At 71.6% G+C, this 57,671-nt stretch carries 45 protein-coding genes (2 of these 45 cut by a window edge); 21 read left to right on the top strand and 24 right to left on the bottom strand.

The window, feature by feature from the left end; genetic code table 11:
• A protein-coding gene (locus ACQP2F_RS09130; protein ID WP_433307404.1) for an ABC transporter permease crosses the window boundary here: on the bottom strand, window positions 1–137 show its 5' end (the start). 715 nt of this gene lie to the left of the window's left edge; the window shows 137 of its 852 coding nt (coding positions 1–137); its start codon is at window positions 135–137; its stop codon lies beyond the left edge, outside the window.
• Between the two features lie 2,267 nt (window positions 138–2,404).
• Between ACQP2F_RS09130 and ACQP2F_RS09125 the strand changes: the two genes are divergently transcribed.
• Together ACQP2F_RS09125 and ACQP2F_RS09120 are read left to right on the top strand one after the other, a co-directional pair.
• Entirely contained in the window at window positions 2,405–5,146 is a 2,742-nt protein-coding gene (locus ACQP2F_RS09125) for a WG repeat-containing protein (protein ID WP_433302457.1), read from the top strand.
• 18 nt (window positions 5,147–5,164) lie between these two features.
• Window positions 5,165–6,163 carry an aldo/keto reductase family protein gene (locus ACQP2F_RS09120; RefSeq protein WP_433302455.1) on the top strand — a complete coding sequence of 333 codons (999 nt, stop codon included), beginning with the start codon at window positions 5,165–5,167 and terminating at the stop codon, window positions 6,161–6,163.
• A gap of 25 nt (window positions 6,164–6,188) precedes the next feature.
• On the opposite strand, the gene ACQP2F_RS09115 is transcribed toward ACQP2F_RS09120, so the two are convergent.
• Window positions 6,189–7,016 carry a site-2 protease family protein gene (locus ACQP2F_RS09115; protein WP_433302453.1) on the bottom strand — a complete coding sequence of 276 codons (828 nt, stop codon included), beginning with the start codon at window positions 7,014–7,016 and terminating at the stop codon, window positions 6,189–6,191.
• 43 nt (window positions 7,017–7,059) lie between these two features.
• Window positions 7,060–7,257, bottom strand: a complete 198-nt coding sequence (locus ACQP2F_RS09110; RefSeq protein ID WP_433302451.1) for a hypothetical protein — start codon at window positions 7,255–7,257, stop codon at window positions 7,060–7,062.
• 81 nt (window positions 7,258–7,338) lie between these two features.
• Between ACQP2F_RS09110 and ACQP2F_RS09105 the strand changes: the two genes are divergently transcribed.
• Both ACQP2F_RS09105 and ACQP2F_RS09100 read left to right on the top strand, forming a co-directional pair.
• Window positions 7,339–9,231, top strand: a complete 1,893-nt coding sequence (locus tag ACQP2F_RS09105; RefSeq protein WP_433302449.1) for a bifunctional adenosylcobinamide kinase/adenosylcobinamide-phosphate guanylyltransferase — start codon at window positions 7,339–7,341, stop codon at window positions 9,229–9,231.
• A complete protein-coding gene (locus tag ACQP2F_RS09100) occupies window positions 9,228–9,968 on the top strand; it encodes an adenosylcobinamide-GDP ribazoletransferase (RefSeq protein ID WP_433302447.1) in 741 nt (246 codons plus the stop codon). Before ACQP2F_RS09105 ends, ACQP2F_RS09100 begins: the two co-directional genes overlap by 4 nt.
• A 23-nt stretch (window positions 9,969–9,991) precedes the next feature.
• Here ACQP2F_RS09100 and ACQP2F_RS09095 read toward each other — a convergent pair whose 3' ends face one another.
• A complete protein-coding gene (locus ACQP2F_RS09095) occupies window positions 9,992–10,345 on the bottom strand; it encodes an MmcQ/YjbR family DNA-binding protein (protein WP_433302445.1) in 354 nt (117 codons plus the stop codon).
• Window position 10,346: 1 nt separating this feature from the next.
• On the bottom strand, window positions 10,347–11,450 hold the full coding sequence (gene gcvT, locus ACQP2F_RS09090) for a glycine cleavage system aminomethyltransferase GcvT (protein ID WP_433302443.1): 1,104 nt from the start codon (window positions 11,448–11,450) through the stop codon (window positions 10,347–10,349).
• Window positions 11,451–11,589: 139 nt separating this feature from the next.
• Here gcvT and ACQP2F_RS09085 point away from each other — a divergent pair, with 139 nt between their 5' ends.
• Entirely contained in the window at window positions 11,590–13,128 is a 1,539-nt protein-coding gene (locus tag ACQP2F_RS09085) for a leucyl aminopeptidase (RefSeq protein ID WP_433302441.1), read from the top strand.
• Here ACQP2F_RS09085 and ACQP2F_RS09080 read toward each other — a convergent pair.
• On the bottom strand, window positions 13,125–13,442 hold the full coding sequence (locus tag ACQP2F_RS09080) for a hypothetical protein (protein ID WP_433302439.1): 318 nt from the start codon (window positions 13,440–13,442) through the stop codon (window positions 13,125–13,127). The two genes, ACQP2F_RS09085 and ACQP2F_RS09080, sit on opposite strands and share 4 nt — an antisense overlap.
• A gap of 164 nt (window positions 13,443–13,606) precedes the next feature.
• Between ACQP2F_RS09080 and lpdA the strand changes: the two genes are divergently transcribed.
• From lpdA to ACQP2F_RS09050, 6 genes are all read left to right on the top strand, one after another.
• On the top strand, window positions 13,607–14,998 hold the full coding sequence (gene lpdA, locus ACQP2F_RS09075; RefSeq protein ID WP_433302437.1) for a dihydrolipoyl dehydrogenase: 1,392 nt from the start codon (window positions 13,607–13,609) through the stop codon (window positions 14,996–14,998).
• A 54-nt stretch (window positions 14,999–15,052) separates the two neighbouring features.
• Window positions 15,053–16,921: a 2-oxoglutarate dehydrogenase, E2 component, dihydrolipoamide succinyltransferase gene (gene sucB, locus ACQP2F_RS09070; protein WP_433302435.1), complete on the top strand. Its 1,869-nt coding sequence runs from the start codon at window positions 15,053–15,055 to the stop codon at window positions 16,919–16,921.
• A gap of 83 nt (window positions 16,922–17,004) precedes the next feature.
• On the top strand, window positions 17,005–17,901 hold the full coding sequence (locus ACQP2F_RS09065; RefSeq protein ID WP_433302433.1) for a TIGR01777 family oxidoreductase: 897 nt from the start codon (window positions 17,005–17,007) through the stop codon (window positions 17,899–17,901).
• Window positions 17,902–17,939: 38 nt separating this feature from the next.
• Window positions 17,940–19,802, top strand: coding sequence for a DUF2079 domain-containing protein (locus ACQP2F_RS09060; RefSeq protein WP_433302431.1), 1,863 nt, complete (start codon window positions 17,940–17,942; stop codon window positions 19,800–19,802).
• Window positions 19,803–19,822: 20 nt separating this feature from the next.
• Window positions 19,823–20,452, top strand: coding sequence for a lipoyl(octanoyl) transferase LipB (gene lipB / locus ACQP2F_RS09055; protein WP_433302429.1), 630 nt, complete (start codon window positions 19,823–19,825; stop codon window positions 20,450–20,452).
• A 4-nt stretch (window positions 20,453–20,456) separates the two neighbouring features.
• Complete coding sequence (locus ACQP2F_RS09050) at window positions 20,457–20,621, top strand: peptide ABC transporter substrate-binding protein (protein WP_433302428.1); 165 nt, start codon at window positions 20,457–20,459, stop codon at window positions 20,619–20,621.
• Here the strand turns inward: ACQP2F_RS09050 and ACQP2F_RS09045 are convergent.
• From ACQP2F_RS09045 to aspS, 3 genes are read right to left on the bottom strand one after another with little or no spacing between them, the layout of a single operon-like run.
• Entirely contained in the window at window positions 20,614–21,885 is a 1,272-nt protein-coding gene (locus ACQP2F_RS09045; protein WP_433302426.1) for a PQQ-binding-like beta-propeller repeat protein, read from the bottom strand. The genes ACQP2F_RS09050 and ACQP2F_RS09045 overlap by 8 nt on opposite strands.
• Complete coding sequence (locus ACQP2F_RS09040; protein WP_433302424.1) at window positions 21,870–23,066, bottom strand: hypothetical protein; 1,197 nt, start codon at window positions 23,064–23,066, stop codon at window positions 21,870–21,872. Before ACQP2F_RS09040 ends, ACQP2F_RS09045 begins: the two co-directional genes overlap by 16 nt.
• 33 nt (window positions 23,067–23,099) lie before the next feature.
• The gene (gene aspS, locus ACQP2F_RS09035; RefSeq protein ID WP_433302422.1) at window positions 23,100–24,365 is read right to left on the bottom strand and encodes an aspartate--tRNA(Asn) ligase; all 1,266 of its coding nucleotides are present in this window, start codon (window positions 24,363–24,365) and stop codon (window positions 23,100–23,102) included.
• A gap of 386 nt (window positions 24,366–24,751) precedes the next feature.
• Here aspS and lipA point away from each other — a divergent pair, with 386 nt between their 5' ends.
• The gene (gene lipA / locus ACQP2F_RS09030) at window positions 24,752–25,648 is read left to right on the top strand and encodes a lipoyl synthase (protein WP_433307402.1); all 897 of its coding nucleotides are present in this window, start codon (window positions 24,752–24,754) and stop codon (window positions 25,646–25,648) included.
• A gap of 324 nt (window positions 25,649–25,972) precedes the next feature.
• Entirely contained in the window at window positions 25,973–27,043 is a 1,071-nt protein-coding gene (locus ACQP2F_RS09025; RefSeq protein ID WP_433302420.1) for a hypothetical protein, read from the top strand.
• A gap of 210 nt (window positions 27,044–27,253) precedes the next feature.
• Here ACQP2F_RS09025 and ACQP2F_RS09020 read toward each other — a convergent pair whose 3' ends face one another.
• Together ACQP2F_RS09020 and ACQP2F_RS09015 are read right to left on the bottom strand one after the other, a co-directional pair.
• Window positions 27,254–30,109, bottom strand: a complete 2,856-nt coding sequence (locus ACQP2F_RS09020) for a helix-turn-helix transcriptional regulator (protein WP_433302418.1) — start codon at window positions 30,107–30,109, stop codon at window positions 27,254–27,256.
• A gap of 53 nt (window positions 30,110–30,162) precedes the next feature.
• Window positions 30,163–30,324 carry a hypothetical protein gene (locus tag ACQP2F_RS09015; RefSeq protein WP_433302416.1) on the bottom strand — a complete coding sequence of 54 codons (162 nt, stop codon included), beginning with the start codon at window positions 30,322–30,324 and terminating at the stop codon, window positions 30,163–30,165.
• A gap of 195 nt (window positions 30,325–30,519) precedes the next feature.
• On the opposite strand from ACQP2F_RS09015, the gene ACQP2F_RS09010 reads away from it, so the two are divergent.
• On the top strand, window positions 30,520–31,212 hold the full coding sequence (locus ACQP2F_RS09010) for a DUF4191 domain-containing protein (RefSeq protein WP_433302414.1): 693 nt from the start codon (window positions 30,520–30,522) through the stop codon (window positions 31,210–31,212).
• 119 nt (window positions 31,213–31,331) lie between these two features.
• Here the strand turns inward: ACQP2F_RS09010 and ACQP2F_RS09005 are convergent, their stop codons facing one another.
• Window positions 31,332–31,715 carry an RDD family protein gene (locus ACQP2F_RS09005; RefSeq protein ID WP_433302413.1) on the bottom strand — a complete coding sequence of 128 codons (384 nt, stop codon included), beginning with the start codon at window positions 31,713–31,715 and terminating at the stop codon, window positions 31,332–31,334.
• Between the two features lie 217 nt (window positions 31,716–31,932).
• On the opposite strand from ACQP2F_RS09005, the gene glnA reads away from it, so the two are divergent.
• Window positions 31,933–33,357: a type I glutamate--ammonia ligase gene (gene glnA / locus ACQP2F_RS09000; RefSeq protein WP_433307400.1), complete on the top strand. Its 1,425-nt coding sequence runs from the start codon at window positions 31,933–31,935 to the stop codon at window positions 33,355–33,357.
• A gap of 81 nt (window positions 33,358–33,438) precedes the next feature.
• Here the strand turns inward: glnA and ACQP2F_RS08995 are convergent, their stop codons facing one another.
• The 5 genes from ACQP2F_RS08995 to ACQP2F_RS08975 all read right to left on the bottom strand — a co-directional run bounded on the left by ACQP2F_RS08995 (window position 33,439) and on the right by ACQP2F_RS08975 (window position 37,686).
• Entirely contained in the window at window positions 33,439–34,107 is a 669-nt protein-coding gene (locus tag ACQP2F_RS08995) for a site-specific integrase (protein ID WP_433302411.1), read from the bottom strand.
• A 1,264-nt stretch (window positions 34,108–35,371) separates the two neighbouring features.
• Window positions 35,372–35,551 (bottom strand): hypothetical protein, encoded by a 180-nt coding sequence (locus ACQP2F_RS08990; protein WP_433302410.1) that lies wholly within the window; start codon window positions 35,549–35,551, stop codon window positions 35,372–35,374.
• A gap of 448 nt (window positions 35,552–35,999) precedes the next feature.
• Complete coding sequence (locus tag ACQP2F_RS08985; RefSeq protein WP_433302408.1) at window positions 36,000–36,158, bottom strand: helix-turn-helix domain-containing protein; 159 nt, start codon at window positions 36,156–36,158, stop codon at window positions 36,000–36,002.
• Window positions 36,159–36,301: 143 nt separating this feature from the next.
• Entirely contained in the window at window positions 36,302–36,625 is a 324-nt protein-coding gene (locus tag ACQP2F_RS08980) for a hypothetical protein (RefSeq protein WP_433300419.1), read from the bottom strand.
• Window positions 36,626–36,639: 14 nt separating this feature from the next.
• On the bottom strand, window positions 36,640–37,686 hold the full coding sequence (locus tag ACQP2F_RS08975) for an IS110 family transposase (protein WP_433300417.1): 1,047 nt from the start codon (window positions 37,684–37,686) through the stop codon (window positions 36,640–36,642).
• Window positions 37,687–38,552: 866 nt separating this feature from the next.
• Here ACQP2F_RS08975 and ACQP2F_RS08970 point away from each other — a divergent pair.
• From ACQP2F_RS08970 to ACQP2F_RS08960, 3 genes are all read left to right on the top strand, one after another.
• Window positions 38,553–40,562: an NACHT domain-containing protein gene (locus ACQP2F_RS08970; RefSeq protein WP_433302406.1), complete on the top strand. Its 2,010-nt coding sequence runs from the start codon at window positions 38,553–38,555 to the stop codon at window positions 40,560–40,562.
• 1,637 nt (window positions 40,563–42,199) lie between these two features.
• A complete protein-coding gene (locus ACQP2F_RS08965) occupies window positions 42,200–43,021 on the top strand; it encodes a Scr1 family TA system antitoxin-like transcriptional regulator (protein ID WP_433302404.1) in 822 nt (273 codons plus the stop codon).
• An 84-nt stretch (window positions 43,022–43,105) separates the two neighbouring features.
• Entirely contained in the window at window positions 43,106–43,618 is a 513-nt protein-coding gene (locus ACQP2F_RS08960; RefSeq protein WP_433302402.1) for a hypothetical protein, read from the top strand.
• A 48-nt stretch (window positions 43,619–43,666) separates the two neighbouring features.
• Here the strand turns inward: ACQP2F_RS08960 and ACQP2F_RS08955 are convergent, their stop codons facing one another.
• Window positions 43,667–44,176 carry a RipA family octameric membrane protein gene (locus ACQP2F_RS08955; RefSeq protein WP_433302400.1) on the bottom strand — a complete coding sequence of 170 codons (510 nt, stop codon included), beginning with the start codon at window positions 44,174–44,176 and terminating at the stop codon, window positions 43,667–43,669.
• Between the two features lie 154 nt (window positions 44,177–44,330).
• Between ACQP2F_RS08955 and ACQP2F_RS08950 the strand changes: the two genes are divergently transcribed.
• Window positions 44,331–47,510, top strand: coding sequence for a BTAD domain-containing putative transcriptional regulator (locus ACQP2F_RS08950; protein ID WP_433302398.1), 3,180 nt, complete (start codon window positions 44,331–44,333; stop codon window positions 47,508–47,510).
• Here the strand turns inward: ACQP2F_RS08950 and ACQP2F_RS08945 are convergent.
• The 4 genes from ACQP2F_RS08945 to mptB all read right to left on the bottom strand — a co-directional run bounded on the left by ACQP2F_RS08945 (window position 47,436) and on the right by mptB (window position 51,856).
• The gene (locus ACQP2F_RS08945; RefSeq protein ID WP_433302396.1) at window positions 47,436–48,227 is read right to left on the bottom strand and encodes an ABC transporter permease; all 792 of its coding nucleotides are present in this window, start codon (window positions 48,225–48,227) and stop codon (window positions 47,436–47,438) included. The genes ACQP2F_RS08950 and ACQP2F_RS08945 overlap by 75 nt on opposite strands.
• A complete protein-coding gene (locus tag ACQP2F_RS08940; protein ID WP_433302395.1) occupies window positions 48,224–49,186 on the bottom strand; it encodes an ATP-binding cassette domain-containing protein in 963 nt (320 codons plus the stop codon). The genes ACQP2F_RS08945 and ACQP2F_RS08940 overlap by 4 nt, the downstream gene beginning before the upstream one ends.
• A 98-nt stretch (window positions 49,187–49,284) precedes the next feature.
• Window positions 49,285–50,484, bottom strand: a complete 1,200-nt coding sequence (locus tag ACQP2F_RS08935) for a glycosyltransferase 87 family protein (RefSeq protein WP_433302393.1) — start codon at window positions 50,482–50,484, stop codon at window positions 49,285–49,287.
• Window positions 50,408–51,856 (bottom strand): polyprenol phosphomannose-dependent alpha 1,6 mannosyltransferase MptB, encoded by a 1,449-nt coding sequence (mptB, locus tag ACQP2F_RS08930; RefSeq protein WP_433302391.1) that lies wholly within the window; start codon window positions 51,854–51,856, stop codon window positions 50,408–50,410. The genes ACQP2F_RS08935 and mptB overlap by 77 nt, the downstream gene beginning before the upstream one ends.
• A 139-nt stretch (window positions 51,857–51,995) precedes the next feature.
• Here mptB and ACQP2F_RS08925 point away from each other — a divergent pair, with 139 nt between their 5' ends.
• Window positions 51,996–53,558 (top strand): hypothetical protein, encoded by a 1,563-nt coding sequence (locus ACQP2F_RS08925; protein ID WP_433307398.1) that lies wholly within the window; start codon window positions 51,996–51,998, stop codon window positions 53,556–53,558.
• A gap of 16 nt (window positions 53,559–53,574) precedes the next feature.
• On the opposite strand, the gene ACQP2F_RS08920 is transcribed toward ACQP2F_RS08925, so the two are convergent.
• On the bottom strand, window positions 53,575–54,027 hold the full coding sequence (locus ACQP2F_RS08920; RefSeq protein ID WP_433302390.1) for an Lrp/AsnC family transcriptional regulator: 453 nt from the start codon (window positions 54,025–54,027) through the stop codon (window positions 53,575–53,577).
• Window positions 54,028–54,135: 108 nt separating this feature from the next.
• On the opposite strand from ACQP2F_RS08920, the gene ACQP2F_RS08915 reads away from it, so the two are divergent.
• Window positions 54,136–55,200, top strand: a complete 1,065-nt coding sequence (locus ACQP2F_RS08915; RefSeq protein WP_433302388.1) for a Glu/Leu/Phe/Val dehydrogenase dimerization domain-containing protein — start codon at window positions 54,136–54,138, stop codon at window positions 55,198–55,200.
• Here ACQP2F_RS08915 and ACQP2F_RS08910 read toward each other — a convergent pair.
• Window positions 55,140–57,671, bottom strand: the 3' portion of a protein-coding gene (locus ACQP2F_RS08910) for a bifunctional [glutamine synthetase] adenylyltransferase/[glutamine synthetase]-adenylyl-L-tyrosine phosphorylase (RefSeq protein ID WP_433302386.1). 480 nt of this gene lie beyond the right edge of the window; only the last 2,532 of its 3,012 coding nucleotides appear in the window; its start codon lies beyond the right edge, outside the window — the gene reads right to left on this strand; its stop codon occupies window positions 55,140–55,142. The genes ACQP2F_RS08915 and ACQP2F_RS08910 overlap by 61 nt on opposite strands.

Here is a 57,671-nt window from a genome sequence, read left to right as displayed (position 1 = left end):
TTGGTGAACGATCCGGCTATGGTGGCTTGCCGATAGGTCGCGTAGCGCCGGAAACCCGACCACACCAGCGCACCGAAAGTAGCGACGGAGGCTCGGAACGGACGACCGGGAGAGATCGTGAGCACGCTGGCGTCAATCCCGTCCACGCCGTTAATCTCCTTCCGAACCCCCGCAGTGGAGCCGGGCGACTCTACCCGGGTCTCCGGACGGCCACCGCACATTTTCCTGTCGAAGAAGTGGACAACGCCGTGACGGAGCGCCGCCAATCACCGGGCCTGATCCTGGGTGCCCGATGAACGGCTGGAGCTCCCAGATAGGCGAGGACCGCTGGGGCGACGAGCCGGCGTGGGTCTACGAGATCACCTGGGAGTGGGAGCCGCTGCCCGGCCAGCGCTATCCCGGTGACCCCGGCCGGCGCAAGGCGGTGCACACGCCGGTCTACGAGGCGTCCCCGTCCGACCACCCGGCCCAGCGCGACCAGGACGCCCGCGGTGGGTACGCCGCGCGCAGCGCTCCCCCGCCCCCACCGCAGCGCGACGAGCCGTCGTGGAACCGTCCCGCCGCTCACGCTCCGGCGCCCGATCAGCGCCGCGGCGCCGCCCCGGTCTACGGCCGGGAGGGCCAGTATCCGCAGCGGCGGGAGGGCTTCCCCGCCGACGCCGGCCGGCGTGAGGGGTTCGCGGCCGACGCTGGCCGGCGTGAGGGATTCGCCGGCGACGGTGGCCGGCGTGAGGGATTCGCCGGCGACGCTGGCCGGCGTGAGGGATTCGCCGGCGACGCCGGCCGGCACGAACAGCCTGGTCGGCCGCCGTCCGGGCAGCCGTCGTTCCGGCCCGGGGCGCAGGCGCCGGGTCGTCCCGGGACGCCGGTCTCCCCCGGCGGCCGCGCGTCGGTGGCGCCGGTCTCGGGCTCGGCGCCGCGCCCGCAGTCCGGTCCGCCCGGTCCTGGCAGCTCCCAGCAGCGCCCGCAATCCGCACCGCCGGGCCCACCCGTCACCCCCGGCCCCGGCGGATCGCACCAGCGCCCGCAATCCGCGCCGCCCAGCCCACCCGTCACCCCCGGCCCCGGCGGATCGCACCAGCGCCCGCAGTCCGCGCCGCCCAGCCCACCCGTCACCCCGGGTCCCGGCGGATCGCAGCAGCGCCCGCAATCCGCGCCGCCCAGCCCACCTGTCACCCCGGGTCCCGGCGGATCGCAGCAGCGCCCGCAATCCGCGCCGCCCGGTTCGCAGCAGCGCCCGCAGCAGGGGTCGCCGCGGCCGCAAGCGGGAGCACCGATGTCGCCCCGGGTCCAGGGGCACGCTCAGCCACCGCCGGGTCCGCGACCGCCGCAGCCCGGTCATCCGCAGCAGCACGGCGCCGCGCCCGTCTCACCGGCCAACCCCGGCGTCTACGGCGCGGCCCGCCCGGCCGCGCCCTATTACGGCCGTCGCCCCGACGAACCGCAGCGCCCAGCGGGCGGCAGTCGCCCCGACGAACCGCAGCGCCCAGCGGGCGGCAGTCGCCCGCCGTTCGAGAGTCAGCCGTCTACCGGCCGCTCGCCGCACGAGAATCGACCGGCCGCGGAGGGCCGCACGCCGATCGACGGCCGCGCTTCCGCGGAGGGGCGTCCGCCGGCCGCCGGCCCCCGTCCGGTCTCGCCCGGCTCCGGGGTCTACGGCAGTGCGCGACCGGCGCCGGCCGACGCGTTCCCGGCCCGGCCCGAAACTCAGCAGCCCGGCCGCCGGCCCGACACGCCCTTCGACCTGCGTCCCGCGCCAGAAGTGGGAGCACCGGCCCCGGCCCGGCCCGCACCGCAGCCCACCCGGGTCACGCCATCGCACCCGGCCATGCCGCCGGCACCGGTCTATCCGTCGGTGCCCGGCCAGGCCCGCCCGGTCTCGGCGCAGCCCGGCCCGCACCCGGTTTCCGACCCCGGCCCGCAACCAGCTTCCGGATTCGGTGCCCAGCCGGTGTCCGGACCCGGCCCGCAACCGGCCTCCGCAATCGGTGCCCAGCCGGTATCCGGACCCGGCCCACAACCAGGTCCTGGATTCGGTGCCCAGCCGGTGTCCGGACCCGGCCCGCAGCCTGTCTCGGGGCCTGGGCCGCAGCCCGTCTCGGGGCCGCCGCCGCAGGCTGGTGCCGGGGGCGGGTATCGGCCGGTCTCCGCTCAGCCTGGGCCTTCGCCGGTTTCGGGGTCGCCTCGGCCGGTCTCGTCGCCTGGCTATGGTGAGTCGCCGATGGGTGGGCTGCCTCGGGTCGGTAGCGGGCACGCCCAGATGGGGGCGGTCGACCCTGCGGACCATCCCTATGCGCCGCGGCCCCGGCACGCTCCGGGTAGCGAGACGCCGGCTGGTCGGTCAGCGGGGTTCGGCGAAGGTTCGGCGCCGGTTGCCGGGACGGGAGCGCCGGCCGGGGAGTTCGTGCTGCCCGACGGGCCGCAGGCGGGGTCCCGGGTCGATCCGGTCACGGCGCCGCCGGTGGTGGCCGCGGCCGAGCCGGACTGGGCTGCCTCGGCCTGGGAGCGCACGGCGGCGCCGGAGGCGGATTCGACCGCGGATCAGGAGGAGGAACCGCGCGGGCTGGGATGGCTGCTGTCGCAGAGCGGGCTGGGCGCGACCACTCCGGTGGTCGAGCCGGGGCCGGCCAACGCGAGCGCCTCCCTCGTCAGCACTCCGCCCGCGGTTCAGCCCGCGCCGGAGCCGGAGCCCCCGGTCGTGGTCGAGCCAGAGGTCACGCCCGACCCCGAGCCGGAAAGCCCGGTCGCGGTCGAACCGGAAAGCCCGGTCGCGGTCGAATCAGAACTCGCGCCCGACCCCGAGCCGGAACCTCCGCTCGCGGTCGAATCAGAACTCACGCCCGACCCCGAGCCGGAATCCCCGGTCGCGGTCGAACCAGACGCCACGCCCGAGCCCGCGCCGGTGCTCGCGGTGGAGCCTGACCACGAGCCCGAGCCGGAGTCCGCGCCCATGGTGGAGCCGGACCTCGAGCCGGAGCCGGAGACTGCGCCCACGGTGGGGCCGGAGGTCGCGCTCGCGGCAGAGCCAGATCACGAGCCCGAGCCGGAGGTCGCGCTCGCGGCGGAGCAGAACGACGAGCCCGAGCCGGAAGCGGCGCTCGCGGCGGAACGCGACCACGAGCCCGAGCCGGAAGCTGCCCTCGCGGCGGAGCCGGACGTCGCGGTCGAGTCGGAGCCGCAGCCGGAACCGGAACCTGTTGCTGCCGGTCCGGAGGACGCGGCCGAGCCGGACAGCGGTTCGGCCGAGCAGAGCTGGTTCGTGCCGGTCACCGGCGCGCAGGCGATCATCACGCCGAGCGGCGGCACGGTCGACGAGGTTGCCGAAGAAGAAAGCGACACCGCCCCGGGGACCGACATCGTCGAGGAGGCGGTCGAGGCCGAGCTCGTCGACATCGAACCGGTTGATGCCATGTGGGTCGAGGCCGAGGTTCCGGTTCGGGTGGAGGAAAGCTACGAGCCCGAGCCGCTGGCCATCGCGGCGCCGGGTGCGGAGGAAGCCGGGACCGAGGAAGCGGCGCCGGGTGGGGAGGAAGCCGGGACCGAGGAAGCGGCGCCGGGTGGGGAGGAAGCCGGGACCGAGGAAGCGGCTCCGGCGAGCGACGCGATCCAGGCGGAGAACGAGCCCGAGGCGCCACCCGAGGTGGCGGCCGAGAGCGAGATCGAGGCACAACCTGAGGGCGCGGCCGAGCTCGAGCGCGAAACTCGAGCTGAGCGCGAACCTGAGACCGGGAGCGAGGACGAACGCCCGGCGGAAGTTGCGGTCGAGGAAGCGCCTGCTCCGGGCGTACGGGAAACGGAAACCCCGCAAGCGGAAGCCGCCCCACCCCGCCGGACCACCGCTCGTGCGCGGCGTGCCGACCCGGAGGAGATGCTGGCCACCTATCCGTGGTCGTTCGATGCGACGACGCTGCGGGAAGAGGTCGACGATCCGGACCAGATGTGGACCGTGGTCGATCGGCTCACCGACAAGCTCGAGTACGCCGAGCGCGACGCCGTGCGGGCGCGGCTGCTCAGCCTGCGGGCCGTCGCCGAGCGGCTGCTCGGTGAGCTGGACGCGGCGCTGGAGGATGCGCGGGAAGCGCTCGGGCACGCGGAAGCCACCGGTGAGCTGGGGCGGATCGCGATCGTGCGGGCGCGGCTGGCGCACGTCCACCAGTGGCGCGGTGAGTACGCCGAGGCCGACAAGCTCTATGCTGAGGCCAGCTCGCCGGAGCTTCCGTCCCGGCTGCGGGCCGAGATCGAGGAGCTGGCGGGGCGGTCGGCGTTCGACCAGGGGCGCTACCTGGAGTCGATGAACCACTTCGAGACGGCCCTCGACCTGCGCAAGGGCGCCGACCCGGAGCTGGTGGAGCGGATCGAGGCAGCGCTCGACACGATCACCAAGCGGACCTCGAGCGGAGGCTGGGGGCCCTATCCGCGCACGCGGGACGAGATCTCCGGCATCGCGGAACCGCCGCGGCCGATCCGGGACGAGCGGACGGGTCTCTGGGGCTACGTGGGTGCGGTGCCTCCCCGGTACGCGCAGGCGCAGCCCTTCGCCGACGAGCTGGCCTGGGTGCGGCGGCCGGATGCGGCGGCCTGGGAGCTCATCGACCTCGCCGGTGAGGTGGTCATCGACGCGTCCGCCGGCTATCTCGCGGCCGAGCGCTTCTCCGAGGGGCTGGCCTGGGTCTCGCGGGACGAGGACGGCGGCTGGTACGCGATCGACCGGCTCAACCGCCTCATCGTGCCGGGCGGGTTCGACGACGCCAAGGCGTTCCACCACGGGCTGGCGCTGATCAAGCGGGGCGGCTGGGGCGTGATCGACCGGCACGGGCGGGTGCTCGTGCAGCCGCGGTACCGGGCGTTCCTCACCCCGCTGGTCTCCGGCGGGCCGATCGAGGGCTTCACCGACGAGGGCCTCGCGGTGGTCGAAGGGGATGGCGAGAGGTTCGGCGTGGTCGACCGTACGGGACGCCTGATCGTCCCGCCCGAGCACGCCGCCGTGGTGATCCACCCCACCGCGTTCCTGGTGTCCGACCGGTTCGGGCTGTGGGGCGCGCTGGATCGCGACGGCCGGCCGTTGATCGAGCTGAGGTACCGCGAGCAGGCCGACGTGCTGGACGAGATCGATCGGCGGCTGACCGACGGGCGCCCGGTCCTCTGAGTAAGTAGGGTCAGCCTCATGGAGTTCCGTCATCTCGGCCGTTCCGGCCTGCTCATCAGCGAGATCGCCTACGGCAACTGGATCACCCACGGTTCCCAGGTCGAGGAGGACGCGGCGGTCGCCTGTGTGCGCGCCGCCCTCGACGAGGGGATCACCACCTTCGACACCGCCGATGCCTACGCGGGCGGGCGCGCCGAGGAGGTGCTGGGCCGCGCGCTCAAGGGCGAGCGCCGCCAGGGCCTGGAGATCTTCACCAAGGTCTTCTGGCCGACCGGCCCGGGCCCGAACGACCGCAGCCTCTCCCGCAAGCACATCATGGAGTCGATCGACGCCTCGCTGAGCCGGCTCCAGACCGACTACGTCGACCTCTACCAGGCCCACCGCTACGACTACTCGACGCCGCTCGAGGAGACCATGCAGGCGTTCGCCGACGTGGTGCGCTCGGGCAAGGCCCTCTACATCGGCGTGTCCGAGTGGAACGCCACCCAGCTGCGGGCCGGCTGGGAGATGGCCCAGGACCTGAAGATCCCGTTCGTCTCCAACCAACCTCAGTATTCCGCGCTCTGGCGGGTCATCGAGGCCGAGGTGGTGCCCACCTCGATCGAGCTCGGCATCGGCCAGGTGGTCTTCTCGCCCATCGCGCAGGGCGTGCTGACCGGCAAGTACGAGGTCGGGAAGCAGCCGCCGGCGGGCTCGCGGGCCACGGACGAGAAGTCGGGCGCCCAGTTCATCTCCCGGCTCATGGGCGACGACGTGCTGACCGCGGTGGCCGGCCTCAAGCCGCTGGCCGAGCAGGCGGGTCTGTCGATGGCCCAGCTCGCGGTGGCGTGGGTGCTCCAGAACTCCAACGTCTCGGCCGCCATCATCGGGGCCTCGCGTCCGGAGCAGGTCCGCGACAACGTCAAGGCCTCGGGCGTACGCCTGGAGCCGGACCTGATGAAGGCGATCGACGCCGCCCTCGACCCCGTCGCCGAGCGCGACCCGGCCCAGACGGTCTCCCCGCCCCGCCGTCCGTAGTCGTCGCTGCTTCTGGGGTGGTTCGCTACGAGCCACTCCAAAAGCGCATCAACTCCAGGCCGATCTGGATCAGGGTGCGGTCGATGCTCAGCAGGTCGCCGATCCAGTAGACCGCCTGGAAGAACCAGTCCCCGAGCCTCGTCTGCCACAGCGCGAGAAAGAGCAGGATGAAGCCGTACGGGGCGAAGAGCGACCACGCTCGCTGATAGGCCGGGCTCATCCAGGGCGCGATGATGCTGCCGCCGTCGAGGCCGGGCACCGGGATGAAGTTCAGCACGCTCGCCGTGATCTGCAGGAACGCCAGCGCGGCCAGCGCGCACCAGAACTGCGGGTGGGCGCCGGAGAGGCCGACCTCGCCGGTCGGCAGCAGGGCCAGGTGCACGTCGCCGAAGCCGATCAGGAACGGCACCGACAGCAGCAGGGCCAGCACCACGTTGGTCAGCGGGCCGACGGCGCTGATCAGTGAGTCCTTGACCTTGCTGTTGATGTAGCGATGGTCGATCCAGACCGCGCCGCCGGGCAGGCCGATGCCGCCGAGGACCACCACGACCACCGGCAGCACGATGGACAGCAGCGGGTTCGTGTATTTCAGCGGGTTGAGCCGCAGGTAGCCGCGCTCGGCCACGGTCTTGTCGCCGGAGACGAAGCCGGCCAGGGCGTGCGCGTACTCGTGCAGGCAGAGCGACACGAGCCAGCCGGTCACGATGAACAGGAAGACGTCGACCCGGACGTTGCCGAACCGGGCCCAGGTCATCCAGCCGCTGACGACGAAGACGGCAAGGATGCCGACGAAGACCGGGCTCGGCACGAAGGCGTTGCGCGGGGTCCGCGTGTAGACGGGCTCGTAGGTCACTGCTCTGTCATTCCGCTGGTCATTCCGCTCATCGTTCGGCTCGTCATTCGGCCGGAAGGAGGCTCATCCGGTAGTCGACCCGGTCGTCCTCGAGCAGGACCACCTGGGCGATCCCGGCGCCGGCGAGCTCGCGCCACTCCTGCCCGATCCAGGACTCGGCGTCAGCCTGGCTGCTGAACGTCTCGCCCGGACCTGCGACCTGCTCTCCGTCGACGTTCTCGTACCGCCAACTCCACGGCATCCGCCGTTCCCCCTCACGTCTGCAATCGTGGCCTCCACCCTACGGCGTCGGCCTGTGCGGCCCGGCCTTAAGGTACGGGGCATGTCCGATGATCGGTGGAACACCGTCCTGGTGCTCGGCGGGATCCGCTCCGGCAAGTCCGCGTTCGCCGAGGCCCTGGTCGCGGATGCGCCCTCGGTGCGGTACGTGGCCACGGCCGTGGGCGGCGAGGGCGACCCCGAGTGGCTGGCCCGGATCGAGGCCCATCAGCGGCGGCGGCCGCAGTCCTGGTCGACCGAGGAGACCGGCGCCGACCCGGCCCGCCTCGCGGCGCTGCTGACCGAGGCCAAGCCGGACGACACGCTGCTGGTCGACGACCTCGGCGGCTGGGTGACGGCGCTTCTCGACCCGGCGCGCCAGCCCAACGACGACGAGGCCGACGTGGCGGCGCTGGCTTCGGCGGTACGGGGGTGCACGGCCCGGGTCGTGCTGGTGAGCCCGGAGGTCGGTCTCACGCTCGTGCCCACCACGCCGATCGGGCGGGCCTTCGCCGATGCGCTCGGGACGACGAACCAGGCGCTCGCCGAGGCCTGCGACCGGGTCGCGCTGGTCGTGGCCGGCCGCCCGGTGTGGCTGAAGGATTCGGCCGGCGATCCGGTCCCGGGCGTCGGCGGCGCCGCGCTCGCCGCTCCCTCGACCGGCGTCACCGCCCTGGGCGACATTTCCGAAAAATCGGATTTGTCGGCGACAGGGGCGGCCGCCGAGCTTGCCGCGCCGGAGACGACGCTCGCGGAGCCTCGGCTGGTCGCGCCGGCCGCGGGCGGCGAGACGCTCACCGCCGGGGCGCCGGCGGTGTTGAACGAGCCTACGCAGCAGCTCCCGGTCGTCGGGGTGGGGACGCCGATCGAGCCGGGCATGGATCTTCCGCTGCCCGACGCCGATGCCGGGCCGGACGCGCGCGACCGGCTCGTGAACGTCGACTTCGCGGGGACGGGCTTGGGTTCGCTGGTCGAGGCGGTCGAGTTCGCGGCGGCCACCCAGGGCACGACGATTCCGCGGCCGTGGTCGTCGGTGCGGGTGCTGCTGGTCTCGGGGCGGCACGACGGCGGCGCGGCGGCCGGGGACGACCCGGCGGACGCCGAGCGGCGGGTCGCCGAGGTCGAGCACGGCGAAGGGGTGCTGAGCCGGCTCGCCGGGCAGGCCGGGGCCGACGTCGCGGTGCTGCGGGTGGCCCGGTCGGGCGCGATCGAGGACGGACCGGTCACCGATGAGGCCGCCGTCGACGTGGCGCTCGGGCAGGGCTGGCGGCTCGCCGAAGCGGCCGCCGACGCCGGGCGCGATCTGCTGGTGCTCGCCTCGATCGGGGTCGGCACCGACGCGGTCGCCGCCGCGCTGTCGGCCGCGATCACCGGCGCCGAGCCGGTCGAGCTGCTGCCGCGGGTGCTGCGGGCGGGCGGGCGCTTCGACGACGAGGCGTGGATGCGGCGGTGCGCGGCCGTGCGGGACGCGCTGCACCGGATCCGGCAGGCGCCCCGCGGCGCCAAGGATCTGCTGCGCGAGCTGGGTGGCACGGACTTCGCGGTGGCGGTGGGCGCGCTGCTGGGCGCGTCGTCGCGGCGGCTGCCGGTGCTGCTGGACGGGCCGGTCGGCATCGCCGCCGGCCTGGTGGCCCGGGATCTGGGCAGCCAGGCCCGGCACTGGTGCCTGCTGCCGGACGCGGGCCACCTCGCGATCGTGGCCAAGGGCGCCGACGTGCTCGGCCTCAACCCGGTGCTCGACCTCGGCCTGGGACTGGGCGAAGGCGCGAACGCGCTGGCCTCGCTGCCGCTGCTGCGCACGGCGATCGGGCTGGCCGCGGCCACGCCGGTGCACCCGGCCCTGCTCGCCGAGCCGGGCGACGGCGGGGCCACCGACCTGATCGTGCCCAACGACGAGGACGTGGACTTCGCCGAGCCCGAGCCGGACGGCCCCGGCCCGGCGACCACCGAGGAGTGAGCGCGGGCGCCGGCCTGCGTCTGGCGGTCACCACGCTGACCGTGCTGCCGCTGCGGGCCGGCCGGGTGGACCGGGCGGCGGCGCGCTGGGCAATGATGCTCGCGCCGCTGGTGGGGCTGGCCCTGGCCGCGGTGCTCGCGGGTCTGCTCTGGGGCATGCGCGAGGTGGGTTTTCCGCCGTTGGTGGCCGCGGCGGTGACGGTGACGGCGGGCGTGCTGCTGACTCGCGGGCTGCATCTGGACGGGCTGGCCGACACGATGGACGGCTTCGGGTCGTACAAGACCGGAAATACCGCCCTTGAAATCATGAAAAAGTCGGATATCGGGCCGTTCGGCGTGGCGGCGATCGCGCTCGTGCTGCTGATCCAGACCGCGGTGCTCGCCGCGGCGCCGGGCGCCGCGGTGGTGGTGGCCTGGACGGCGGGACGGGTCGCGATCACGCTGGCCTGCCGCGACGGAATCCCGGCCGCGCGCCCGGACGGCCTGGGCGCGCTGGTGGCCGGGACCGTGGGCCGGACGACGGCGTGGGCGATCGCGATCGTCGTGGTCCTCGCGTCGGCGCCGGCGATCCCGGGCCGGCCGGCACAGGCGCCGGTCGCCGTCGCCGTCGCGCTCGCCGCCGTGGCGCTGCTGCTGCGGCGGGCGGTACGCCGGTTCGGCGGCATCACCGGCGACGTCCTCGGCGCGTGCGCGGAGATCGGCACCACCGTGGCGCTGGCCGGTCTGTCGCTGCGCTGAGAGAGGAGGGCTGAGAGAGGAGGCTAGCCCTGCTCGGCGTCGTACTGCTTGACCACGCGCTTGGGGGCCGTCCGGCGCCACGCGTCGGTCACCACCCGCCGGAGCTCGACCGGGTCGGCCTTCGACAGATCGACGCGGACCCACCCGTACCGGCCGGTGTAGGCGGCGATCTCGTAGACCTCGGGCGCGCTCGCGATCAGCTCGGCCTGATCCTCGACCGAGGCCTTCACCGAGGCGTACGCCGACTCCTCGCTCCCGGACGCGAACATCTTGTCCCCGTAGCGCAGCGTCGGGTGGCCCCAGCCCTCGACGAACACCTCGCGGGTGCCGGGCAGTGCCAGCACCCACTCCTTGAGCTGCTCGTAGGTGACCGCCATGTCAGCGCACCGACGGCTGCACGAACGGCGGCCTGACCACCCTGGCCTCGGTGCGGCGGCCGCGGATGTCGATCTGCACGAGGTCGCCGTCCTGGACGCCGGCCGCGGTGTCGATCAATGCCAGCGCGATGCCGACCTTCTTGGTCGGGGAAAAGGTGCCACTGGTCGTCTCGCCGATCGGCTGCTCCCCCGCGTACACGTGCATGTGTCCCCGGGGGATGCCGCGGCCCGTCAGTTCCAGTCCGCGCAGGAGGCGCCGCGGACCCCGCTCCTTCTCCGCGACCAGCGCATCGCGGCCCCAGAAGGCCGGCTTGGACCAGCCGACCGCCCAGCCCGAGCGGGCCTGCACCGGGCTGATGTCGAGGGAGAGCTCCTGGCCGTGCAGCGGGTAGCCCATCTCGGTGCGCAGGGTGTCGCGGGCGCCGAGCCCGCACGGCTGCACGCCGGCCGCCACGATCGCGTCCCAGACCAGCGTCGCCGCGTCCCACGGCACCACCAGCTCGTAGCCGTGCTCGCCGGTGTAGCCGGTGCGGCAGACGATCAGATCCACGCCGAAGAGCGGCGCGGTGGCGAAGGACATGTAGTCGTGGGCGGTGGGCAGGCCGAGCTTGCCGAGCAACTCGGCCGACTGCGGGCCCTGCACCGCCAGCACCGCGAAGCCCCGGTGCTCGTCGGTGACCGTGACCCCCTCGGGGGCGGCCGCGGCCAGCCGGCGCACCACCTCGGCCGTGTTCGCCGCGTTCGGGATCAGGAAGACGTGGTCGTCGGCGAAGAGGTATGCGATCAGGTCGTCCACGACGCCGCCGCTCTCGTCGCAGCACAGCGTGTACTGGGCCTTGCCCGGCTCGATGCGGCCGAGGTCGTTGGTGAGGCAGGAGTTCACGAACGCGGCCGCCCCGGCGCCCCGCACCCGCGCCTTGCCCAGGTGGGAGACGTCGAAGACGCCGGCCGCCTCGCGGACCGAGGCGTGCTCGCGCAGCACCCCGCCGCCCGCGTACTCCAGCGGCATCTCCCAGCCGCCGAACGCGGCGAACTTGGCGCCGAGCGCGACGTGACGCTCGTGCAGCGGCGAACGGAAAAGGGCATCGGTGACCTCGGCAGACATGAGAGTCAACTTACCCGTGACCTTGGGACTCGTTATTGTCGCGGGGACACCCTTCACCCGGCGCCGTCGTGCCGGGGTTCCGCAAGCGCAGCCGGCGCGCCCAAGAAGCCGCCGGCCCGACCGTCCCCGGAGAGCCCGAGTGACCCAGCCCAGCCTCAGCCTGGTCGATAACGACCCGGCCGAATTGGCCGTCGACGCCATCGTCATCGGCCTGCACAGTCAGCCCGACGAGGGCGGCGCCCTGCTTCCGGCGGCCGGCGCCGAGAGCATCGCCGCCGCCTTCGACGGCAAGCTCACCTCGACGCTGGCGCTGCTCGGCGCCGGCGGCGCACCGGGCGAGGTGACCAAGCTGGCCACGCTCGGCACGATCGCCGCGCCGCTGGTGATCGCCGTGGGCCTCGGCGACGAGCCGTCCGGTTCCGCGCCCGAGCTGGAGAAGCTGCGGCGTGGCACCGGGGCGGCGGTCCGCGCGCTGGCCGGCAGTGCGACGGTGGCGCTGGCCCTGCCGATCCCGGACGACGAGGACGCGCCGGCCGTGCTGCGCGCGATCCTGGAGGGCGCGCTGCTCGGCGGCTACCGCTTCGCCGGCTACAAGACCAAGCCGCAGCCGGGCCGCCGCGATCCGGTCACGGCGCTCCAGGTGTACGTGCCGGACGCGTCCGACGCCGCCGCCCGCGCCGAGCTGGCCCGGGCCGAGGCGGTCGCCAAGGCGGTGCGCACCACCCGCGACTGGGTCAACACGCCGCCCAACAACCTGCGGCCGCCGCAGTTCGCCGACGCGGTGGTGGCGGCGGCCGAGGGCACCGGCCTCGAGGTCGAGGTGCTCGACTTCGAGCAGCTCAAGTCCGGCGGCTACGGCGGCATCGTGGCCGTCGGCCAGGGCTCCGAGGCGCCGCCCCGGCTGGTCAAGCTCAGCTACGTGCCCGCGGGCGTCGAGTCGCCGAAGAAGGTGGCGCTGGTCGGCAAGGGCATCACCTTCGACACCGGCGGCATCAGCATCAAGCCGACGGCCGGCATGTGGGAGATGAAGTCGGACATGGCCGGCGCGGCCGCGGTCGGCGCCGCGATGCTCGCCATCGCCGAGCTCAAGCCCAAGGTGGCGGTCAGCGCCTATCTGGCCATGGCCGAGAACATGCCGTCCGGTTCGGCGTACCGGCCGGGCGACGTGATCACGATGTTCAACGGCAAGCGGGTCGAGGTCTTCAACACCGACGCCGAGGGCCGCATGGTGCTGGGCGACGCGATCGCCCGGGCCTGCGCCGACGGCGCCGAGTACGTGCTGGAGGCGTCCACGCTGACCGGCGGCCAGGTGGTCGCGCTGGGCAAGCGGATCGCCGGGCTGATGGGCTCGGACGCGGCGGTCGAGCTGATCCGCGCGGCCGGCGACAAGGTCGGCGAGCCGGCCTGGCCGATGCCGCTGCCGGAGGAGGTCCGCAAGGGCATGGAGTCGGACATCGCCGACATCTGCCAGACCAACGCGAACCTCGACCGGGCCGGGCACATGCTGCAGGGCGGCGTCTTCCTGCGCGAGTTCGTGGCCGACGGGGTCGAGTGGGCGCACATCGACATCGCCGGGCCGGGCTACCACGCGGGCGAGGCGACCGGTTACTGGACGAAGGGCGGCACCGGCGTGCCCGTCCGCACGTTCCTCCAGGCCATCGACGATCTGGAGAGCTAGCCCATTCTCTTCTGGCGGGCGTTGTAGTCGCGCATGCGCTGCGGGTAGCCCATCAGCCGCACGTCGTAGATCGGCAGTGCGAGCTGGTGGGCCCAGCGGCGGGCGATCTCGGGGGACTCGATCCGGCGCCGGGTCCACTCGCCGTCGTGTGCCACGAGCAACACCGTGGTCTCGGTCACCGTGGTGCGGGGCTCGATGAAGGCCTCGACTCCCCGGCGGGAGCGGACGAACTCCGCAAGATAGTCGAGATCGGCACGATCAACCGGCCGCCCGGCCGGCCGCCGGGTCTCCGTACGCCGCCGAAACCAGGCCACTCCCCGCTCCTCACGCTCAATTCCCGCAAGGGTACGTCCCGGGGGCTCGCCGACGGGCACCTGGCTGCATCGATCGGTTCCACAAGTGACAAGATGGCCAAGACGTACTGTGACCGTTTCCATTGTGTGACCCACATGGCGGCGATGCGACCACTGGAGTCAACGTGAGCCAGCCGAACGGCGGAACCTTCGACATCGTCATTCTCGGTGCCGGCAGCGGCGGGTACGCGGCCGCCCTGCGCGCCGCCGAGCTCGACCTCTCCGTAGCGCTGATCGACAAGGCCGAGCTGGGCGGCACCTGCCTGCACCGCGGCTGCATCCCGACCAAGGCGCTGCTGCACGCGGCCGAGGTCGCCGAGCAGACGCGCGAGGCCGAGCAGTTCGGCATCAAGGCCGAGCTGCACTCGATCGACATGGCCGGGGTGAACTCGTACAAGGACGGTGTCGTCTCCCGGCTGTACAAGGGCCTCACCGGGCTGCTCACGCACAACAAGAACATCACCGTGGTCAACGGCGAGGGCAAGCTCGTCGGCAAGGACACGGTCGAGGTCGGCGGCCAGCGCTACACCGGCCGCAACATCATCCTCGCCAGCGGTTCCTACTCGCGCTCGCTGCCCGGCCTCGAGGTCGACGGCAAGCGGGTCATCACCAGCGAGCACGCTCTCAAGCTCGACCGCGTGCCGGCGTCGGCGATCGTGCTCGGCGGCGGCGTCATCGGCGTCGAGTTCGCCAGCGTCTGGAAGGCCTTCGGCGCCGAGGTCACCATCCTCGAGGCGCTGCCCCGGCTGGTCGCGGCCGAGGACGAGGACATCTCCAAGCAGCTCGAGCGCGCGTTCCGCAAGCGGAAGATCAACTTCAAGGTCGGCAAGCCGTTCGAGAAGGTCGAGCACACCGACAGCGGCGTGCGCGCCACCATCCAGGGCGGCGAGACGGTCGAGGCCGAGGTGCTGCTGGTCGCCGTCGGCCGCGGCCCGACGACCCAGGGCCTCGGCTACGAGCAGCAGGGCATCGCGCTCGACCGCGGCTTCGTGATCACCAACGAGCGCCTGCACACCGGCGTCGGCAACATCTACGCGGTCGGCGACATCGTTCCCGGACTGCAGCTCGCGCACCGCGGTTTCGCCCAGGGCATCTTCGTGGCCGAGGAGATCGCGGGCCTGCGCCCGGCGGTCATCGACGAGGCCGGCATCCCGCGGGTGACCTACTGCGACCCCGAGATCGCCTCGATGGGCCTGACCGAGGCCAAGGCGAAGGAGAAGTACGGCGCGGACAAGATCTCGACGTACAACTACAACCTCGGCGGCAACGGCAAGAGCCAGATCCTCAAGACCGCGGGCTTCGTGAAGCTGGTCCGCCTGAACGACGGCCCGGTCCTCGGCGTGCACATGATCGGCGCGCGGATGAGCGAGCAGGTCGGCGAGGCTCAGCTGATCTACAACTGGGAGGCCTTCCCGGAGGAGGTCGCCCAGCTGGTGCACGCCCACCCGACGCAGAACGAGGCTCTCGGCGAGGCATTCCTCGCGCTGGCCGGCAAGCCCCTGCATGCACACAGCTGATCGAGCTGATCTACTCGTTCCCGAAGACGTAGAAGCGGTTAAGGAGTTCTGAGAATGCCGGTATCGGTCACCATGCCGCGGCTGGGTGAGAGCGTCACCGAGGGCACCGTCACGCGCTGGCTCAAGCAGGAGGGCGAGCGGGTGGAGGCGGACGAGCCGCTGCTCGAGGTCTCCACCGACAAGGTCGACACGGAGATCCCGTCGCCGGCCGCGGGCGTCCTGACCCGCATCGTCGTCGGCGAGGACGAGACGGCCGATGTCGGCAGCGAGCTCGCCGTCATCTCCGGCGACGGTGAGGACGCGGGCTCCTCCGAGCCGGCCCCCGCCGCCCCGCAGCAGACGCAGCAGGAGACGCAGCGGGAAGAGGAGCCGGAGCCGCCGGCCCCGACCACCCCCTCGACCGAGAAGCCGGTCGAGGAGGAGGCCCCGGCGCCGCAGCAGGCCACCGCGCCGTCAGCCGGCGGATCCGGCACCGACGTGAAGATGCCGGCCCTGGGCGAGAGCGTCACCGAGGGCACCGTCACCCGCTGGCTCAAGCAGGTCGGCGACACCATCGAGGCCGACGAGCCGCTGCTCGAGGTCTCCACCGACAAGGTCGACACCGAGATCCCGTCGCCGGTCGCCGGCACGCTGCTCGAGATCAAGGTGCAGGAGGACGAGACCGCCGACGTCGGCGCCGTGCTCGCCGTGGTCGGCGAGCAGGGTGCGGCCCCGGCCGCCGCCCCGGCGCCGCAGCAGGCTCCCGCCCCGAAGCAGGAGCAGGAGCAGCCCAAGCCGGAGCCCCAGCCGGAGCAGCCCAGGATCGAGTCGGCCCCGGCCCCCTCGTTCGCGCCGGGCGACTCGTACGCGGAGCCCACGGCCGAGGCCGAGGCGGCCAAGGACCCGTCGGCGGCCGAGAGCAAGGGCGAGCCGCCGGCCCCCGCCGCGGCCCCGAGCCGCGAGGCCACCCAGGGCAACGGCGCCGGCGACGCCGGCTACCTCACGCCGCTGGTTCGCAAGCTGGCCGCCGAGAAGGGCGTGGACCTGTCCAAGCTCACCGGCACCGGCGTCGGCGGCCGCATCCGCAAGCAGGACGTCATCGACGCGGCCGAGGCCGCGGAGAAGGCCAAGGCCGCCCCGGCCCCGGCCGCGCAGCCCGCCGCCGCCCGGTCCGCCGGCGCGCCGGCCGCGGCACCCGCGCCCAAGGCGGCGCCGAGCCCGCTGCGGGGCCGCACCGAGAAGCTGACCCGCACCCGCCAGACGATCGCCCGGCGGATGGTCGAGTCGCTGCAGATCTCGGCGCAGCTCACCACGGTGGTCGAGGTCGACGTCACGAAGATCGCCCAGCTGCGCAACCGGGCCAAGGCCGACTTCCAGGCCAAGCACGGGGTCAAGCTGACCTTCATGCCGTTCTTCGCGCTGGCCACGGTCGAGGCGCTGCAGCAGCACCCGGTGGTCAACTCGTCGATCGACCTCGAGAACAACACGGTCACCTACCACGACGGGGAGCACCTGGGCATCGCGGTCGACGCGCCGCGCGGCCTGATCGTCCCGGTGATCCGCGACGCCGGCGACCTCAACCTGGCCGGCCTGGCCAAGCGCATCGCCGACGTGGCCGACCGCACCCGCAACAACAAGATCGGCCCGGACGAGCTGTCCGGCGGCACGTTCACGCTGACCAACACCGGCAGCCGGGGCGCGCTGTTCGACACGCCGATCATCAACCAGCCGCAGGTCGGCATCCTCGGCACCGGCGCGGTGGTCAAGCGCGCCGTCGTCATCACCGACCCCGAGCTGGGCGAGATCATCGCACCGCGCTCGATGGTCTACCTGGCGCTCAGCTACGACCACCGGATCGTGGACGGCGCCGACGCGGCCCGCTTCCTCGGCACGATGAAGGAGCGCCTCGAGGGCGGCCAGTTCGAGGCCGAGCTCGGCCTCTGACCGAAGCAACAGGCAAGGGCGTGCCGGAGTGATCCGGCACGCCCTTCGTTTTGAACCTGTTCGAGTCCGGGCATCATGGATCCATGCGGATCCTGATCGCCGGCGCCTCCGGCTTCCTCGGCACGCGACTGGCCGGCCGCCTCAGCGCCGCCGGGCACGAGATCACCCGGCTGGTCCGGCGCCCCGCGACCGGCCCGGACGAGAGCACCTGGCAGCCGTCCCAGGGTCAGATCGACCCGGCCGCGGTGGCCGCCGCCGACGTCGTGGTCAACCTGGCCGGCGCCACCATCGGGCGCCGCTGGACCGCCGGCTACCGCAGCACCCTGCGGTCGAGCCGGGTGGACACCACCGGCACGCTGGCCCGCGCGATCAAGCAGCTACCCGCCGCCGACCGGCCGCGCACGATGCTGCAGGTCTCCGGCGTCGGGCGCTACGGCGACACCGGCGACCGGCCGGCCACCGAGGAGGCGCCGGCCGGCACGACGTTCCTGGCCGACCTGTGCCAGGTCTGGGAGGCCGCCGCCCGGCCGGCCGAGGACGCCGGCACCCGGGTCGTCCTGCTCCGCACCGCGCCGCTGCTGGCCCGCGACGGCGGCATGCTCAAGCCGCTGCTCATCCCGTTCCGCCTGGGCGCCGGGGCCAAGCTCGGCGCCGGCCGGCAGTGGATGGCCTGGATGGCGCTGGCCGACTGGCTCGGCGCCGCCGAGTTCCTGATCGACCGGGAGGACATCGCCGGCCCGGTCAACATGGTCGGCCAGGTGCAGTGCACCAACGCCGAGTTCACCCGCGCGCTCGGCCGCGTCCTGCACCGGCCCACGCTGCTGAGCGTGCCCGGCTTCGCGCTCGACCTCGCCCTCGGCGGCCTCGCCGAGGAACTCCAGATCAGTCAGCGGGCGGTCCCCGCCGTACTGGAGAAGTCCGGTTTTCGGTGGTCTTATCCGGATGTCGAATCCGCCCTGCGCGCCGCAGTCGATGTTTGACGCGAGACAAGGGGCGCTGACTTGCTAACCTGCGGCTGATGTCCGTCGCCGCGCCCGCCACCGAAGCCGGAGAGGATCGTCCGGTTCCGCCTGTCGTCGGGACGACGAGCCGACTCCGCCGTTCCCATTTCCTCATGGCCCTGGCCTCGCTCGGCCTCGCCGTCTACCTGACCCACGGGCTCTGGCGGCAGCCGTACACGCACGTCATCGCCGACAACGTGGGCGACCAGGCGTTCTTCGAGTGGGTCCTGGCCTACGGCACGCACCTGCTGCGGCACGGCGGCGACCCGTTCTTCACCACGATGATGAACACGCCGCTCGGGGTGAACCTCGCGGCCAACACCTCGATCACCGTGTACGCGATCCTGTTCGCCCCGCTGACGGTGCTGGCCGGGCCGCAGGTCACCTTCGTGACGGTGCTGACGCTGAACATGGCGGCGGCCGCCTTCGCGTGGTATCTGTTCCTCGGCAAGTTCGTGGCCCGCAACCGGGCGTCGGCGGCGCTGGGCGGCCTGTTCTGCGGCTTCGCCCCCGGCTTCGTCGCGCACGCCAACGGCCACCTGAACTGGTCGTCGGGCTGGATCGCGCCGGTCGTGCTGTGGGCGCTGCTGCGGCTGCGGCAGGAGGGCCGGTGGCTGCGCAACGGCGTCGTGCTGGGCGCGCTGCTCGCGGTCGGCTTCTCGATCGCCGCCGAGGGCCTGTTCTTCGTGGCGCTGGCCGGCGGCGTCTTCCTGATCGCCTGGTCGGTGCCGCGGGCGACCCGGGCCGAGGCGCGGGCGGCGCTGCCCACCGTGCTGGCCGGGCTCGGGGTGACCGCGGTGGTGGCCGGGGTGCTGCTGGCCTACCCGCTCTACATGCACTTCACGGGGCCGCAGACCTTCGGCGGGACGGGCTTCAACCAGCGGCACTACGCGGAAGACATCGCGTCCTACTTCGCCTACTCCGACCGTACGATCGCCGCCTGGGCCGGCCTCACGAACGACCTCGCGCCGAACCCGACCGAGCAGACCTCGTTCTTCGGCCTGCCCCTGATGATCCTGGTCGTCGCCGCGTGGCTGCTGCTCTGGCGCCGGGCCGACGCCGGTCGCCGCTCGACGCTGCGCGCGCTGGCCGTGGTCGGCGGCGTCTTCATGGTGCTCTCGTTCGGGCCCCGGTTGCTGATCTTCGGCACCGAGACCGACATTCCCCTCCCGTACGCGATATTGCAGCGCCTTCCGCTGTTCGACTCCGCGCTCCCGGCCCGTTTCGCGCTGGTCCTGGTCGGGGTCTTCGGCGTGATCCTGGCGATGACCGCCGATCTGCTCCTCGACCGCGAGACGGTCCCGCACCCGGCGCACACGTCGTTCGCGGCCGCCTTCGCCTTCGCCCTGATCCCGCTGTTCCCGCTGCCGCTGCTCACCACCGTGCGGACGCCGGAGCCGAAGTTCATCGCGGACGGCACCTGGCAGCGGTACGTGCCCGCGGGCGGCACGATCACCTCGCTCCCGTTCGCCACCAACGTGGCCGCCGACGGGCAGCGCTGGCAGGCGTACACGATGGCCCGCGGCGGCCCCCAGTTCCGCATCCCCGACGGCTACTTCCTCGGCCCCGACACCGGCGGCAAGAAGGAGAAGGGCCGGATCGGCGCGGTCCCGCGGCGCACGGACTGGCTGTTCCTGCGGGCCTCGCTGTACGGCTACGTCGCCCAGGTCACCAATTGGGACCGGGCCCAGGCCCGGGCCGACTTCCAGTACTGGGGCATCGACGCCGTCTTCCTGACCGACGAGATCACCGGCGCCGACGGCATGCTCTACCGCGCGGCCGTCGAGCTCACCGCGACCGAGCTGCTCGGCCAGCCGGAGCGCGTCGACGACGTGCTGGTGTGGCGCATCCGGCCGGGTGTGGATCCGATCGATCGCTGATATCGGACTAGCCTGGGGGCGTGACATCCTCCACGCTCACCGTGCTCCGCCCCGGTCTGGTCGACTACCGCGAGGCGTGGGCCGAGCAGCGCCGCCTGCACGACGCGGTGGTGGCCGGCGACCAGCCCGACACCATCCTGCTGCTCGAACACCCCAGCGTCTTCACCGCCGGCAAGCGCACCGAGCCGGCCGACCGCCCGTTCGACGGCACCCCCGTCGTCGACGTCGACCGCGGCGGCAAGATCACCTGGCACGGCCCCGGCCAGCTCGTCGGCTACCCGATCCTCAAGCTGCCCGACCCGGTCGACGTGGTCGCCTACGTCCGCCGCACCGAGCAGCTGCTGATCGACTTGTGCGCCGAGCTCGGCGTCGCCACCGACCGGGTCGAGGGGCGCAGCGGCGCCTGGGTGCTCGCCGACGACCGCGGTCCCGACCGCAAGATCGCGGCGATCGGCATCCGGGTCGCACGCGGCGTCACCCAGCACGGCTTCGCGCTCAACTGCGACTGCGACCTGTCGGCGTACGACCGCTTCGTGCCCTGCGGCATCCGCGACGCGGGGGTGACGTCGCTGAGCGCCGAGCTCGGCCGCGACGTGCCGGTCGCCGAGGTCATGCCGATCCTCGAGCGGCACCTGCCGACGCTGTTCTGATCCGATGGCTCTCTACCGCGACCCGCGCGACAAGCGCGTCTTCGTGCCCAAGAAGGGCGGCGGGGTGGTGCTGAACTTCGGCCACCCGGTCGCCTGGGCCATCCTGATCCTCACCACGATCATCCCGCTGGCGATCGTGGCCGCGGTGACGATCGGCGTCCTCACCTGATCGCCCACACCGAGACCGCGTCGCCCGCCAAGCAGGCCAGGTAGATCCCGGCCGCCGTGCACGGACCCGGCGCCAGCATCGGCAGGAAGCCGATCACCCGCCCGCCGGCGAGATCGCTCACCCACGTGCGTTCGCCGTCGAAACGCAGCATGAGCCCGCCGACCACGCCGCCCCGGCCGAGCTCCGCCACCACCCGGCCGGTCGCCGGGTCGAAGCGGACCGTGCCGCCGCCCCCGTCCATGGCGAGACCGTTGCTGATCGTCTGCCAGACCGGGTTCGTCCAACGGACGGCGCCGGTCGCCGGGTCGAGCGCGGTCGCGCCGTGCGAGCCGGTCGCGCAGACCAGCGGGCCGCAGGCGACGATCTCGCTCGGCTCGAGAACCGGCGTGCGCCAGAGCGGGACGAGGTCGCGCAGGCGGTACGCGGCCACGAACGTCTGCGCATGCACGTAGACGGTGCCGCCGGCGATCACCGCGGCGCTCGCCCGGCCGATCCCCTGCTCGTACGGGTCGATGCCGAAGTCACGGCCCGAGGCGAGCACCGAGCCGTCCGCCACCGACCGCAGCGTGGCCCGGCCGTCGTGGTCGAGCGAAAGCAGCGCCGTCCCCGGGTCGCCGATGTCGAACGAGTACGCCTCGCCGCGCGCCTCCCAGATCGTGCGTCCGGTCGCGAGATCGGCCATCCGCACGATCGACCGCATCGGATCCGCGACCGCCACCCGGTCGCCGATGACCCGCGCGATGCCGGACTCGGGCCCCTCCCACCGCACCCGCCCGGTGGCGGCGTCGAGGAAGGTGATCCGCCCGTTCTGGGCCGGCCAGTAGACGAGCGTCGAGCCGGTGGGGTCCAGCGACAGCGCCGGCCGCTCGCCGGCGAGCGCGGCCGACCACCCGGGACCGCCGCCGAGCGGAATCGCCTCGATCACCGTCGCGCCGCCGCCGACCCGCCCGTGGGCGGCGAAGAGCACGCCCGGGGCGCCGCCGCCGGCCCGCCCGTCAGCGGCGAACAGCGCGCCCGGGGCGCCGCCGCCGGCCCGCCCGTGGGCGGCGAACAGCGCGCCCGGGGCGAGCGCGAAGGCCGTCGGCCGGCCGCCGGTGTCGGCGACGTGGGTGATCCGGTCGTGGCCGGCCGGCGCCACGGACCCGCCCAGCATCAGGGCGAGCAGCACGGCCACGATCGGGCGGGCACGATGCACCCCGCCGTGGCCCGGCCGCGGACGCGGGCGCGGCGGCGCCCGATCGAGGTCGATCACTCCACTCGCCATACCGAGACCGTCTCGCCGGTCGCCGGGCAGGCCAGGAACGGCCCCGACACGTCGCACTCGGTCGGGAACACCAGCGGAAGCACGCCGATGATCCGGCCGTCGGCGAGCGAGGCGACCCAGGTGCGGTCCCGCTCGAAACGCAGCAGCAGGCCGCCGACCGGACTGCCCCGGCCCAGCTCCGCGACGACCCGGCCGGTCGCCGGGTCGAGCCGGGCGACCCGGCCGGCCACGGTCACCGCCACCCCGCCGGGCGTGATCGTGCGCCACGGCGCCGCCCAGCGCGTCGCCCCGGTCGCCGGGTCGATCGCCGTGGTGACGTTGCGGCCGAGGGCGCAGACGAGGCCGCCGCACGGCACGAGCCGGTCGGTCGGCGGGATCTCGACCTTCCAGCGCTGCCCGAGGTCTCCCACCCGGTACGCGGTCAGGGCCGTCGGCGACCACCAGTAGAGGGTGTCGCCGAGGACGGCCTCGGAGGAGGACCGGCCGGCGTAGTCGAAGCCCCAGCCCTCCACGTCGAGGCCCAGGTCGCGGCCGGCCGTCAGCACCCGGCCGTCGGCCACCGCCAGGACCGAGCCGGTGCCGGCCGGGTCGACCGTGATCAGCCGGGTCGCGTCCCCGTCCATGGCGAGCAGGTCGGCCCCGCGGCTCCACACGGTTCGCCCGGTGGCGAGGTCGGCCATCCGCAGCTTGCCGGTCAGGTTCTCGTCGTCCCACGTCCACAGCGCCACCCGGGCGCCGGCCAGATGGATCTTGGCGAACTCGGGGGCGGTCCACAGCACCTTGCCCGTCCGCGCGTCGAGGAAGGTGGTGCGGCCCTCCTGCTCGCGCGGCTGCGCCATCAGCGTCCGGCCGTCACCGCCGAGCGTCAGCACCGGCAGCCCGGCCGTCACCGTCGCCGTCCACCGCGGTCCGCCCGGGGTCAGCGGCGCCGATTCGATCCGGGAACCGGCCTGCTCGGCGTGGGCGGTGAGCAACGCGTCGGCGGTGAGCAGGCGCGCCGTGAAGGCCCGGGCCTCGCCGACCCGGGTGAGACCGTCGACCCGCTCCGGCAGCGCCGCCCCGCCCAGGCATGAGGCCAGGACGAGGAGCGCCGCCAGGAACGCGGGCCGGGTCGTGCTCCACCGCGGACGAGGGTGGGACGGCGGCGGCGGTGCGGCATCGAGATCGATCAGCACCGTCACAGTGGATCCCACCCTTCGTCAAGTCGCGGTGAGCTACGGCGTTATCCGGTGCAGGTCGCGCGGGAACGCGGTCACCTCGCGCACGTTCGCGATGCCGAGCAGCCGGGCCACGAACCGCTCCAGGCCGATCGCCCACCCACCGTGCGGCGGCATCCCGTACCGGAAACCGTCAAGATATCCCCGATAGGGCTCGAGCGGCTCGCCCGCCGCGGTCAGCGCCGCCACGTAGTCGTCGTGGCGATGCAGCCGCTGCCCGCCGGTGACGATCTCCAAACCCCGGAAGAGCAGGTCAAATCCGTTCGAGTACGCGTGGTCGGCCGGGTCCGGGTGCGTGTAGAACGGCCGCTTGCGCATCGGATAGCCGGTCACGTAGACGAACTCGGAGTCGTGCTCGCGCCGCGCCCACTCGCCCAGCGCCCGCTCGTACGCGGGGGTCATGTCGCCCTCGTCGGCCGGGGCGCCCGCGATCCGCAGCGCCTCGGCGAACGGCACCGACGGGATCTCGTCGGGCACCTTAGGGGTGGTCACGCCGACGCGCTCGGCGACGGTCGCCATCATCACCGACAGTGTGCGGGTGAGGGCGGCCATCACGTCCCGGTGGTCCCGCACGAAGCCCATCTCGGCGTCGAGCGACGTGTACTGGGCGAGGTGGCGCGCGGTGTCGCTGGGCTCGGCGCGAAACACCGGCCCGACCTCGAAGACCCGCTCGAAGACGCCGACCATCAGCTGCTTGTAGAGCTGGGGCGACTGCGCGAGGTAGGCCGGGCGGCCGAAGTAGTCGATCGGGAAGACGTTCGCGCCGGACTCGGTGGACGACCCGACGATCTTGGGCGTCTGGATCTCGGTGAAGCCCTCGGCGCTCAGCGCCGTACGGAAACCCGCAGTCGCCGCGGCGGACACCCTGAGTGACGCGCGTCGCGCGGGGTGACGCAGCGCAAGGGCCGCGTGGTCCAGCTCGGCGGGCAAACTCGCGGTGAGCGCGGGCCGATGCAGCTCGAACGGCAGCGGTACGTCCACAGCGGACAAGACCCGGATGACCGGTGCGGTGAGCTCGACCCCGCCCGGCGCCTGCTCGTTGTGGGTGACCGTGGCGACGACCTCGATCACGCTTTCCTCGCCGATGGCCTCGAGCTGCTCACGGGTCCCGGGTTCGGTCACGACGACCTGGCTCAGGCCCGCGGCGTCGCGCACGATCAGGAAGGCCACCGACTTCAGCAGCCGGCGGCGGTGGACCCAGCCCGCGATCGTGACGGTCTCGCCCCGGTGTGCGGTCAGCTGGGTGGAGAGGATGCGTTGCATGGCGGTTGCCTCCTCTGGTGTCTGCAACGCGGCCCCAGGGAGGTGTGGGCGAGCGGGATCCTCGCGGTGCCACCACACCTTCGCGCCCGTCGGGAACGGGCGCCTCTTTTCGTGCTCGGCTCAGGAGTGTCTTCACGCCCCGGCGCACGGTCCGCCATCACAGCTACGGCGGCTCTCTCGGCCGGCGGATCGGAGGCGCTACTTGGCTCCTTCATCGCCGTTGGCGGAACGTTAACAGCAGGTCACCGGCAGGGAAACCGAATTACCAGCAGGTGGGGTGACGGCGGTCACACCACGCGCCACGTGAGCCTCGTCGCCCCTGTCTAGGCAGGGCCCTATTCAGGCGTAATCTCGGGGCTGTGACTATTGCTCCCGAGGGCCGCCGCATGCTGCGCATCGAAGCGCGCAACGCCGAAACTCCCATCGAGCGGAAGCCGCCGTGGATCAAGGTCAAGGCCAAGATGGGCCCCGAGTACACGCAGATGCGCGGCCTGGTGCAGAAGGAAGGCCTGCACACGGTCTGCCAGGAGGCGGGCTGCCCGAACATCTACGAGTGCTGGGAAGACCGCGAGGCGACCTTCCTCATCGGCGGTGACCAGTGCACCCGCCGGTGTGACTTCTGCCAGATCGACACGGGCAAGCCGGCCGAGTTCGACGCCGACGAGCCGCGTCGCGTCGGCGAGTCCGTCGCCACCATGGGCCTGCGCTACGCGACCGTCACCGGCGTCGCCCGCGACGACCTGCCCGACGGTGGCGCCTGGCTCTACGCCGAGACGGTCCGCCAGATCCACAAGCTCCAGCCCGGCTGCGGCGTCGAGCTGCTGATCCCCGACTTCAACGCCGAGCCGTCGCAGCTGGCCGAGGTCTTCGGCGCGACGCCCGAGGTGCTGGCGCACAACGTCGAGACCGTCCCGCGCATCTTCAAGCGGATCCGCCCCGGCTTCCGCTACGAGCGCTCGCTCGACGTGATCACCCAGGCCCGCGCGGCCGGCCTGGTCACCAAGAGCAACCTCATCCTCGGCATGGGCGAGGAGCGCAGCGAGATCTCCCAGGCGCTGCGCGACCTGCACGCCGCCGGCTGCGAGCTGGTGACCATCACGCAGTACCTGCGCCCGACCCCGCGCCACCACCCGGTCGAGCGCTGGGTCAAGCCCGAGGAGTTCGTCGAGCTGCGCGAGGAGGCCGAGCAGATCGGCTTCGCGGGCGTGATGAGCGGCCCGCTGGTCCGCTCGTCCTACCGCGCCGGGCGGCTTTACCGTCAGGCCCTCGAAGCCCGCGGCTGACGCACCTCCTCGCGCCCGCAACCGCGCCGCACGGTACCTCGCCGCCACGCCGCACCCGCCGCACGGCTTCGCCCGCCGCACCCGCGCGCCCGCCGCGCGGCAGCGCCCCACCACATGGCACCCACCGGCGAGCGCATCTCCCGCTTTTCGGACCTTTCGGCCAGTGGGCGATGCCGATTTGTCGTGCCTAACCTCGATGAGCCGGGGCAAATCGCCCCGAGGGGAGACGCAGACCCGGGCCGAGCATCTCGGTCACCGTTACACGGCCCGGCGAGTCACTGGTGAGACCGGCCCCGACCGTTCGAAGGTAGGGGTGGTCCGGCCGTGCGCCGTTTCCTGCTGTTCCTGGCCGGCATGGCGTCCGTGATCGCCGTCCTCGAGGCGCCCGCCACGGCTTCCGCGGCCGCCTCACCCACGAGCGCCATCACCGCGACCGGGGCCACCGCCGCCGACGGCTGTGCGTCAGCGGCGAGCGCGACCTACCGGCACACCTTCAACGGCACCGCCGGCACCGTCACGATCGCCGCGGTCAAAACCCTCTGCTCGGGCCAGAAGCAGGCCTTCTCCCTCGTCTCCTACACGAGCGGCGCCCCCGGCTCGAACGCCGGCCAGTTCCTCTACGACACCGCCACCGGCACGATCACCGCGTCCCGGCGCAGCGTGACGCTGAAGGTTGCCGTGCCCGCCTGCTACGCCCAGGTCGACGCCTTCGCGGGGACCGCGGTCCGGACCGAGACCACGAGCATGGCCAACCCCTACGGCAGCGCGACCCTCGGCGCATCCGGCAGCCGCTCGGCCGGCCCGCTCGCCTCCCGCACCGCCGGCGCGACCGCCTGCACCGCCGTCCCCACCGTCACCTACGCGAACGCCTGCGACGGCACCTTCACCGCCACCCTCGCCAACGCCGCCACCGCCAACGCCGAGGCCGTCTTCCTCAGCGGAAGCCGCCGCATCCGCCTCTCCCCCGGACGCTCCACGACGATCAAGGTCGCCCGGGGCGCCACCTTCACGGTCCGGGACAGCTCCTTCACCACCCACGTCGCCCAGTGGCGCGCGCCCTCGACCCCCTGCGTCACGACTCCGGTCGGCGGCGCCGCGCCGGCCGGCCAGGCCGGTACCGGACAGCCGGCCGCCCGCACACCGTCGGGCGCACCCTCGCCGAGCGCGGCGTCCCCCACCGCGACAAACGGCAGCGCCACCGCCGGCCCCACCTACGCCGAAGCCCCGGCCGCCTACCCGACCTTCCCCGACGACACCGACGCCGCGGCCACGGCGATCGCCGACACCGGCATGGGCACCGGCAGCATCATCGCGATCGCGCTGGGCCTCCTGATGATCGGCGCCGGCGCCACGGCCCTGACCTGGCTGGTCCGCCTCAACCGCCGCCTGGCCTGACGCGCCCGAGAGCAACCCGCCCACCGCGCACGAACCAGCCCGCGACGTCCGCCACCCCGCGTGAACCAGCCGGCCACGCCGCAACCCGCGCAGGCCGGCGAGTCCCACAGGGGCGGCCCACCCCGTGGCCGATCCCGCAGGGCCGCCCGCCCCGCGGCCGATCCCGCAGAGCCGGCCCACCCCGTGGCCGAGCCGGCCCCGCGCCGACCCCTACTCGTCGAGCAGCCCCAGCCGATGAGCGACCGCCGCCGCCTCCACGCGGTTGGCCACCTCCAGCTTCGCGATGATGCGCGAGACGTGGACGCTGGCCGTCTTGGGCGAGATGTACAGGCTCTGGGCGATGCGGCTGTTGCTCTTGCCCTCGGCCACCAGCCGCAGCACCTCGCGCTCGCGGGCCGTCAGGATCTCGGTGCCGGCGGCGACCACGGCCGCGGCCCCCGGCGTCCGCAACCCGAGCCGGCGCGCGAGCGTGTCGGCCGCCTCCAGCAGCGGCGCCGCGCCCAGCTCGTCGGCGATCGCGCTGACCTCGGTGAGCGTCTCGGCCGCCGCCGCCCGGTCGGCCGCCTGCGCCTCCGCCAGCCCGAGCAGCGCCGCCGCGATCTCGTAGCGCCGGCCGTCGGCCCGCCACGCCTCGACCGCCGCCCGCCACCGATCCTCGCCACCGTGCAGCACAGCGTCGACCTGGGCCGCGTACGCGATCTCCGCCGGATAGCGCCGGGTGACCGTCGCGGCCACCTCGGCCACCGTGCGCGCCAGGTCTTCGCCGCCCGGCGCCAGCATCGCCGCCCGCGCCGCCACCGCCAGCACCGGCCACGAGTAGCGCGGCCGCTCGAGGACGCAGGGGTGGGTGACCGCCGTCCGCGCCACCTCGGCCGCCGCGATCGGGTCGCCGGCGTCGAGCTCCATCAGGATCCGCAGCTCGAACAGGTAGAGCCGGTTCTCGGCCATCAGGTACGGCTTGCCCAGCCACATCGCCGCCCGCGTGATCAGCGGCTCGGCGCCCTCCTGCCCGCGAGCCAGCCGCAGCCAGGCGCGCAGCCGCAGCCAGGGCAGCGCCAGCCGGCCGGGCGGGTCGTGCCGGGCGGCCTCGGCGAGCCGGGCGTCGGCCTCGTCCCACCGGCCCAGCGCGATCAGCGCCTCGGCGTGGTTGGCCAGCAGGAACACGCCGGTCGTGCGGCTCACCCCGACCCGGTCGGCGTCGGGGATGCCCTCGGCCGCGGCCGCCGCCGACTCCGCGTACCGGCTCAGCTCGTAGAGCGAGTCGGAGATGCTGACCAGCGAGTGCGTCAGGCTGGCCAGGTCACCGGTCGCCCGGGCCCGCTCGGCCGCCGCGGCCATGGTCGGCAGCGCCTCCTCCACGTTCACCCGGCCGGTGCAGACCTCGCCGAAGACCACCTCGGCCGCCACGACGGTGGCCAGGTCGCCCTCGGCGGGGGCGGCCGCCTTGGCCTCGGCCGCGATCCGGGCGGCCTCGTCGCCGTCGAGGTCGGAGTAGAGGTGGGCGAGGTCGGCCAGCAGCCGCACCCGGTCGGGCCCCTGCGGCGCCAGCGTGAGCAGGCGGTACGCCTCCCGGCACTCCGCGGCGCCGTCGCTCTTGCCGGTGTTGCGCAGCAGCTTGACCCGGCGGATCAGCAGGCGCGCGGCCCGCACCGGCTCGGCCTCGGCGTCGAGGTCGCGCAGGGCGGCCCGGGTCAGCGTGAGGGCCCGCATGTGGTCGCCGGCGTCGATCGCGACCATCGCCGCCTCCTCGAGCAGGTCGAGGTGGCCGATCCCGAGCAGGCGCTCGGCGTCGGGGACGTCCTCCCACAGGTTCAGGACGCGATCGAGGAGGCCGGCCTGTTCCCCGTACGCGAAGCTCCGCCCCGCCTCGACTGCCGCCCGCTTCGCCGACACCAGCGCCTTCGCATGATCGCGCGCCGCGTGCCAGTGGTGCGCCACCTCGGCCGGCGCCCGCCCCACCGCGACCAGCGACGGATCGTCCTCGACCGCCTGGGCGTAGCGCGCGTGCAGCCGCGCGTGCTCACCGGGCAGCAGGTCGTCGTGCACGACCTCGCGGACCAGCGCGTGCCGGAACTCGTAACCCCCGTCGGGGTCGAACACCACCAGCTGGGCGGCCACGATCGTGCGCAGCGCCGACTCGAGGGCGGCCTCGTCGATGCCCGCGACCCGCAGCAGCAGCTCGTGGCCGAACTTGGTGCCGCCGACCGCCGCCACCCGCAGCACCTGCTGGGCCGGCTCGGGCAGCTGGTCGACCCGGGAGAGCAACAGGTCACGCAGGTTGGCCGGGATGTCGGTGCAGGCCGGGTCGGCCGCGGCCGCGAACTGCTCGATGAAGAACGGGTTGCCCTGGGACCGCTCGTTCACCGCGTCGACCGTGGCCGCCCGCGGCTCGACGCCGAGGATCTGGGTGAGCATCTCGGCGGTGCCCTCGCGGTCGAGCCGGTCGAGCTCGTGCCGCTGCACGCCGCGTACCCGATCCAGCTCGGCCAGGAAAGGCCGCAGCGGATGTCCCCGATGCAGCTCGTCGGTGCGATAGGTGCCGATCAGCAGCATCTGCGGCACCCGGGCCGAGCGCACCAGGAAGCCGATCAGGTCGCGGGTCGAGCGGTCGGCCCAGTGCAGGTCCTCGAGGATCAGCACGATCGGCCGGCTGCCGCTGACCCGCTCGAGCAGGGCGCCGACCGACTCGAAGAGCAGGCCGCGCCGCGCGTCGCCGGGCTCGGGCGGCGGGCCGAGCTCGGGCAGCAGCCGGGCGAACTCGCGCTCGCGCCCGTCGAGGATCGCGGTGCCCTCGGCCCGCACCAGCTCGCGCAGGGCGGCCGCGAACGGGGCGAACGGCAGGCCCTCCTCGCCGAGCTCGAGGCACTGGCCGGTGAGCACCCGCACCGGCTCGCCGGCCAGCGTGCGGCGGAACTCCTCGACCAGCCTGGTCTTGCCGACCCCGGCCTCGCCGCCCACCAGCAGGGTGGACGGCTCGGCGCTGCGGGCCCGCTTGAGCGCGTCGCGCAACGCGGCCAGGTCGGCCTCGCGGCCGACCAGGACCTCGCTGTGCACGTGCGCTGTCATGAGGTCGAGCATGCCATGGGGGTACGACAAGAATCGCGCCCCTTTTTCGCCGCTCATGCGGCCGCGGTCACCCGCGCGCCGCGCCCCCGGTCACGGCGCGCGCGCCATCGGGCGAAGCGGCGGTGCTGCCCGGTGGTGACGTTGCGGGCGAGCTCGTGGCCGGCGGCCTCGCGGATCATCTCGGCCACCCGCTGGCGGTGCAGTTCAAGGGTCATGGACGGGTCGCTGTGGGGAAACATCTCGTCGCGCCTTTCGACAGGTCCTTCGTTGTCGATGTCGACTCTTCGCGCGAAGGCACCCCGCCCACATGGGGAACCTGCCTCATTCCGCGGCCCGGGCCCTCCTTACCTACCGCGGCCCCCGGTGCCCGGCCCGCGTAAGGCACCGCAGTCCCACTACACTTCCGGGTTATGGCAAAACCCCAGGAGAAGGTGTCGTTCGGCGAGCGCCTGAAGCAGATCGGTCAGGTGTTCTCCTTCACGGCAAAGCAGGACAAGTGGTTCGTTCCGCTGCTGATCGCGGCGGTTCTGATCCCGGTCGCGCTCACCGTGCTCGTCGTGCTCCTGACGGGTGGCTACATCTGGATCCCGGTCGGCATCATGCTCACGCTGCTGGCCGCCGTGATCGTGCTCAACCTGCGCTCGAACGCCGCGATGATGAACGCGGCCGAGGGTCAGCCCGGCGCCGCCGCGTCCCTGATCGAGAACATGCGCGGCGACTGGCGCGTCCGCCCGGCCGCGAGCTCGACCACCCAGTTCGACATGGTGCACGTGGTGATCGGCCGCCCCGGCGTGATCCTGCTCGGCGAGGGCAACGCCCAGCGCGTACGAGGCCTGCTCGGTCAGGAGAAGAAGCGGCTCTCCAAGGTCATCGGCAACGCGCCGATCTACGACTGGATCATCGGGCCCGAGGAGAACCAGCTCAACATCCGCAAGCTGCGCAGCACCCTCATGCGCCTCCCCCGCAACCTCACCGGCAAGGACGTCAACGCGCTCGACAAGCGTCTCGGCGCCCTCATGGCCCGTCCGCAGATGCCCAAGGGCGCGATCCCGAAGAACATGCGGCCGGCCAAGGGCGCGTTCCGCCAGCAGCGTCAGCGCTGACTAAGAGCAAAACGACAAAAGCAGCAGCAGGCGTACGCGGTCCGGACGAGTCCACGCCGCGCACCCGCGGCCGAGCTGCAACACCGGGCCGCAGCGCGCCTTTCGCGTGTGGCGGTGGGTCACCCGCGCGGCTGCGCCGCCACCATCACCGATCGCGCGGCCCGGTCGTGCAGCCCCCGACCGTCCCCATCAGAGATCACGGCCGGGATGATCAGCGCGATCAGTGCTCCCCGCAGCAGCGCCCGCGGGATGCCGATCGCCCCTCCGTCCGTGATGGAGATGCACCGGATGCGGGCCAGCGCCATGCCCAGCGTCTGTCCGAAGAGGCCGACGAAGAACGCGTGCGCCAGCACGAAGACGCCCAGCTGCGGCCACGGGTTCGCGCGCAGGTCGTCGACCAGGAAGCTGGCCACCAGCGTGGCCGCGGCCCAGTCGATCAGCAGCGCCAGCACCCGCCGCCCGAACGACGCCACATCGGTCCGGGGCTCGCTGGTCGTCGACACCATGCCAGCGTAACCGGGCCGGTTTTCCCGACCGGGCGCGCCGGATGTGACGGCCGCGATAGCCTCGCCTGGGTCGCGGCCCGGTCTCCGACGCCGTAACACGACGGAAACAATAGGGATACGCCCGGGCAACTCCGTACCCATAGCGTCGCGACCAGCCTAGCCATGCGGCGCAACCACGCCGCCCCGGTGTCGAATCATGTGCCAGGAGGACGTGTTGTTCGCCAATCCCGAGGAACTCCTGCGATACCTCAAGGACGAGGACGTCAAATTCGTCGACGTACGGTTCTGTGACCTGCCCGGCGTCATGCAGCACTTCAACACGCCGGTCGAGTCGTTCGACGACAGCGTCGTCACCGACGGTCTCGCCTTCGACGGGTCGTCGATCCGCGGGTTCCAGGCCATCCACGAGTCCGACATGATGCTTCTGCCGGACGTGACGACGGCCTTCATCGACCCGTTCCGGCAGCAGAAGACGCTGGCGCTGAACTTCTTCATCCACGACCCGTTCACCCGCGAGGCCTACTCGCGCGACCCGCGGAACGTGGCCAAGAAGGCCGAGACCTACCTGGCCTCCAGCGGCATCGCCGACACCGCCTACTTCGGCGCCGAGGCCGAGTTCTACATCTTCGACTCGATCCGCCACTCCACCGCCGCGAACCAGGCCTTCTACTACATCGACTCGATCGAGGGCGCCTGGAACTCGGGCAAGGAGGAGGAGGGCGGCAACCGCGGCTACAAGACCGCGTACAAGGGCGGCTACTTCCCGGTCGCGCCGCTGGACCACTACAGCGACCTGCGCGACTCGATGGTCCGCCGCCTGCTCGAGGCCGGCTTCACCGTCGAGCGCTCGCACCACGAGGTCGGCACCGCGGGCCAGGCCGAGATCAACTACAAGTTCTCGACCCTGCTGCACGCCGGCGACCAGATGCAGCTGTTCAAGTACATCATCAAGAACACGGCGTGGGAGAACGGCAAGACCGCGACCTTCATGCCGAAGCCGCTCTTCGGCGATAACGGCTCGGGCATGCACACCCACCAGAGCCTGTGGCTGAACGGCGAGCCGCTGTTCTACGACGAGACCGGTTACGCGGGCCTCTCCGACACGGCCCGCTGGTACATCGGCGGCCTGCTGCACCACGCGCCCAGCCTGCTGGCGTTCACCAATCCGACGGTCAACTCGTACCGCCGCCTGGTTCCGGGTTATGAGGCTCCGGTCAACCTGGTCTACTCGCAGCGCAACCGCTCGGCCTGCACCCGCATCCCGGTGACCGGCAGCAACCCGAAGGCCAAGCGCATCGAGTTCCGCGTCCCCGACCCGTCGAGCAACCCGTACCTGGCGTTCTCGGCCCAGATGATGGCCGGCCTCGACGGCATCAAGAACAAGATCGAGCCCCCGGCCCCGATCGACAAGGACCTCTACGACCTGCCGCCGGAGGAGTTCAGCAGCGTCAACCAGGTGCCCGGCTCCCTCGACGCCGTCCTCAACTCCCTGGAGGCCGACCACGAGTACCTCACGGCCGGCGGCGTCTTCACGGAGGACCTGATCTCCACCTGGATCGACTGGAAGCGGACCAACGAGATCGACCCGGTCCGCTTGCGCCCGACCCCGCACGAGTTCGAGATGTACTACAACGTCTGACCCGCTGTAGCTCGCTGACCTGCGGAAACGCTCGCCGGTCTGATCTTGGGCACACCTCGGGCACATCTTGAGAAGCGGCGGTCATGCTCGGCTCCCAGCCGACGTGACCGCCGTTTCGCGTCCCCCGAGCGCCCCGTCGACCAGCGACCGAGTCCGGTCGAGCGCATCGGGCCACTCGTGCACGTACTCGTTGAGCGTCACCGTCGGCGTCGAATGCCCCAGCGCGAGTTGCACCGTTTTGACGCTGGCCCCGGCGTGGATCAGCAGGGTCGCGTAGTAGTGCCGCAGGCCGTGGAAACCCCACCGCATCGGCAGACCGACCTTGGCCCGCACCGGGGTCCACGTGCGCGAGAAGGTCGAGGCGAGCACGGGGCCGCCGTCCGCTCCCCGAAACACGAGCACAGCCGGACGGCGGACCGTCCGACGAGGGTCGGTGTCGTCGTCGACCTCCACCGGATCGCCTGCCGCCTTCAGGTGCTCGCAAAGCGCCGCCGCCACCACGTCCGGCAGCTCGACCGTGCGGACGCTGGTCTTGGTCTTGGGCTGACCGAGGTATACGGGGCGCCCTTCGTGAGACTTGAGTTGCTGGCGGACCGACAGCTCCGCGCGCCGGAAGTCGATGTCCTCCACCTCCAGACCCAGCACCTCGCCCAGCCGCAGCCCGCAGCCGGCGGCCACGTAAACGGCCGCGGACAGCCGGTCGGGCATCAGCTCAGCCAGCCGGTGAACCTGCTCCGGCGTCGGAATCACCCGCTTTCCCCGGTCGACGGCAAGCCCAACTTACGCCTCCAAGACGGATCGACGAAGTCGTTGAACGAGGTCTTTATCGCCGAGGCTAACGCCTATCTGCTGGCCAACTTTCCGGCTGGCGCGACCGAGTGGGGAAGCGATTATTCAATTGACTTGATTGAGCGAGGATTGGCATATAAAATCCAAGTGAAGGGCGAATAGTTCGAAGTAAAGCAGATATCTGCGTCATTTAAGATTACATTGCTTTCGACGCAAGATGTTGTTTTCGGTCCAACCCTCCGATATGGCAGCGATAGCGGCCTAGAAACCCACAGCACTCAGGGCCGAATCAGCTCCGACGATGTGAATGTTTTGATCGCCGTTCACCAGAAAGAAAGCGAAAAAGGGTGTCACGGTAGGGCGAGATGATGCTGAAACCGAAAAGATCGTAACGCTAACGTTCTTCACTAAGCCTGATTCTGATTCTGGCGGCTTCTCCGCTTCGAGTGATACCGAAAGTTGACTCGGGGAACTCCGATGATCCCTGCCATCCCGTCGCCCTCGACCCGCCCAATGCGGGAGCGGGCCGCCGGCGTCCGCCACGTCAAGACGGCCTTTACAGTCGGCACCCAAGGCTGGCGGGCGCCGGCGGCGGTCTGCTCGGCTTGCCCGGGCCGAGGGTGACAGGTCTGCGGCCATCCCGGAGCCGGAGCGCTCCCGCCGGAGGCGCAGTAGCCGCAAGCACTTCCTCGGCCTTTGCCCCGCTACGCCCGGGCGCGGGCAGCTCGGCCGCGTCGCCCAGGCCACGCCGGTCGGCTGCCCGACTCTCGATATATACCTAATCCCAATCCGGCGTGTCGGCGGCCCGTCCTCGTCCGCTTACACGCCAGCCGACCGGCGTTGGCGTGACGGCCCCCGCCCGCCTTGCAGGGGGTGGCCATGACGCCCTGGTCGGCGGTGTGAGCGGCCCGTCTCGGGCCGCCTTGAAGACGTACAGAAACTTTGGACGCGTACATGCGCTGGGCTCCAGTTGATCCGTTACGAATTCGGTCAGATGATCCGTAACAGCTCCGGGCTAGACGATCGCGAGTTGGCACATCGTGGGATGCAACCGTGGCGGGCCGTTGCCATGATGCCGCGCATGACCAAGTGGGATTGCAATGCGATTGACCTGCACCTCGGCTAGGAATCGTGTTCGGCGACCTAATCGCAAGGCCCGGGTCAACCGGGTTGACCCCGCCAGGTACCCGGGCCTCCTGTTCGAACGGCCTGTCTGTCGTCCTAGCTAGGCGAACAAGAACGTCACGATGCCGAGCCCAAGCACGACCGCAGCCGCGAAGACACCGAATCCGTAGAGCACGCAGCGAACCGGAGCAGTGCCGGCAAAGGCGGAGAGGATGCCCCCGGTCTGGCCCACGATCACTGCCACCAGCAAGACGAAGGCCAAAGCCTGAAACCGATTCACTCGATCACCTCATCGCTCACTGCCCCTGTACCGTCACCTTATGTATGCGAGTGGCATCTGACACCCTTTTTGTGGGGTTATGTGCAGAAAGCGAGAATCGGGCCGACGACCGTTACTCTCCGCTCAACGACGGCGACTTTGTGCAATGCGTTTCGAGGAATTGGACGTAAATGCCCAAGTAGCAATGCGTGCTTTTGCCGGCACTTAAAGTACGCAAGCAGAAATTGGATCTATCTTGCTCAGTGCACATCGTCTGAGCTGGCAGTACCTTCCCGATCGTCAAAGGTCTGCCGACTCTAAAGAGGTCCGGTGGGACGGCGAACAAGAAGCACGGTTGGTCCGGTACGCGCGCCCTTCAGCCTTACCCGATTGGACTACGGGGTTCGATAGGTAGCTCACAGACGGCCGCCTCGACCTCAGGACCGGTCTGCGCCGGATGGAATGCGGCTCAGCGGGACCAGTCCGCCAGCCCGTCCAGGCCCTCATCGCGATACCAGCGGATCCAGCGATGCGCCGCCTGCCGGGACACTCCGACCCGCTCGGCAACCTCGGTCACCGACACCCTGGCTCCAACGTCGACCATGGCCCGATACCGCTGCTCTGCCATGGCCAACTCCGCCAGCACTCCGCTGAGTGTCACGCATCAAGTGAAGCCAGGGTGTAACGCATCAAGCGGAGTCAGACATTGGACGCGTACATCGGCGGACGCTCCTATTGTCGTCAAGCCACGGGCTTGGTGATCGAGGTTGTTCAGTCGCCTAGGAACATGAGTGACGTGCCTGGGGTCGTGGCGCACTGCTCAGCAAGCGCCCGGAGGCGAAGTAGGCCACGGCGTTCCGGCCCGGTGCGGGCGAGCGGACGTAGTCTGTCGATATCCGAGATCAATTGGGGCATTTTGTCTCGGGTCACGTCCAAATCACCGTGCGCGTCTACTTGGCTGAGGACGAGGAAGGTTGGGTCTGCGGCGGGCAGCAGCCGGTCGAAGTCGCCGGCCGCATCGAAGCTCCCCCCGTCAGGGTCGGGCAGCATGGTGAGCTGCTGTCCTGCTCGGTGAAGGCGCGCCTGGATTCCCATGTACGGATGATCTCTCAGGCGATGTCGTGCGGCCAGATTGTCAGCAGGTGGCAGAAGGCTTCTCGGGCGATGTAGCGCTTGAGGCACCGCATGATCTCAGTTTTGCTCTTGCCTTCGGTGGTGCGACGGGCGACGTAATCCCTGGTTGGTGGGTGACACCGCATACGGACCAGCGCGACACGCCAGAGCGCACTGTTGGCATCTCGGTCGCCGCCGCGATGTAGCCGGTGCCGATCGGTGCGTCCGGAGCTGACCGGGATCGGGGCGGCGCCGCAAAGGCGAGCGAACGCGGCTTCCGAGCGCAGCCGGCCGGGGTTGTCGCCGGCAGTGACCAGCAGCTGTCCAGCGGTGTCGACGCCGACACCGGGCAACGCGACGAGGTCGGGGGCGGTGGCCGTGACGAGGGCCGTGAGGTGGACGTCGAGGTCGTCGATCTCGGCCTGCAGAGCCAGCCAACGGCGGGCGAGGCTGCGCAGCGCTGCCTTGGTAGCGGCGGCCGGATCGGTCACCGGACCGGGCCGCAGGCTAGCGCAGCCGCGGATGCGATGTTTGCCGGTCAGCCCACGCAGCGACTGCCGGACGGCCTGCGGAGCAGACACGATGAGGGCGTCGATCTGATTACCAGCCTGGATGCGGGCCTTCATCGCGCCGCGTCGGGCAACCCTCAGGGCGCGAATCATCTCGACATGGGCATCACGTGACTTCGGAGTACCCGACGCGCGTCCGGACAGGACGGCACGGGCAGCGGCTTCGGCGTCGATGAGGTCGGACTTGCCGTTGCGGCGGCGTGTGGAACGGTCGGGGCGGTCGACCTCGATGACGGTGAAGCCGTAGTCGGTGAGGAAACGCAGCAAGCCCGAGCCGTAGCTGCCGGTGCCTTCCATGCCGACCTTGTCGACCGGTCCGAAAGACTCCGCCCAGGTCGCCAACTGGGCGTACCCGCGCGTCGTGGTCGGAAAAGATCGGGTGTCAAGGAGTCTGCCGGCTTGGTCCAACACTGCTGCCACGTGCACGTCGGCGTGCGTGTCGACGCCTACCGTCACCGTCGTCTGATCGCCCATCTTTTCTCCTTCGCCATGTCCGACAGGGCTCTCGATCGCGGGTACCGGGCTCAACGTGGGACGGCACGGGGATCAGGGACGGACCCAGGCTCCTAATCAGGTCACTACGCATCCGGTGCCAGCACCGAGAGAAGGTAATCCCGGCGGCGGGACGACGGGTCAACTTGAAGGCACGCAGCCGGTGAGAACTAGGGTCAGACCCGACCGCCGAGATCACCATGAAGATGATCCCCGTGAGAACTTTCTCTACATCTTCAAGGGCGGCCCTGTGGGCCGCCGCGCGAGCCACTTTCGCCGGCCGTCCGCGCCTTGCCGCTTCGCTCCCGGCGCGGTCGGCGGTGGCCACCCGCGAGACCGGCGGACACGCCGAAGCCCCGACATCCTCACGATCGGGGAGGCGCGGGGGCTCTGCTAGATCTGACACAGACGACTACCGACCGGGATGGCGCCAGGCGCTCTGCCACCGGACCGCGCCGTGCGAGAACGCCGACGGTGGGCACGGCCTCCGGCCCTCCAACCCGCAGCAGTCCTCCGGCGGCCGAGGCTCCGCCCCTGGACCCGGGCGACTCCGGGATGTCGGGCCCGGCCCGGCGTCCCGTCGCGCACCGGAGGCAGCCAGACCGCGTGCGACTGGTCCAGGTCGTTCGTCGGTGGGCCGATTCACCTGGATCGGCCGGAAGCGGCCCGGCCGTGCACGGCTGGCGCGACGGGTTGCCAGCGCCGGCAGAGCTGTCAACCTGCATGCGATGGAGAGGGAAGCTCAAGGAACGGCGGTCGGGTCCATACTTGTGGGCGCAGACATGTCAACGGTCGCGACGGTACGGTGCCGGCCGGACAGACGGCGCGCGGGGGACATGGGGTGGCGGATGCGCAAGATCTCGGGGGCCACGGTCGGCCTCGCCGCCGCCGCGGTGGTACTGCTTGCCGTGGTGACCAATGTCGCTACGAGCACGATTGAGCTAGCCGGCTGGGCGAAACCGTGGGTTTGGGCAGCGACCGCGGTCCTGGGTGCCGCTGTCGTGCTTTACGAGCTGTACCGCCACCACGTGGACAAGCCAGCGGCCGCTGTGCTGGATGTGGACGCCGCCATTGAATCGTTGGCCGTCGGGGTTGGACGGCGCTGGCACGACGAGGAGCGGCGGTGGCGGGTGCACGACCCGTATCCGCTGCCCGTGCGGTGGGATGTCGGTCCGGCCCAGTTGACCGATCATTGGGCGAACATCCGGAAAGCACCGCCGGGCGTCGAGTCAACGCCGCTGGCGTTGGCGGCCGACATGGAGAAAGTAGCGGCGGTCTATCGGCGTATCCCGTCGGGGCGGTTGGTCGTCCTCGGTAGAGCCGGCGCCGGGAAGACCGTCCTGGCGGTGCGGCTCGTTGCGGACCTGCTAGCACACCGCGATCACACCGAGCCGGTCCCGGTGCTCTTCGCGGCCAGTTCCTGGGACCCCTTGGCGCAACCGCTGGACATCTGGCTGGCCGCCCGTCTCGTTGAGGACTACCCGGGCCTGGCTGCCCTCGGAGCGACCGGGGCCACCTTGGCTGCCGAGCTGGTGCGCGCGGCGCGGATCCTCCCCATCCTGGACGGCTTCGACGAGATCGCAGCCGGATTGCGTACTGCCGCGTTGTCTCAACTCAACGACACCACCGGTCCGCTAGTGCTGACCAGCCGCGCCGAGGAGTACGCGGATGCTGTCGCTGTCGCTGACGTGCTTACCGCCGCCGTGGTAGTCACCTTGGCCGACTTGGCGATGGCCGACCTGGCTGTCTACCTCACCCGCGCCACTGCACCGACCGTAAGCGCCCGGTGGGTGCCGGTGTTGGCCGCGCTGGATGCGAAACCGGTCACCCCAACCGCAACCGCGCTCGCCACCCCGCTAATGGTCTACCTCGCCCGAACCGTCTATGGCGATACCCCCGACCACGATCCCAGTGAGCTGCTCGACGCCACGGTATTCCCCACCTCCGACACCATTGAAGACCATCTGCTCGATGGGTTCATCCCCGCCATCTATGACCGCCGCAAATCTGGCACGCGCAAAGCGCTGCCCTGGGACGATCCGGACCATGCCCAACGTTGGCACAGCTACCTCGCCAGGCATTTGTGCCGCCTCAACAGTCACGATCTGGCCTGGTGGCAACTGCGCGACACAATCCCTCCCGCCATCCGCCTCATCACGATGGGGCTCGCGGTTGCCCTTCCGTCCGTGCTTACGATTGGGATGAGCGTCGCGCCCCTTTACGGTCTCGCGTCCGGGTTCTTAGTCGGGCTCGCGATCGGGCTCCCTTTCGCGCTTCCAAGCACAGGGCCGAAGCCGACCAAAACCAACCTTCAGATACACGGACGGGTTGGGCGTGTGCTCCTGAAGTTCGTCCGATGGCTCCTAATCGGGCTGGTGACGGGGCTGCTGGTCGGGCTCGTGGCCGGACCCTTTGTCGGACTCGCTATTGGAATCTGGGTCGGTCCCTTGTTCGGGTTAGTATTGATTGTCCTCGAAGACCTCGCGTCTATTCCAGACATCAGCACCGCTGCTAGCCCCGTCGAGACTCTCCGGATGGACCGTAGCCGGACGGTCACCGCTATCATCGTGGCCGGCCTCGTGTCCGGTATTGTGTACGGCCTCGTGACCGGTCGCCTGACCGGTCTCGCGGTTGGGCTCTCGTTTGGGCTAATAGTTGGATTCTTACCAGCTTGGGGTCAATGGCTTGCTACCACACGCATTTGGCTGCCACTCACCGGCCAAATGCCCTGGCGAATAGTGGGCTTCCTAACGGACGCGCATGATCGCGGAGTCCTACGTCAAGCCGGCGGAATTTACCGTTACCGCCACGTGCGCCTCCGCGACCGGCTCGCAGACAAGCAAGATCACAACAGCTAAGGCAGGGTGTGCCAAAGCGCTTCCGAGCCTGTCCGCGGCCTGCTGGCGACGGCTGAGGCTGAGCAAATCGGCCGTGGCAGGCTCACGGCGGTCAGCAAATCCGCTCTCACCTTACGGATCAGACGGTTAAGGCTCGTGACGTCTCAGAACGCCGCTAGCCCTGAGCTGGTGATTGGCACACCTGTGCTGGTCAACAGATTGGGTTGACCGAGCTGGGGGTCAAGGGGTCGCAGGTTCATTGCGCAGCCCGCAGTCGCCGCACTAGACCGTTTGCGGCGCATCTGGACTCGTCGCCTCTGGCGGCCCTGCCGGGGGCGGCCTGCGGCCAGCCTCCAACTGCGCCTCCGGGGGGCGCTCGGAGAAGAGCCTTCCCGCCACGCGCCGGAGGCAATCAGACCGAGCCACCGGGGGCAAGCGGTGGAGCGTGCTTGCCCCCGCCGTCCCGGCCCGATTGGGCTGCGCCCGCGCGACGGGAAGCCTCCAGCCCTCTTGTGACTTAATGATCATTGGGAACTGTGCCGAATACGTGCCGAAGTTCTAATAGATCGGACACCGCACTAGCGCTCCGACCCTGGTCACCACGTTGCTAAATGCCGTGTCTACTACGCCCTCCGGATGCGACGCTTTCACGGCCCTACCCACGGCACGCATAACCGTTGCGGGGCAACACTCTGGAGTTTTCAAGGTACGAGGACAGGTTGGAAGCCGGCCTACGGACGAAGGCTCAGTGCAGCGCGGAGGAAGTTTGCGCTCAACCGGGCCTTACCGATCACGCGGACATCGCCGGTTCGGCGCTTCGTCTTGGCGGACCGCGCAGCCTCCGGCAGCCGGGGCCGGCAGCCCCGGACCCCGCACGAAGGCCCTGCCTCCGGCGGGCGCTCTGGGCCAAGCCTTCCCGCCACGCACCGGAGGCAATCAGACCGGGTGGCCGCAGGCAAGCGGTGGAGCTTGCTTGCCTGCGGCCACCCGGCCCGATTGGGCTACGCCCGCGCGACGGGAAGCCTTGGCCCACCGTTGGCAACAAGCTCGACGGGCACACGCTGGGCACAACCCAGACGAGAAAGCGGTGTAAAACGACGGCAGTCGATGACAACCATCGCCGCAGGTCAACCGGCATTTGCAGGCTGTTTCTGCAGGTGACCGCTCCCCCGCGTTTGGTTCGAGATGTACTACAACGTCTGACGCGTTCCGGCCGCCGACCTGAGCTTGGGGTCGCGGCGGCAAACGCGGCGATCGGCGGTCGTCTCCGGCATCGAGCCGGAGGCGGCCGCCGCTTCTACGTCCGCGGTGCACTCCTATGTCATCATTGCCGCATGGGTGCCGGGTCCCTTCGCCGCACGGCGGTCGCTGTGGCCGTCGGCGTGTCCGGGAGCGCCCAAGTCATCGCGGGCTTGCCATCGCACCCGACCGCCCTCCAAGCGATCTGCCTGTCGTTGACCGCGCTAGGCGGTAGCGCGGCGGCACTTTGGTCGCTCGACAAAGCAAGCCCAGCTCCACATGGCGAAAAAAAACGGAGCGCAATCAGCCAGGTTGCAAAATGCGGTATCGCAGACAGCCGTTTCACCGCGGTTCGATTCGCGGTTGCCCGCTGACGGGCCGAAGCGTTGGCGTCGACCCCGCTCAGCGCCCGATGGCATGTGCGTCAGGCGATTCGCGAGGCCCGGGAGCGGGCGCAACTCACGCAGGAAGAAGTCGCCGGGCAACTGGACTGGTCGGTAAGCAAGTACCGGCGTATGGAGTCCGGCGATGTGGCGATCTCCGTTCCGGATCTCCAAGCCTTGTTCGGCCTCTACACGGTTGATCCGCACGAGACCCGTGCCATCATCGCCGATGCCCGGTTCGCGAGGAGCCGGCAGTCGTCTTGGTGGAACGCGCCCGCGTTCACCGCGTACCTGAGCGCCGCTCAGCTGGTCGTCGCCCAGTACGAACTGGACGCCAAGTCGATCAGCAGCTTGGCAACGGTGACGATCCCGCCGCGCATGCGTTCCCCGGAGTACGCGACCGCCCTCGCCGCCTCGACCGTGCACCGCATCCCGGTCGAGGAGTTCCTCCGGCACGAGGCGGACCGCCGTCGCCGGTTCGCCGCACGGCTGCCGCACATCGAGGTGAGGCTCTTGCTCGACGAGTCGATGCTCCACCGCGATCCGGGCGGCCGGATGGTCCTCCAAGATCAGCTGATGGAACTGGTCACCTTCGCCCAGGGTTCCACCGTCGACCTCCGCATCCTGCCGTTCGCCGAAGCCGCGCGGCTGGGCCAGTCGACCGAGTTCGAGATGTTGGAGCTGGAAAACGACCACTACGCCGTCCACGTGGGCGGGAGACCGGAAGGAGCGATCCTCGAACCCGGCGACGCGGGCACCTACCGCGAGGTCTTCGAGACTTTGCTGGCGTCCGCGCTGTCCCCGGTGGAAAGTCTTCGCCTGCTGCAGGGCCGGATCAACGAGCTGGACCGTTGGTGAGCGGCCAGCGTCACAGCACCTGTCCATGATCTGACCGGGCGGCGAGGGCGGGAGCCGATAGCGTCGGACGGACGGAAGGCGACGATGGACGAACCGGCGCAACTGACCGACCGCGACAAGCTGCAGAAGGAACTGCTCTGGAGCCACTATGCCGAGTTCCGGGCGACGGCCCGCCAGGTCGAGGTGACCCGGTCGAACGCGACCAACTACGCGATGCTCGTGGCTTCCGCCCTGATCGCTGTCATCTCGCTCGACAAGGCGGTCAACCGCAGCGATCGGCCGCTCTGTGTGGTGCTCGTCGAGGTTAGCTTCTTCGCAGCGCTCTACGCCTTCGCATACGGCGAGCGATACCTCAAGAACAAGCGACGCGCGCACTTCGTGCTGCTGGAGATCGATCGGCGATTCTTCGACGACCGGCCCGCCTCCGGCCGACTACATGGACTGAGCCAGGCGGCCGACGCGGGGGAGGGCCGGTTCACCGGCGTCTTCGGCTGGATCAACCGGATCGCGTTCTCGACGCACCTGTTCTGGGTGATCGTGCCGCTGGTCATCTTTGTTCTCGGATGCCTGCTTCTGATCCAGACCTTCGTAGCGTGACCCGGCGGCGGCCGCCTCCGCTTCGCGTTCCGGCCTGATGCGGCCCCTCTACGCCAGCAAAGTTATGGAAACCACCCCGACCGCAAGCCAGAACGCCACGATGACCAGCGACAGAAGCCGGTCGACATTGTTCGACGAGAGGTTCTCCCATGGGGATGGCTTCTTCGTCTTCTTGAAGTCTTCCCATTGGGCGTCGAGCCCTGGCCCCTCGTTCAGACGGCGCTCGGCCGTCGCGACCCGGTCACGATGGAACTCGATGTAGAGCGTGTTCCGCGAAAGCAGAACGAACCACAGCACGGACGCCAGGAAGCCGACGATCGCTACCAACAGCAGCAGCACGAAGTCGGACGTGGTGCCGGTCCTCCCGTTCTTCAGCGAGAACCCCACCGCGGCGACCAGGAAGCTGTTGGTGGCCAGGAAGGTCTTGTTCTTGTCCTGTCGAAGTGTGTCGTAGTGCTTCCACCAGTCCAGGCTTTCCGCACGCTGCGCTTCGTCCCGCGCGTCGCTCTGGCTCTCCCCCATCGTCAGCACCGTCCGAGTTCGCTGGTCGCCGTCCACCGGTAGTCCTCACTCTGGCCGGCATGCGAGCACCGGTCGACCGGGAAGGCGACAGCTCCCGGTTCGTCCGTGATCTGACCCCGCATCGGGAGAGGGCGCCGCGCCAAGGGACGGCGGGACGTGATCGGGTGGGTCGTTCAGGCAGAATCGGAGCGTGGACATCGCGGTGCTCGGGCCGGTCGAGCTGCGCGACGGGGGCGGTGAAGCCGTACCGGTCGCGGGCGCCCGTCTGCGTACGCTCCTGCTCCTGCTCGCGCTCGACGCCAACCGCGTGGTGTCCGCCGATCGGCTCATCGACGGCGTGTGGGGTGACGAGCCGCCGCAGGCGGCGGGCAACGCGCTGCAGGCCCTGGTCTCCCGGCTGCGACGGGCGGCGCCCGGCCTGACCATCGAGTCGGCGGCCGGCGGCTACCGGCTGGAGATCGACCCGGCGAAGGTCGATGCCGTCCGGTTCGTCCGGCAGGCGGACATTGATCCGCGGACGGCGCTCGACCTCTGGCGCGGCGATCTCGACTTCCCGGAGGTGGCGCGGGCCGACGCCGTCCGCCTCGAGGAGCTGCGGCTGGCCACGCTGCGCCGCCACCTGGCGAGCCGGCTCGACCGCGACGATGTCGTGCCCGAGCTGGAAGGCCTGGTCGCCGCCCATCCGCTCGACGAGCCGCTGGCCGGGCTGCTCATGCGGGCCCTGCAGAAGCAGGGCAACCCGGGGCGGGCGCTGGAGGTCTACGAAGGGCTGCGGCGCCGGCTCGCGGAGGAGCTCGGCGTCGATCCGACGGCCGAGCTGGCGGCCGTCCATCTCGAGGTGCTGCGGGCGCCGGGCCCGGCGCGGGGCAATCTGCCGGCCGAGGTGAGCAGTTTCGTGGGGCGCGATGCGGACGTACGCGAGGTGTGCGCCCTGATCGACGCCAACCGCCTGGTCACGCTGCTCGGTCCGGGCGGCAGCGGCAAGACCCGGCTCTCGGTCGAGGTCGGCGGCCGCCGCGGCGGTGAGGTCTGGCGGGTCGAGCTCGCCCCGGTCACCGATCCGGCCGAGATTCCGCAGGCCATCCTGAGCGCGCTGGGCCTGCGCTCCCAGGTCCTGATTGCCCGGCCGGCGACCGGCGAACGGCTGACGGCCGCCGAACGGCTGACGGCCGGCGAACGGCTGACGGCCGGCGAACGGCCCGCGCCGGCCGAGACGCCGCTGGCCCGGCTTTCCGAGGCGCTCGCGGCCCGCGAGCTGCTGCTCATCCTCGACAACTGCGAGCATCTGATCACCGCCGCGGCCGAGGTGGCCGATGTGCTGCTGCGGGCCGCGCCGCGCCTGCGCCTGCTCACCACGAGCCGGGAACCGCTCGGCATTCCGGGCGAGCGGATCCATCCGGTCGAGCCGCTGGCTCTCCCCCCGGTGGGTGCGGATGCTGCCTCCGCGTCCGCCTTTCCGGCCGTACGCCTGCTGCTCGACCGCGCGCCGGGCCTGGTGCTCGCCGACGACACCGTCGAGCCCGTCGTCCGGGTCTGCCGGGCCCTCGACGGCATGCCGCTGGCCATCGAGCTCGCCGCCGCCCGCCTGCGCACCCTGCCGGTGACCGTGCTCGCCGACCGCCTGGCCGACCGGTTCCGGCTGCTCACCGGCGGCAGCCGGGCCGCGCTCCCCCGCCATCAGACGCTGCGCGCGGTGGTCGACTGGAGCTGGGATCTGCTGACCGAGGACGAGCGGCGGCTCTGGCGCCGGTTCGCCGCCTTCCACGGTGGCGCCGAGGTGCTCGCGGCCGAGCAGGTCTGCGCCGCCGACCTCGGCCTGCTCGGCGCGCTGGCCGACAAGTCCCTGCTGGTGCTGGGCCCGGACGGCCGCTACCGCATGCTCGAGACCATTCGCGAGTACGGCTTGGAGCGGCTGGCCGAGGCGGGCGAGTCCGAGTCCCATCGGCTCACCCTGGCCCGCTATCTGCTGTCGCTGGCCGACGAGGCCGAGCCCCGGCTGCGCTCGGCCGAGCAGCTGGTCTGGCTGCGCCGCCTGGCGGTCGAGCACGACAACATGCACGGCTCGATCCGGGCCGCGATCGACGCCGGCGACAAGGCGACCGCGGCGGCGTTCGTGGCCCGGCTCGGCTGGTACTGGTGGCTGCGCGGGCACCGGATGGAGGGCGCCGGCCTGGCCGTCGAGGTGGCCGCCATGCCCGGCGAGGCCGACCCGGAGGACCTGGCGCTGACCCACACGTTCGCCGCCATCAACGGGCTCGAGGGTGCGCTGGCGATCGACTCGGTCCAGGAGCACTTCCTGGCGGCCGAGGCCCACGGCGCCGGTCCGGACGCCAGGCATCCGGCGCTGCGCCTGCTCAAGCCGCTGGCGACGATCTTCGAGAACCCCGACCCGGACACCGGGTTCGCCGTGGTCGCGCCGCTCTTCGAGGACCACGACGCCTGGCTGCGGGCGTCGGCCAAGATGATCGTCGGCCACCTGCGGCTGAACTTCGGGGACGGCGGCGAGGCCGCGGTCGCCGACATGCAGGACGCGCTGGCCGGGTTCCGGGCCGTCGGCGACCGCTGGGGCATCGGCTTCACGCTCAGCGCGCTGGCCGACATGGTCGCGGCCGAGGGCGACTTCGCGCAGGCCGTGCGCCGGCAGCGGGAGGCCGCCGCGCTGATCCGCGAGGTCGGCATCCGCGAGGACATGCCGCAGCTGGAGGCCAAGATGGCGCACCAGCTGTGGCTGGCCGGCGAGCACGACGAGGCCCGGCGGGTGCTCAAGCAGGCGCGGGAGACGGCCGAGGAGATCGCCCTGCCTGAGGTTCTGGCCTCGGTGCAGTACGGCTACGCCACCATCGCCCGGATGACCGGCGACCTCGACGAGGCTCGCGACATGATCACCCGGTCGGCCGCGATGATGTCGAACCCGGCGTTCGCACCGCAGTTCGGCGCGATGACCCGCAGCACGCAGGGCCTGATCGAGGCCGCGGCCGGCGAGCTGGCCCGGGCCCGGAGTTACCACGAGGAGGCGCTGCGGATCGCGGTGCGCTCGCGGGACGCGCCGGTGGTGGCGATGGCCGTGGTCGGCTGGGCCGACCTGGTGCTGCGCGAGGGCGACCCGGAGCGGGCGGCCTACCTGCTGGGCGCGGCCGACGCGGTGCGCGGCGCGCGGGACGCGACCGTGCCGGACACCGGCCGGGTCGAGGCGGAAGCCCGCGCCGCCCTGGGCGACGCGGGCTTCGAGGCGGCCTACCGGCGGGCGGCCGGGCTTTCGGTGCCGACGCTCCTGCCGGCGATCGGCCTCGAGGAGCTAGACCCGGCGGCGGAAGGCCCAGACCGAGAGCGGGGCGAAGACGGCCAGCAGGACGACCGCCCAGATCACTGACTGGGTGACCGGCGTGGCGACCGGGCCGCCGTTGAGCAGGGCGCGCACCGCGTCGGCGAGGATCGACACCGGGTTGACCTTGACCCACGCCTGCAGCCAGCCGGGCATCGTCTCGGTCGGCGCGAACGCGTTGCTGGCGAAGGTCAGCGGGAAGAGCAGCACGAAGCCGAAGATCTGCACCTTCTCCGGCTCGCTGACCAGCATGGCCACCAGCACCGACATCCACGACGTGGCGAAGGCGAAGAACAGCAGCAGCGCGTACATGCCGGCGACCTCGGCCGGGCCGGTGCCGATCCGGAAGCCGAGGATCGTGCCGACGACCAGCAGCAGCGTCACCGCCCACGCCTGCTTGACGACGTCGGCCAGGATGCGGCCGGCCAGCGGCGAGAAGCGCGAGATCGGCAGCGACCGGAGCCGGTCGAAGACACCCTTGCTGATGTCGGTGTTCAGGCCGACGCCGGTGTTGAGCGTGGCGAACAGCAGGTTCTGCACGATGATGCCGGGCAGCCCGAACGCCAGGTACTCGGCCGTCGACCCGGCGATCGCGCCGCCGAAGACGTACGTGAAAAGCACCAGGAACATGATCGGCTGAACGCTGAAGTCGAGCAGCTCGAACGGGTTGTGCTTGATCTGCACGAGGGTGCGCCAGGCGAGCGTGGCGGTGTTGCGCACGGCCACGACCGGGCTGACCCGGGCCTCGATGGTCGTGGTGGTCATGCGTCGCTCCCTTCCGAAGAGTCCGAGGCGGTGGCGGCGTGCCCGGTGAGCGTGAGAAAGACCTCGTCGAGGCTGGGGCTGCGCAGGGCGAGCTCGGCCACCGCGACGCCCTTCTCGTCCAGCCGGCGCACCAGCGTGGCGAGCGCGGCCGGGTCGGTCACCGGGGCGCTCACTACCGGGCCGCTCAGGTCGACGGCGCCGGAGGCGATCGAGCCGACCAGCGCGGCGACGATCTCCCGGTCCTCGTCGGACGCCGGCCGTACGGTGACGGTCTGCGCCCCGGTGCGGGACTTGAGCTCGTCCGAGGTGCCGGTGGCGATGACCTTCCCCTGGTCGATCACCACGATCTCGTCGGCCAGCTGGTCGGCCTCGTCCAGGTACTGCGTCGTCAGCAGCACGGTGACGCCGCCGGCGACGAGCTCGCGGATGATGTCCCACATGTCGTTGCGGCTGCGCGGGTCGAGGCCGGTGGTCGGCTCGTCCAGGTAGAGCAGCCGGGGGTTGCCGACCAGGCTGGCGGCCAGGTCGAGCCGCCGCCGCATGCCGCCCGAGTACTTCCCGGCGGCCCGGTCGGCCGCGTCCGCGAGCCGGAACCGGCCGAGCAGCTCCCGGGCACGGGCCCTGGCGTCCCGCCGGGACAGCCCGAGCAGGCGGCCGATGAGCAGCAGGTTCTCGACCCCGGTCAGGGTCTCGTCGACCGACGCGTACTGGCCGGTGAGCCCGATCAGGCTGCGCACCTGGTGGGCCTGCTTGACGACGTCGTATCCGCCCACCGTGGCGTGCCCGGCGTCGGGCTGGATCAGGGTGGCGAGCACCCGCACCGCGGTGGTCTTGCCGGCACCGTTCGGCCCGAGCAGGCCGAGGACGGTCCCCTCGCGTACGGCAAGATCGACGCCGCCGAGGGCGACGGTGTCGCCGAAGCGCTTGACCAGCCCTTCGGCGACGATCGCGTTCGTCATGAGTTGACTCCCGTCATGGTTGCGTTGACGGGAGTCAGCCTGCCGGGGACCGCTGACACGGCGCTGACAAGCCGTGTCAGCGGATGTCAGAGGGGCGACTACGCGACGATCCGGTCCGATTCCTGGACCGCAGTCGAACGGACCGTCTCCATGGGCGTCCAGACGAGCAGGGCCAGGGTGAAATAGACGTAGAGGTTGCTGCCGACGATCCGCAGCGGCGGGAAGGGCTCGAACTCCCACGCCCACAACAGCCGGGACGTCATGATCAGGTAGGCGGCGACGGCCAGGCCGAGAAGCCGGCGGTCCGGCCGGGACGCCTTTCTCTGCTCATCCCTTCGCGCGGGGGCGAAGAGGCCGTGGTCGGCGCAGCGGATCAAGGCGGGGATCAGCCAGACGCAGTGGTGCACCCACGTGACCGGGCTGATCAGGCAGCCGACGACCCCGCTCAGCGCGAGCCCGCCGAAGACGTCGGCGGGCTCCCGGCGTACGCGCAAGGCCCAGAAACCCAGCGTGAGAAGCACGCAGACCAGCCACACCGGGGTGGGGACCGCGTCGATCGGCAGGCGGGCCAGGAAGCCGCGCTCGGACTGGTTGGACACGTAGGACAGCACGCCGACCCGGTTGGTGTCCCAGAGCGCCGAGGTCCAGAACTCGCGGGTCTCGTCGGGGAAGACCGCGCCGCCGAGCAGGGTCGCGCCCGCCGCCGTCGCCGCCGAGACCGCCGCCGCCCGCCAGCGCTTGGTGATCAGCAGATAGAGGATGAAGACGCCGGGGGTCAGCTTGATCGCGGTGGCCAGGCCGATGCCGGCGCCCGCCCACCGCCTGCCCCGCGCCACCCCGAACAGCATGTCGCCCGCCACCAGCGTGAGCAGCAGCGTGTTGACCTGGCCGAAGCTGATCGTCTCGCGCACCGGCTCGAACGAGAGCGCGAGACAGATCGCGACGCCGAAGCCGAACCACATCGGCTGACCCCAGCGCTTGAGCATCGGGCCGGCGAACCACCAGGTCAGCAGCGCGGTGGTCAGGACGGTGGCGATCACCGCGATCACCACCACGACGACGTACGGGAGGACGGCCATCGGCGACATCAGCAGGCCGGCGAAGGGCGGATAGGTGAAGCCGTACGGTGTGCCGGGCCGCATCCAGTCGTAGACCATGCCGCCGTCGCCGTGGAACCAGTACTGGATCGCCCCGTAGTAGACCTTCGAGTCGAAGTAGCGGTTACGGTTCTCGGCCAGGTAGTCGATCAGCAGGGTCAACGCCACGAGCAGCGACAGGATGACGATTTTTGGCTTCATGCCACGCTTTTCCGTATTTGTAGCCGAAGTACCCGAGCAGGGCGGTCATCGCGATCGCGCCCTGCGTCCTGGTCGCCAGCGCGAGGTTGTAGCCGTCGGGCATACACAGGGCGGCGACCACCGCGCACGGGATGATCAGCCAGCGGGTCTCCCGGCGGACCGTCGGCGCCAGCAGGGCCAGGGCCCAGACCGCGTACCAGGGATGGAAGACCGGCGCCAGGACGACCGTGGCCGCCAGCGCGTAGGCGGCGTAGCGCAGCGGGTCCCGCGTCCAGGCCCGCAGCCAGAGGACGACCAGCACCACCGCGAGCAGGACGATGCCGATCGCGCGGGTGACCGGGACGGCGTCCACCCCGAACACGCCGATTGTCAGGCCGACGGCCGTGGCCGGGGAGGTCCACTGCACCGAGACGCCGCTGCCCTCGAGCCCGGTGATCCAGCCGAGGCCGCGCCCCGACGCGAGCGAGACGACCAGCAGGGCACCGATCACGCCGGCCAGAAGCGCCGCGATTCTGGCGCCGTTCGCACGCAACCGTGGAGCGCTTCCCGGTGTCTGGTAGGACGCGACCAGCAGTACGGCGAAGGGCACGACGACCACGGCCGTGGCCTTCACCCCGATCGCCAGCCCCAGCAGCACGCCCACCGCCACCGCCGAGAGCAGGGAGCGCCGGATGACCGCCACCGTCAGCCCCGCCAGCAGGAAGCCGACCATCACCGCGTCGTTGTGCGCGCCCGAGACCAGGTGGATGGGCACCAGCGGGCACGCCAGCACGAGGAACACCGCGCGCTCGGGTGGCACCCCGCCCCGCCGGGCCAGCGCCGGCAGGCACACCGCGATGAGCGCCACGCCGAGCAGCGCGATGATCCGCAGACCCGCCAGCGTGCCGGCCAGGTGGCCGCCGCCGAGCTTCGCCGCCAGCCCGGCCAGCAGCAGAAACACCGGACCGTAGGGCGCGGGCGAGTCCCTCCAGGTGGGCGCGACGGCGTCGGCCCACGGACAACCAAGACCATGGACCCCGCCGGCGTACGGGTCGAGCCCGGCCGCCTGCTGCCATCCCTGACACGCGTACGAGTAGATGTCGTAACTGCCGAGCGGAAGGAACGCGACGAATGGCGCCAGCCACAGTGCCGCCGTGACGTAGGCCCACCGCGTCGACGGCACCTGCCGCCGGCCGGCCCACCACGCCCCGATCAGCAGCGCCGTGCCGAAGAGCCAGGCGAGCGGCAGCACGACGCCGTTCTTCCCGGTGACGATCGTGCCCGGAGTAATCGTCGGCTCCCACGGGCGGTGCGCGCCACCGAGCCAGGCGGCGACCGCAAGCAGCAGACTGCCTGCCAGGCCCGCGTATCGGACGAGGGCGGGGCGGGACATGGCGGCCACCCTACCGTGACAGGCTGCAACCACCGGACCGCCCGGTAGGGTCGGGCGCGTGGTGGCCCGGCACCGGCTCGAGTGGGGCACGGCCGTGCTGGCGGCCGTGCTCGGCGTGGCGTACCTTCTGCTGCCGCCGATGGGCTCCGACCTGTCGGCTCAGGTGGCGCGGGCCGACTTCTTCGCCGCCCACGGCTACACGCCGATCGACCTGCGCTGGTACGCGGGAGTGGACCAGCTCGGCTACAGCCTGCTGTCGCAGCCGGTGATGGCGCTGCTGGGCGTGCGGGTCACCGGCGTCCTGGCGCTGATCGCCGCGTCGGTGCTGCTCGCCGTGCTGTTCCGGCGCACCGCGGCCCCGCGACCGTGGCTGGGCGCGCTGGTGGGCACCGTCTGCGTGGCCGGCAACCTGGTGAGCGGGCGGGTGACGTACGGGCTCGGGGTCGCCTGGGGTTTGGCCGCCCTGACCCTGCTCGCCGTCCCCCGGTGGCGCTGGCTCGCGGTCGTGCCGGCCCTGGCCGCCGGCGCGACGAGTCCGGTGGCCGGCCTGTTCCTGGGCCTGGCCGGCGCCGCGCTGCTGCTCGCCGGCCGGGCGACGAGCGGCCTGCTGATCGCCGTGCCGGCCGCGGTGCCGCTCGCCCTCACCGCCCTGCTGTTCGGCGACGGCGGCTGGATGAACATCAGCCAGACCGACACGCTGCGGGCGGTGATCGCGAGCCTGGTCGTGGCCGTGCTCGTCCCCCATCGAGCGGTCCGCGCGGGCGCCCTGCTCTCGGCGCTCGGCGTGCTGGGCGCCGCGCTCGTGCACACCCCGGTCGGCCTCAACGCGACGCGCCTGGCGGTGATGTTCACGCTGCCGGTGCTGGCCGCCTACGCCGCCCCGCCCCGATGGCGCCGGCCGGCCGGCGGAGTGCACCAGGTGGACGGCGCCGGCAGCGCGCACCCAACCGACAGCGCGCACCAGGGCATCGCCGAGCACTCTGCCGGCGGGCACTCGACCACCTCACCCCGGGCGCCGCTGTGGACGGTGCTTCTGCTCGTCGCGGTGGCGTGCTGGTGGCAGCCTCCGGTGGTGACCGGCGACCTGCGCGATCTGGGCAATCCGACGGCCGATCCGGCGTACTTCGGCCCGCTGCTGGAGCGGCTCGGGCAAGAGACCCTGACCGGGCGGGTGGAGATTCCGCCGACCCGGGACTACTGGGAAGCGGCCCACATGGGGGACGTGCCGCTGGCCCGCGGCTGGCTTCGCCAAGCCGACATCGCCCGGAATCCTCTCTTTTTCGGAAACATCCCGGGAGCGCAGGGCACCGGGGAAGCACTCACCGCCGGCACCTATCGCACCTGGCTGGACGACGTCGCGGTCCAGTTCGTGGCCGTGCCCGACGCCGAGCTGAGCTGGTCGGGCCGCCCCGAGGCGCGGCTGGTCACGGCCGGGCTGCCCTACCTGACCGAGATCTGGCGCGGCGCGCACTGGACGCTCTACCGGGTCGCCGACGCCCGGCCGATCGTCACCGCCCCGACGACGCTGGTCGCGCAGGACGATACGTCGGTCACGTTCCGGGCCGAGAACGCCGGCAGCGTCGTGGTCCGGGTCCGCTATTACCGCTGGCTGCGGGCCGACGGCGGGGCGACGGTGTCGAGCTCGGGCGGGTGGGCGCTGGTCCGCGTCCCGCAACCCGGCACCTACACGCTGTTCAGCTGATCCGAGCTCGAGCGGCTCAGAGCGGCTCGATCACCCGATTCCGGGCGTGCTGGTAGATCACCGAACTGCGGAAACCGACGATCTCCCGCCGGCCGGTGAACTTGTCCATCAGGAACGAGTGCAGCGCATCCACGCCCGGGACCGCGACGTGCACCAGGAAGTCGTCGCCGCCGGCCACCACGAACACCGCAAGCACCTCGGGCAGCCCGGACACGTACGCCTTGAAGCCCTCGATCACGTCCCGGCTCATGGGCCGGACCTGCACATGGAGGAACGCCTGCACATGCCGGTTGAGCGCGGCCAGGCTGACCTCCGCGTGATAGCCGGTCAGCACCCCGCGGCCGACCAGCAGCCGCACCCGCTCGAGGCAGGTCGACGGCGCGATGCCGACCGCGCGGGCGAGATCACGGTTCGTCTGCCGGGCGTTGCGCTGCAATTCCCGCACGATTGCCGAATCAACGTCGTCCACGACCGCCCATTCTGCCCCCGCGCCGAACATCATTCGGCGCAACCCCGCGGTCCCCCACCAAGCGCCTAACTTTCGCTTTCGACACCAGGCGTCCGTACGGAGGAAAGCATGTTCCCGCACGAGCAAGTGATCATCAGACGAGGCCGTGAGTCCGGGTTGCCGATCATCGTGGCGGTGCACTCGACGACCCGGGGCATGGCGATCGGTGGCTGCCGCATGAAGGCCTACCCCGGCTGGCAGGACGGCCTGGCCGACGCCCTGCGCCTGTCCGCCGCGATGACCGACAAGTGCGCGCTGGCCGGCCTGCCCCACGGCGGCGGCAAGACGGTGATCGTCCTGCCGCCGGCCGGCGATGGCGGGAGGCAACTCGCACCGCACCAGCCCGGCGACGATCTGCGGGAGGCGGCACTGCACGACGCGGGCAGCGTCATCGAGGACCTGGGCGGCATCTACGCGACCGGGCCCGACGTCGGCACCGGTCCCGCCGACATGGTCACCATCGGCGAGCGCACCACCCACGTCTTCTGCCGCCCGGTCGAGCACGGGGGCAGCGGCGACTCCTCCCCGGCCACCGCGCTCGGCACGATCGCCGCCCTGCGGGCCGTCTGCGCCCACCGCTTCGGGTCGCCCGATCTGTCGCGGCGCAGCTTCGCGGTCCTGGGGCTGGGCCGCGTCGGCGCCCACGTCGCCCGCCTGCTCGCCGAGGCCGGAGCCAAGATCAAGGTCGCCGACATCGACGAAGCGAAGCGGGCGGCGGCACCGGAGGGATCTGTCTGGATAAATCCGGACGAGTGCCTGCGGGAGACGGTCGACGTTCTCATACCGGCGGCGCTGGGCGGCCTTCTCGGCCCGGAGACCGTGCCCGCCCTCCACTGCCGGGCCATCGCCGGGCCGGCCAACAACCAGTTGGTATCACCGGACACCGCGGCGACCCTGCACGAGCGCGGCATCCTCTGGGCCCCGGACGCGGTGGTCAGCGCCGGCGGCATCATCCACGCCACGGCCGTCGAGCTGCGGCACCGGTCCGAGCAGAACGCGCTCGCCGAGGTGGAGACCATCGGCGACACCCTCACCGCGATACTCCGCGAGGCCGACGCCCGGAGGATCAGCCCCTACGAGGCCTCCATCACCCGTTCCATCGCCGCGCGGGAGCGCCGCGTCAGCCGCAGGTAGCGGTCGACGAACTCGCCCGGATCACCGCCGCCGAGCAGCTGCACCGTGCCGGCCAGTTCGACGCCGTGCCGAGGCAGCTGGTCGGTCGGGCGGCCGCGCACCAGCGTCAGCGCGTTGCGCACCCGGGCCGCCAGGGTCCAGCCGGCCTCCATCGCGGCGGCGTCGACCTTGTCGACCAGGCCGGCGGCCACCGCGGCGGCCAGCGCCTCGAGCGTCTGCGTCTTGCGGAGCTCCGGCAGCGCGTACGCATGCCGCAGTTGCAGAAGTTGAACGGCCCATTCCACATCGGACAGGCCGCCCCGCCCGAGCTTCGTGTGGGTGTTGGGGTCGGCGCCGCGCGGCAGCCGCTCGGTCTCGACCCGCGCCTTGATCCGGCGGATCTCGACGACCTGCTCGCGGCTGAGACCGCCCGGCGGGTAGCGCATCGTGTCGGCCAGCGCCTCGAACTCGCGGCCGAGCGACTCGTCGCCGCAAACGAACCGGGCCCGCAGCAGCGCCTGCGCCTCCCACACCTTCGACCAGCGCGCGTAGTACTGCTGGTAGGCGCCGAGGCTGCGGACCAGCGGGCCCTGCCGTCCCTCCGGCCGCAGGTCGGCGTCGACGCCGAGCGGCGGGTCGGGCGCCGGCGCGGTGAGCATGCGGCGCAGCTCCTCGGCGATCGCGTGGGCGGCGGCGCTGGCCTCCCGCTCGACGCCGCGGGCCGGCTGGTCGTGGACGAAGAGCACGTCGGCGTCGGAGGGGTAGCTCATCTCGTAGCCGCCGAGCCGGCCCATCCCGATGACGGCGAACCGCAGGCCGCGGGGGCCGGGCTTGACCGCACGGGCGGCGATGAGGGCCGCGTTCAGGGTCGCGTCGGCGACGTCGGAGAGGGCCCGGCCCAGCGTCCCGACGTCGATCGGCTGGGCGGGGGCGAGGTCGCCGGCCTGGCTGAGGATGTCGGCGCAGGCCAGCCGGAACAGCTCGCGACGGCGCAACGCGCGTACGGCCGCGGTTGCCTTCTCGGCATTGTCGGCGTGCCGCTCGGCCGCCGCCGCGAACCCCACCATCAGCGCCTGGCGGTCGCGCGGCACCAGCTCGGCGTCGTCGGCGAGCAGGCGCAGCGCCTCGGGGTCGCGGGTGAGCAGGTCGGTCGCGTAGCGGGACAGGCTCAGCACCCGGGCCAGCCGCCGGGCCACCGGGCCGCCGTCGCGCAGCAGACGCAGGTACCAGGGGGTGCTGCCGAGCTTGTCGGAGACGTCGCGGTAGTTGAGCAGGCCCCGGTCGGGCTCGGGCGCGTCGGCGAACTCCTGCAGCAGCATCGGGAGCAGGGTGCGCTGGATGGCGGCGGTACGGGTGACGCCGCCGGTGAGTGCCTGCAGGTGCCGCAGCGCGGCCGCCGGATCGGCGAACCCGAGGATCACCAGCCGTTTGCGGGCCGACTCGGCGGTCATCCGCAGCGCCTCGGCCGGCACCCGGGCCACCGACTCGAGCAGCGGCCGGTAGAGCAGCTTCACGTGCAGGCGGCGCACCTGGGCGGCGTGCCCGACCCAGTCGGAGCGGAAGGCCTGGACCGCATCCCGGCCGGGCATCGCCGTGTACCCGAGGGAGGCCGCCAGCCAGCGCAGGCCTTGCGGATCGTCGGGCACCGTGTGCGTACGCCGGAGTTGTTGCAGTTGCAGCCGGTGCTCGACGCCGCGCAAGAACCGGTAGCCCCGCAGCAACGTTTCCCCGTCCTCGCGGCCCACGTAGCCGCCCGCGACCAGGGCGCGCAGCGCCGGGAGCGTCCCGCCGGCCCGCAGCGTCTCGTCGATCCGGCCGTGCACGAGCTGCAGCAGCTGCACCGCGAACTCGATGTCCCGCAGCCCGCCCGGCCCCCGCTTGATCTCCCGGTCGAGCTCGTTGGCCGGCACGTTCTCGATGATCTTGCGGCGCATGTCGCGGACGTCGGCGACCGCCTCGGGCCGCTCGGCCGCGTGCCAGACCAGCGGCGCGAGGTCGTCGATCCACTCCCGGGCCAGCGCCAGGTCGCCGGCCGCCGGGCGCGCCTTGAGCAGGGCCTGGAACTCCCAGGTGCGGGCCCATCGCCGGTAGTAGGCCTGATGGCTGGCGAGGGTGCGGACGAGCGGGCCGCGGCTGCCCTCCGGGCGCAGCGCGGCGTCGACCGGCCAGGCCACCTGCCCGCAGATCTCGATCAGCCGGGCCGCCACGGTGGTGCCGGCGCTCAGGTCCTCGTCGGTGCCCGCCACGAAGATGACGTCCACGTCCGAGACGTAGTTGAGCTCGTTCCCGCCGCACTTGCCCATCGCCACGACGGCGAGGCGCGGCTCGGTCACGCTCTCCGGGAGGCCGGCGACGGCGATCTCGTACGCGGCGGCGAGCGTCTCGTCGGCCAGCCGGCTCAGCGCCTCCATGGTCGGCTCGAGACCGCGTCCCCCGGTCAGGTCGGCGGCCGCGATGCGCAGGAGCGAGATCCGGTACGCCCGGCGCAGCTC

The organism is Actinoplanes sp. CA-030573 (genome assembly GCF_050951115.1).
Taxonomy (GTDB): domain Bacteria; phylum Actinomycetota; class Actinomycetes; order Mycobacteriales; family Micromonosporaceae; genus Actinoplanes.
This window is presented reverse-complemented; position numbering and strand designations above follow the sequence as displayed.

Coding starts and splice junctions, on each gene's coding strand:
- lipA (WP_433307402.1), top strand. CDS start 24,752: ATGCTGCGCATCGAAGCGCGCAACGCCGAAACTCCCATCGAGCGGAAG.
- ACQP2F_RS08985 (WP_433302408.1), bottom strand. CDS start 36,158: ATGGCAGAGCAGCGGTATCGGGCCATGGTCGACGTTGGAGCCAGGGTG.
- ACQP2F_RS08940 (WP_433302395.1), bottom strand. CDS start 49,186: ATGACGAACGCGATCGTCGCCGAAGGGCTGGTCAAGCGCTTCGGCGAC.
- ACQP2F_RS08980 (WP_433300419.1), bottom strand. CDS start 36,625: ATGGGAATCCAGGCGCGCCTTCACCGAGCAGGACAGCAGCTCACCATG.
- ACQP2F_RS09010 (WP_433302414.1), top strand. CDS start 30,520: ATGGCAAAACCCCAGGAGAAGGTGTCGTTCGGCGAGCGCCTGAAGCAG.
- ACQP2F_RS09050 (WP_433302428.1), top strand. CDS start 20,457: ATGGCTCTCTACCGCGACCCGCGCGACAAGCGCGTCTTCGTGCCCAAG.
- ACQP2F_RS09045 (WP_433302426.1), bottom strand. CDS start 21,885: ATGGCGAGTGGAGTGATCGACCTCGATCGGGCGCCGCCGCGCCCGCGT.
- ACQP2F_RS08945 (WP_433302396.1), bottom strand. CDS start 48,227: ATGACCACCACGACCATCGAGGCCCGGGTCAGCCCGGTCGTGGCCGTG.
- ACQP2F_RS09020 (WP_433302418.1), bottom strand. CDS start 30,109: ATGACAGCGCACGTGCACAGCGAGGTCCTGGTCGGCCGCGAGGCCGAC.
- ACQP2F_RS08970 (WP_433302406.1), top strand. CDS start 38,553: ATGCGCAAGATCTCGGGGGCCACGGTCGGCCTCGCCGCCGCCGCGGTG.
- ACQP2F_RS08935 (WP_433302393.1), bottom strand. CDS start 50,484: ATGAAGCCAAAAATCGTCATCCTGTCGCTGCTCGTGGCGTTGACCCTG.
- mptB (WP_433302391.1), bottom strand. CDS start 51,856: ATGTCCCGCCCCGCCCTCGTCCGATACGCGGGCCTGGCAGGCAGTCTG.
- ACQP2F_RS08925 (WP_433307398.1), top strand. CDS start 51,996: ATGGGCTCCGACCTGTCGGCTCAGGTGGCGCGGGCCGACTTCTTCGCC.
- ACQP2F_RS08960 (WP_433302402.1), top strand. CDS start 43,106: ATGGACGAACCGGCGCAACTGACCGACCGCGACAAGCTGCAGAAGGAA.
- aspS (WP_433302422.1), bottom strand. CDS start 24,365: ATGCAACGCATCCTCTCCACCCAGCTGACCGCACACCGGGGCGAGACC.
- ACQP2F_RS08915 (WP_433302388.1), top strand. CDS start 54,136: ATGTTCCCGCACGAGCAAGTGATCATCAGACGAGGCCGTGAGTCCGGG.
- ACQP2F_RS09120 (WP_433302455.1), top strand. CDS start 5,165: ATGGAGTTCCGTCATCTCGGCCGTTCCGGCCTGCTCATCAGCGAGATC.
- ACQP2F_RS09110 (WP_433302451.1), bottom strand. CDS start 7,257: ATGCCGTGGAGTTGGCGGTACGAGAACGTCGACGGAGAGCAGGTCGCA.
- ACQP2F_RS09060 (WP_433302431.1), top strand. CDS start 17,940: ATGTCCGTCGCCGCGCCCGCCACCGAAGCCGGAGAGGATCGTCCGGTT.
- ACQP2F_RS09065 (WP_433302433.1), top strand. CDS start 17,005: ATGCGGATCCTGATCGCCGGCGCCTCCGGCTTCCTCGGCACGCGACTG.
- gcvT (WP_433302443.1), bottom strand. CDS start 11,450: ATGTCTGCCGAGGTCACCGATGCCCTTTTCCGTTCGCCGCTGCACGAG.
- ACQP2F_RS08975 (WP_433300417.1), bottom strand. CDS start 37,686: ATGGGCGATCAGACGACGGTGACGGTAGGCGTCGACACGCACGCCGAC.
- sucB (WP_433302435.1), top strand. CDS start 15,053: ATGCCGGTATCGGTCACCATGCCGCGGCTGGGTGAGAGCGTCACCGAG.
- ACQP2F_RS09015 (WP_433302416.1), bottom strand. CDS start 30,324: ATGACCCTTGAACTGCACCGCCAGCGGGTGGCCGAGATGATCCGCGAG.
- ACQP2F_RS09105 (WP_433302449.1), top strand. CDS start 7,339: ATGTCCGATGATCGGTGGAACACCGTCCTGGTGCTCGGCGGGATCCGC.
- ACQP2F_RS09095 (WP_433302445.1), bottom strand. CDS start 10,345: ATGGCGGTCACCTACGAGCAGCTCAAGGAGTGGGTGCTGGCACTGCCC.